This window comes from Oerskovia sp. PE-21s, assembly GCF_056158145.1.
In genome coordinates, this window is the sequence record NZ_JBUXJM010000002.1 from 394,892 (window position 1) to 450,847 (window position 55,956).

A 55,956-nucleotide genomic window follows, 5' to 3' on the forward strand; every position below is an offset into this window, starting at 1 on the left:
CCAGTACGACCCGCAAGGCATGATGGGAGGACGACCCCCACACGAAGGAGAACCATGCCTCTGCCCCTCCAGCCCACCCTGGACTTCGTCGCCGGGCTGCCCAAGGCCGAGCTCCACCTGCACCTCGAGGGCACCCTCGAGCCGGACCTCAAGCTCCGCCTCGCCGAGCGCAACGGCATCGACATCGGCCAAACCACGGTCGAGGAGGTGCAGGCGACGTACAAGTTCACCGACCTCACCAGCTTCCTCGCGGTCTACTACCCGGCCATGGACGTGCTGCAGACCGAGGACGACTTCTTCGAGCTCGCCCACGCGTACCTCCTGCGCGCGGCCGCCAACGGCGTCAAGCACGCCGAGATGTTCTTCGACCCCCAGGCGCACACCGCGCGCGGCGTCCCGTTCGAGGCCGTCGTCAAGGGTTACCACCGGGCCGCGGCCGCCGCGGCCGACTTCGGCGTCGACGCCGACCTCATCCTGTGCTTCCTGCGCGACCTCTCGGCCGAGAGCGCCGCCGAGACGCTCGAGGCCTCGGTGCCGTTCAAGGACCTGATCCTGGGCGTGGGTCTCGACTCCGACGAGCGCGGCAACCCGCCCGAGAAGTTCACCGCGGTCTTCGCCCGGGCCCGCGAGCTCGGCTACCGCCTGACGATGCACTGCGACATCGACCAGGTCGGCAGCATCGACAACATCCGCACCGTGCTGGAGACCATCGAGGTCGACCGCATCGACCACGGCACCAACATCGTCGAGGACCCCGCCCTGGTGGCCGAGGTCAAGGCCCGCGGCATCGGCCTGACGAGCTGCCCCGTGTCGAACAGCTTCGTGACCGACGACATGAAGGCCGTCGAGGTCGCCCAGCTGCTGCGCGACGGCGTCAAGATCACCATCAACTCCGACGACCCGGCCTACTTCGGCGGCTACGTGGCCGACAACTACGCGGCCGTCGCGGCCAAGGCCGGCCTCACGTCCGAGGAGGTCGTGACGCTCGCGAAGAACTCGTTCGAGGCCTCGTGGATCGACGCGGAGGCTCGCGCGGCGTACCTCGACGAGATCGACCGCTACGTCGAGCACTACGAGCCCGCCCAGGCGTAGCCGACGACATGTGCCCGACGGCGGCGCGCCTCGCGCGGGAGGCGCGCCTGCGCCGTCGGGCATGTCAGGCCTGCCGGGCATGTCCGGCAGCGCGACCGCCGTGCGACCCGCCCAGGGTGACCACGTTCCCGCTGGTCAGCGACCGCTCGTGGCGGGCGGCGTCGTCGGGCACGCGCTCGTGGGTGAATAATCTCCTGATGCCCTGCGTTGGGGAACGGGGGAGTGCGGCACCGCGAGCGGCGCCGCACGACGGCACGGGCGCGCAGCCCGCGCCGGACGCACGACCATCCGGACGATCCTCGAGAGAGCTAGGCGACCACGACCACATGAACGATCTGCTCTACGTCAACGGCGGCACTCCGCTCAACGGGACCATCACCGTGCGGGGGGCGAAGAACTTCGTCTCCAAGGCGATGGTGGCCTCCCTGCTCGGCGAGGGGCCGAGCGTGCTGCGCAACGTGCCGCAGATCCGCGACGTCGGCGTCGTGACGGGACTGCTCGAGCTGCACGGCGTCAAGGTCGTCGCGGACGAGGCCGGGGGCGTCCTGCACCTCGACCCGACCGACGTCGAGTCGGCGCACGTCGCGGACATCGACGCGCACGCCGGGTCGAGCCGCATCCCGATCCTCTTCTGCGGCCCGCTCCTGCACCGCCTGGGCGAGGCGTTCATCCCGGACCTCGGGGGCTGCCGCATCGGCGACCGCCCCATCAACTACCACCTGGACATCCTGCGCCAGTTCGGCGCCGTGGTGGACAAGCGTGAGCAGGGCATCCACATCCGCGCCCCGCGCCGCCTCCAGGGCACCAAGATCTCCCTGCCCTACCCGAGCGTGGGCGCGACCGAGCAGCTCCTGCTCACGGCCGTGCGCGCCGAGGGCATCACCGAGCTGTCGGGCGCCGCGATCGAGCCCGAGATCATGGACCTCATCGCCGTCCTGCAGAAGATGGGCGCGATCATCTCGGTCGACACCGACCGCGTGATCCGCATCGAGGGCGTCGACAAGCTCATGGGCTACCAGCACACCGCCCTGGGCGACCGCATCGAGGCGGCGTCCTGGGGGTCCGCGGCCCTCGCGACCGGTGGCGACATCACCGTCAAGGGCGCGACGCAGCCCGAGATGATGACCTTCCTCAACACGTTCCGGAAGGTCGGCGGCGAGTTCGAGGTCCAGGAGGACGGCATCCGGTTCTACCACCCGGGCGGCGACCTCAACGCGATCGTGCTCGAGACCGCGGTGCACCCGGGGTTCATGACGGACTGGCAGCAGCCCCTCGTCGTCGCGCTCACGCAGGCCAAGGGCCTGTCGATCGTCCACGAGACGGTCTACGAGAACAGGTTCGGCTTCACCGACGCGCTGCGCGGCATGGGCGCGACCATCCAGGTCTACAAGGAGTGCCTGGGCGGCCTGCCGTGCCGGTTCGGGCAGCGCAACTTCCACCACTCGGCCGTCATCTCCGGCCCGACGCCGCTGTCCGCGGCCGACATCGAGGTCCCGGACCTGCGCGGCGGGTTCAGCCACCTCATCGCAGCCCTCGCTGCCAAGGGCACCTCGACCGTGCGCGGGATCGGCCTGATCGACCGTGGCTACGAGTACTTCCAGGCCAAGCTCGAGGCGCTGGGCGCGGACGTCAGCCGGGGCTGACCCGGCTGCTCCACCGGCTCACGGGGCTGATCGGAGGCTCCCGGCACCGACTGGGCGCGGCGCGTGCGACGGCACGCACCGCGCCCGTCGTCGTCCTCACAGGCTTCCCACATGCTCACGTCACCTTCCGTGCAGGTCCGTGGACCACAGTGGGGGCACGGGCGAACGGCTCGCCCGGACTGGAGGAGCGACATGTCGAGCGAGCGGCCGTCCGAGACGTCCCCCGAGAACTCTCCTGCGTCGGACGACGACGCGCTGCACCGGCCGCGCCCAGAGCCGCGCGCCCCTCGGCGGCGGGCCCTGACGTGGGGAGCGGGAGCCCTCACCTTCAGCGTCCTGACCCTGGGCGGGTTCGCACTGAGCGCGCCGTCGGGGACGGGCGGGAGCGGCCCCTCGACGGACTCCGGACCGGGAGCGACCGGAGCAGCGGCCACGGTCGTCGGCGACAGCGGTGAGGTCACCGTCGCGGAGGGCATGACAAACGTCATCGAGCAACGCTGACGAACCCGACGGAACGGGTGACGGGGCGCACTGCCCGACCCCTCCCGCCGGCACCAGGCTGGAGGCATGGACAACGACACCTTCGGCAGCGGCCCGGGCCGCCCGCTCTCCCCGGACGACCTCGTCATCGACGTGCACGGCCTGCGCCGCCGGTACGCCAGCGGCTCGCGCGGCGCGCAGGGCTTCGAAGCGGTCGCAGGAGTCGACCTCCAGGTCCGGCGCGGCGAGCTCTTCGCGCTGCTCGGGACGAACGGTGCCGGCAAGACCTCGTTCCTCGAGGTCGTCGAGGGGCTCACGCGCCCCACGGGCGGCACGGTCCGGGTCTTCGGCAAGGACCCCTACCGCCAGCGCGCCCAGGTCCGACCCCGCATCGGGATCATGCTGCAGGAGGCGGGCTTCCCGTCCGACCTGACGGCGATCGAGACCGCGCGCATGTGGGCCGGGACTCTCACGGCACCGCGCCCCGTCGAGGAGGCCCTCGACCTGGTCGCGCTGCGCGGCCGCGCCGACGTCACCGTGAGCTCGCTCTCGGGCGGTGAGCGACGTCGTCTGGACCTCGCCCTGGCGCTGCTCGGGCGCCCCGAGGTCCTGTTCCTCGACGAGCCCACCACGGGGCTGGACCCCGAGAGCCGCCGCTCGGCCTGGGACCTCGTGCGCGGGCTGCTCGACGACGGCACGACCGTCGTCCTCACGACCCACTACCTCGAGGAGGCCGAGCGCCTCGCGGACCGCCTCGCGATCATGCACGGCGGCCGGATCGTGCAGGAGGGCACGGTCGCGGACATCGTCGAGGCCGAGCCCTCGTTCGTCCACCTCGACGAGGAGAGCGTGCGCCCCCACCTGACGGACCTGCCGCTGCTGCCCGGGGAGACGCTCACGCGCATCGAGGGCGGCACCGTGGCGATCGCGACGCGCGACCTCCAGCGCACGCTCGCCGTGCTGCTCGCGTGGGCGACCGACCGCGACGTGACCTTCGGCCGTATCGAGGCGCGCCCCGCGTCCCTCGAGCAGGCCTTCCTCGCCATCGCGGACGGGCCCGGCAGCGCCCGGACCGGGTCCACGTCCACCACCGACCTGACGGAGCGTGCCGCATGACCACCCTCGCCCCCACCTCGACCCGCGCCCCGGGTGCCCCGTCGACGCCGCGAGCCGCGAGCGGCCTCGCCGGCTCGCTGCGCCGCATCTCCGCGCTCGTCCGCGCCGAGACCACCCTCCTCCTGCGCAACCGCACGGCCCTGTTCAACGGGGTGCTGCTCGCCCCCGCCATGGTGGCCTTCCTGCACTTCTCGGGCGCGTTCGAGGTCTTCGTGGGCGACGACGCGGGAGCCTCGATCATCGGCGCGTTCGCGCTCACGAGCCTCGTCTGCTTCGCCCTCATGTTCGTCGTCTACTACAACCTGGCCAGCGCCTACGTGGCCCGGCGCGAGGAGCTCGTGCTCAAGCGGCTGCGGACGGGGCAGTGCTCCGACGCGGAGATCCTGGCAGGAGCCGCGACGCCCGCGGTCGTGACCATGCTGGGACAGCTCGTCCTGGGTGGGGTCGCGATCGCGCTCTGGATCGGGCTCGACGCCCCGGCGAACGTCCTGCTGCTGCTCGTCGCGGTCCTCGGGGGGACGTTCGTCTTCGCGGCGCTCGCGGCCGCGAGCACCGCGTTCACTCGCACGCTCGAGTCCGCGCAGCTCTCGACGCTGCCGGTCATGGCGCTCGCGCTGCTCCTGTCCGGGACGACCCTCCCGCTCACGATGCTCCCCGAGCGCGTCCAGACCCTCGCCGAGCTCACACCCCTGCACCCGGTCGCCGAGCTCCTGACGATCGGCCTCACGGGTCTCGGGCCCGACGGCGTCGCGGTGGGCTTCGGGGAGACGTTCTCCCTGGCGGCGGAGCCCCTCGCGGTCCTGGCCGCCTGGTGCGTGCTCGGCGCGTGGCTCGCGACCCGGTACATGCGGTGGGAGCCGCGCCGTTGACCTGTGCCCCCGTGGCGGTCGCGCCCGGCCTGCACGTGCCGGCCCAGCCGCATGACAGGCTGGTGCCCGTGAGCCGCAACCCCCTCGTCGGCGCGTGGTCGCGCCGCTCCAACCCCGAACGGTTCGACACCTACACGCGCTGGTCGCTGTACGTCGTCGCGACGTTCGAGCTCTTCGTGGTGCTCTGGGTCGTCGGCGAGGTACCCACGGGGCACCCGGCCCTGCTCGCCCCCCTGATCGGGCTGTGCCTCGCGCACACCGCGTCGTGCGTCGTCGTGATCCGGTACGGGGTCACCCGGTTCCTCGGCGGCCCGCCGCCTCCCCGGTGGGCCCTGGGCGCCATGTGGGGGCTCGCGCTCGCGACCTGCGTGGTCGGCCTCGCGGCGTACCCGACGGGTGAGGGGTCCATGTTCCAGGGCAACACCCCGGTCCTGGTCGTGACCGCGGCGACCGCGTTCTCGGTCGCGGCCTGCGCGCCGCTCCTGACCTTCCGGTGGTTGGCGCTCGGGGCCGTCGGCGTCGCGGCGGTCTCGGGGCTCGTCTCGTGGGCCGTCGCCCCGGTCCGCGACGAGACGGCGGCGGGCATCGCGGTAGGCCAGGGCATCGGCGTCGTCCTCATGTGCGTCGGCATCTTCGCGTCCTACCGGGTGTCGGTGTGGATGCTCGGGATCGTGTGGGAGCAGGAGCGCAACCGGGTCCTGCACGCCCGCCTCGCCGTCGCCGAGGAGCGGCTGCGCTTCTCGCGCGACCTGCACGACGTGTTCGGACGCACGCTCTCGGTCGTGGCCGTCAAGAGCGAGCTGGCCGCCGAGCTCGCGACGCGCGGGCGCCCGGGAGCCGCCGAGCAGATGCTCGAGGTGCGCCAGATCGCGCAGGACTCGCTGCGCGAGGTGCGGGCCGTGGTCGCCGGGTACCGGGCCACGGACCTGCCGGCCGAGCTCAGCGGGGCCCGCTCGGTCCTGCGGTCGGCCGACATCGAGACCACGATCGAGTCGTGCGGCGACGAGAAGGATGCCGGGCTGCCCCTGGGCACGCAGGAGGCGCTCGCCTGGGTCGTGCGCGAGGCCGTGACCAACGTGGTCCGGCACTCGGACGCCACCCGGTGCGAGATCACGCTGCGCGTCGACCGGGGCGAGGCGGTGCTGACCGTGACCAACGACGGCGTCCCCGACCTCGACCGCACCACGACCAGCCCGGGGAGCCCCAGCGGGTCCGGGCTCATCGGCCTGGGCGAGCGGCTCGCCGAGGCGGGCGGGCGCCTCGAGACCCATCTCGTCCCACCCGTCTTCCGCCTCACGGCCAGCGTCCCGCTCCCCGGCCCGGGCATGGGTAGCCTCGTCCCGCGCCTGCCGCGCGGCCCCCGGGGCCGTGGCTCAGGCGCGCCCAGCCCCGCCGAGGAAGGCACCACCCCGTGATCCGCATCCTGCTCGCCGACGACGAGAACCTCATCCGTGACGCGCTCGCGACCCTGCTCTCGCTCGAGGACGACCTCGAGGTCGTCGTCCAGGCCGCGTCGGGGCCGGAGGCGCTCGCGGCCGCGCGCAAGCACTCCCCGGACGTCGCGGTGCTCGACCTCCAGATGCCCGGGCTCGACGGGATCGAGGTCGCCCAGGCCCTGGCCACCGAGGTGCCCGGGTGCGGGGTCGTCATGGTCACGAGCCACGGCCGACCGGGGTACCTCAAGCGCGCGCTCGAGGCCGGCGTGCGCGCCTTCCTGCCCAAGACCGTCTCCTCCCGCGTCCTCGCGGACGTCGTGCGCCAGGTCCAGGCCGGCGGGCGCTACGTCGACCCCGAGCTCGCGGCCGAGGCCATCGCGGCCGGCTCGAGCCCGCTGACGCCTCGCGAGGCCGACGTCCTGGAGCTCGCGGCCGGGGGAGCGCCCGTCGAGGAGATCGCGACCCGCGCGTCGCTCGCCCCGGGCACGGTCCGCAACTACCTCTCCTCGGCCGCCGCGAAGCTCGGGGCGACCAACCGGCACGAGGCCGTGCACCTGGCGCGGCGGCACGGCTGGATCTGAGCCGTCGTGGCCGCGGCGTCGGGCCCGCGCACCCAGGGCGCGCGGCGCCGTCGGGCCCGACGACGGCACGCGGCCCGGTAGGCTCGGTGACCGTGCCGAAAGCTCATCCTGACAGCCGCGCGTACCGCCTCGTCGCGCTCGTCGTGCGACCCATCATGTTCACCATCACCCGCCGTGACTGGCAGGGCGAGGAGAACATCCCCGCCACGGGCGGGTTCATCGCTGCGGGCAACCACATGTCGAACATCGACCCGCTGACGTTCGCCCACTTCCTGTACGACAACGGGCGGGCTCCCAAGATCCTCGCCAAGGCGTCGCTGTGGAAGGTTCCGTTCTTCGGCGGCCTCCTGAACCGCACAGGCATGATCCCCGTCCAGCGCAACACCGCGGGGGCAGCGTCCTCGGTGAGCGCGGCCGTCGACCAGCTCACGCTCGGCGAGTGCGTCGCGGTCTTCCCCGAGGGCACGCTGACGCGTGACCCGGACCTGTGGCCCATGGTCGGCAAGACCGGTGCCGCGCGCCTCGCGCTCGCGAGCCGCATGCCCGTGGTGCCCATCGCACAATGGGGCATGCAGGACATCCTGCCGCGCTACAGCAAACGGTTCCGGCCGTTCCCGCCCAAGAAGGTCGCCGTCCACGCCGGGCCGCCCGTCGACCTCTCGGACCTCTACGAGCGTCCGATCGACACCGTGACCCTGCGCGAGGCCACCGACCGCATCATGGACGCCATCACGGGGCTCCTCGAGGACATCCGCGGGGAGAAGGCCCCCGCCGAGCGCTTCGACGTCCGCAAGAACCCCGGCTCGGAGGAGCGCAAGTGAGCGACCAGCAGATCATCGCGACCGTCCTGGGCTCGGGGGCGTGGGGCACGACGTTCGCCGCGGTCCTGGCCGACGCCGGGTGCGAGGTCCGCCTGTGGGGCCGCAACCCCGAGGTCGCGGCCGACATCAACGCGACCCGTCGCAACTCCGCGTACCTGCCCGACATCGACCTGCCCGCAGGGCTCACGGCCACGACCGACGCGGCCGAGGCGCTGGCAGGGGCCCAACTCGTCGTGGTCGCGATCCCGTCGCAGAGCGCCCGCGCGACGCTCGCGCCGTTGCGTGAGCACCTCGCCGAGGGGGTCGTGGCGGTCTCGCTCATGAAGGGCGTCGAGCTCAGCACCGACCGCCGCATGAGCGAGGTCGTGGCCGAGGTGTGGGACCTGCCGCTCGACCGGGTCGCGGTCGTGTCCGGGCCCAACCTCGCACGCGAGATCGCCGAGCACCAACCGACCGCGACCGTGGTCTCCGCGACCGACCCGGAGACGGCCCGCTTCGTCGCGGCGGCCTGCTCGTCGTCCTACTTCCGGCCGTACACCAACTCGGACGTCGTGGGCGTCGAGCTGTGCGGCGCGGTGAAGAACGTCATCGCGCTCGCCGTGGGCATCGCCCAGGGCCGCGGGTTCGGGTTCAACACGACCGCGACGGTCATCACTCGCGGCCTCGTCGAGATCACGCGCCTCGGGCTCGCGCTCGGAGCCGACGCCGAGACGTTCTCGGGTCTCGCGGGCATGGGGGACCTGGTCGCGACCTGCACGTCCCCTCTGTCCCGCAACCACACGCTCGGCAAGCACATCGGTCGTGGCATGAGCCTCGACGAGGCCGTCGCGGCCACGGGCGGCACGGCGGAGGGGGTCAAGTCCTGCCGGTCGGTCCTCGAGCTCGCGCAGAAGGTGGGCGTCGACATGCCCATCACGGCCGGCGTCGTCGCCGTCCTGCACCAGGGCATGCCGGTCGACGACATGGCCCGCGGGCTGCTCTCACGGCCCCAGAAGTCCGAGGGCGTGACGTCGGGGCGCTGAGGCGACCGCTCCGCTCCGCCGGCTCTGCGCACCCAGGGGCGCCGAGCCGGCAGCCGTCACACGTCGTCGTTGCGCACCTCGACCACGACCCGCGTCGGGTCGGTCAGGGCGTAGACCCGGAACGGGCTGACCTCGTCCGTGCCGATGAATGCCTGCGTGTTCCCCTCGAAGACCCCGCGGAGCACGACATCCTCGACCTCGTCGGCCTCCGCGACCCGCAGCGGGTTGGGGCCCGCGTACTCGCTGACCCCCGTGTCCATGGGGTAGCCCGAGCCGGAGATCATGACCTGGAGGGTGCCGTCGCCGTCGACGGCGATCACGTCCCCCTTCCCGTCCTCGATCGCCTCCGGGACGTACTCGACGCGCCAGCCGGGCGTGCCCGTGCCACCGAGCTCGAAGACCACGCGGTCGAACCCGTCGTGGCGACCGACGCGCACGTCGGTGACCGTCAGCGCCGCACCGGCCGACGGCTCCGACGTGTCCGGGTCCGTGTTCGCGGGGAAGGGCGGGGCCGTGGTCGAACCGTCGTCGTCGGTGGACCCGGACGGGGCGTCCGTGGCGCCCGCCGAGCTCGACGGTTCGGGCGACGTGGACGGGGAGGGAGCGGGGGACACGGTGGAGGGGGACCCGCTGGTCGTCCCGTCGTCACCGTCGTCGCCTGCGCAGGCCGTGAGTGCGAGAAGTGCGGCCACGACTGCGGCGGAGAACGCTACGTGTCGGTGTCGTCGGGTCGTGGCGTACATCGGATACCTCCTGGAGCGACGTCCCCGAGAGCCTCTCCCGGGTGACCTTTGAGCCTAGGCGTGCCAAGACACGGATGCATGGAGGCAGGGTTTCGATCCGGGGGCGAGTTCGTCACGCCGCGCGACCGACGCGCCGTGGCCCGCTCCCTCGCAGGTGGGATGACAGCGTCTCCCGCCCGCCCTACCGTGGTCCCATGTCGTGGTTGAGCGGTGTCGGCGGGACCCTGTTCCTCATCGTCCTGATCGTGGTCGTCGCCGTGGTCGCGATCGAGCGCATGGTGAGCGGGCGCTCCAGGGACCGGCAGCTCGGGGACGGGCGAGGGTCGGGCGAGAGCGCCGGGGTCGGCGCGTTCGGTGAGCTCGTCGACGTCTTCCAGCCGAGCCGGGTCCACCTGACCGAGGAGAAGGAGCGTCAGCGGCTCGACATCGCGCAGGCGCCGTCCACCGCGCCGCCGATCGACGTGGACCTCGAGTCGGGGGTCGTCGTCTTCAGCGCGGACGTGTACGAGCCGCGGCCCGCCGAGCCGCAGGTCGTCGAGGGGACGGCCGCCGCGCGCTAGCCGCGGACCGCCGCGCGCAGGGCCTGGTCGAGGTCCGCCCACAGGTCCTCGACGTCCTCGATGCCGACGCTCAGGCGCAGCAGGTCCTCGGGGACCGTGTGGGACTCGGTCGCGAATCGCCTCCGGCGCTCGAGGCTCGACTCGACCCCGCCCAGGCTCGTCGCCGGGACCCAGAGCTCGACGGCCTCGACGAGCGCGTCGGCGGCCTCGCGACCGCCTCGGGGGCGCAGCCCGAGGATCGACCCGAAGCCGTTCATGGTGCGGGCCGCACGCTCGTGGCCAGGGTCGGTCAGCAGGCTCGGGTGGCGGACCTCCTCGACGAGCGGGTGCTCGGCCAGGCGCCGGGCGATCTCGGCGGCGTTGGCCTGGGAGCGCTCGACGCGCAGCGCGAGCGTGCGCAGCCCGCGCAGCGCGAGCCACACCTCCCACGGCCCGGCGATCGCGCCGTGCAGGGTCCGGTAGGCACGGGCCTTCGTGGCCAGGTCCGGGTCGTTCGTGACGACGGCCCCGAGCACGACGTCGGAGTGGCCCGCGAGGTACTTGGTCACCGAGTGCACGACGACGTCCGCACCCAGGGTGAGCGGCTGCTGCCCGAGCGGGGTCGCGAAGGTGTTGTCGACCGCGGTGAGCACGCCCTGCTCGCGTGCCGCGGCCAGGAGCACAGGCAGGTCCGCGACCTCGAGCATGGGGTTGGTCGGGGACTCGAGCAGGAGCAGGTCCGCCCCGCCGATCGCGGCGAGCACCTGGTCGGTGTCGGCGACGTCGACCCGGACGACCTCGACCCCGTGCCGGGCCGCGAGGTCGTCGGCGAACCCCAGCGTGACCTGGTAGGCGTGCCGGGGCAGGACGACCTTGCCGCCCGCCGGGACGAACGAGAAGACCGCCGCGACGGCCGCCATGCCGCTGCTGAACACGATGCCCGGCTCCGAGGCCCCCTCGAGGGTGGCCAGGGCCTCCTCGAACGGGTGCCACGTCTCGGTGTCCATGCGCGTGTAGAGCAGCTCGCCGGGTTGCTGCACCCCGCGTGACACGTACGTCGAGGACAGGACCACGGGCGGGTTGACCGGCCCGCCCTGCTCGCGCGGCGGGCGTCCCGCAGCGACCACGATCGTGGCGGGGGACAGCGGGGCGCGGTGGACGGTGGGCTCGGTCGTCATGGGGGTGAGATTACGCCTGGCGGTCGGGTGGGTGCCGCGGGCAACCGCCAGGTGGGAGAGAGAGTCGCCTCAGTCCTCGAGCGGCCCCAGCATCGCGCTCGCGAACGTCGAGTGCGCGGACTCGTCGTCGGACGGGTGGAAGATGCCCGCGAGAACGTCGCGGTAGAGCCTCCCGAGCTCGGAGGACGCGAAGTAGGACGACCCGCCGGACACCCGGATCGCCTGGTCGACGACGACGCGCGCGGTCTCGGTGGCGCGCACCTTGAGGCCCGCGACCGCGGTGAACCAGCCCGCGCCACGGTCCACGAGGGCGTCGATCTCTCCTGCGAGCTGGTCGATCTGCGGGTAGATCCCGTCCATCGCGATGCCCGCGTCGGCGACCCGCCAGCGGATGTCGGGGTCCTGCGACAGCGGCCTGCCGCCGTTCTTCATCGAGGTACGTCGGTGGGCGTTCTCGACGGCGAGCTCGAGGGCGCGCCTGCCGATGCCCGTGTACACCGACGCGAGGAGGACCTCGAACGTCGTGAAGATCGCGAGCACGAGCGGGTCGGTCGAGGGTCCGGGGGCCAACCGCCGCACGACCCGGTCGGCCGGGGCGTGCGCGCCCACGAGCATGGTCGTGCGGCTCTGGCTCGCGCGCATGCCGACCGTGTCCCAGTCGTCGAGCACGTCGACGCCGCCGCCCTCGCGCGTCACGAACGCGTGCACGAGTCGCGGGTCGCCCTCCAGCGTGGGGCCGTCCTCGGGGGCCGTCTCGATCCCGAGCACGCCCAGCCGCGTCCACGCGGGGGACAGGGACGTGAAGATCTTCCGGCCGTGGAACGAGTAGCCGCCCTCGCCGTCGGGGCGGGCCTGCGTCCGGGACCCGAAGAGCACCAGGTCGTTGCCCGGCTCGGAGTAGCCGAACGCGAAGACCTCACCGCGCGCGGCCTCCTCCAGGACGAAGTCGAGCGAGTGGTCCCCGCGCTCGTACAGGTAGCGCGCGACGCCGGTCCACACGTGGTGCATGTTCACGGCGAGCGCGGTCGCCGGGGCCGCTCCCGCGAGGCGGATCTGCTCGTGCGCGACGTCGCGCAGGCCCAGGCCCGGGCCGCCCATCGCCGCGGGCACGAACGCCTTCAGGTAGCCGGCCGCGGTCAGCTCCTCGAAGTCCTCGGTGAAGAACGAGTTCTCCCGGTCGTAGGTCGCGGCGCGCGAGCGGATGCGGTCGAGCAGGTCGTCGGTCAGCAGCGGAGAGGTCATGCCCCCGTTCTACCACCGCCCGTCCACCTCCCGGGCGCCTCGTCTGCCCCCGTTCGTGTTCACGCTGTCGCACGCGGTTCCGGTAGGGTCGTCGGCGATGTCCAGCCAGCCAGAACCCAGTGCTCCCGCGCGCAAGACGCGCGTCCTCATCCTCTTCGGCGGACGCTCCGGCGAGCACGTGATCTCGTGCGCCACCGCGGGTGGCGTGATGCGCGCGATCGACCGCGAGCGCTACGAGGTCATCCCCGTCGGGATCACCAAGGCGGGGCAGTGGGTCCTCGCGGCCGACGAGCCCGAGCGCTGGGAGATCACGCCCGGCAACCTGCCGGAGGTCACGGCGACGGGCGGCGAGGTGCTGCTGCCGCTCGCGGTGGGGCAGCGTGCGCTGCGCGTCCTGGAGCCGGGCGAGTTCCCGCGCGAGCTGGGCGAGGTCGACGTCGTCTTCCCGCTGCTCCACGGTCCGTTCGGCGAGGACGGCACGCTCCAGGGCCTGCTCGAGCTCGCCGACGTGCCCTACGTGGGCGCGGGCGTGCTCGCGTCGGCCGTGGGCATGGACAAGCAGTTCATGAAGCTCGTCCTCGCGGGCCAGGGCCTGCCCATCGCGCCGTACACGGTCATCCGCCCGGGGGAGTGGGACCGCAACCCGGCCGCCTGGACCGAGACGGTCGCGGGCCTGGGCCTGCCCGTGTTCGTCAAGCCCGCCCGCGCCGGGTCAAGCCTCGGGATCACCAAGGTCGACGACCTCGCAGCCCTGCCCGCGGCGATCACCGAGGCGCGGCGCCACGACCCCAAGGTCCTGGTCGAGGCCGGCGTCGTGGGCCGCGAGATCGAGTGCGCGGTCCTCGGTGGGCGCGAGGGCGAGCGCCCGCGGGCGTCGCTGCCCGGCGAGATCGTCGTGACCGACGCGCACCACGACTTCTACGACTTCGAGGCCAAGTACCTCGACGAGGCGGGCGTCGAGCTGAGCTGCCCGGCCGACCTGCCGCCGCACCTCGTCGACGAGGTCCGCGACATCGCGGTCCGCACGTTCGAGGCCGTGGGCGCCGAGGGGCTCTCGCGCGTCGACGTGTTCGTGACGACCGACGGCCAGGTCATCGTCAACGAGATCAACACGATGCCGGGCTTCACGCCGTTCTCGATGTACCCGCGCATGTGGGAGAAGTCCGGCATCACGTACCCGGAGCTGATCGACGAGCTCATCCAGCTCGCGCTGCAGCGCCCGACCGGGCTGCGCTGAGCCGGGCCCGGGCCGGCGCCGCACCCAGCACGGCGCCAGCCCGGGCCGCGCGACTCACATGCAGTAGCGCGTCTGCTCGACCTTGGACACCGCGCGGTTGAGGTCGGACACGAAGGACGTGGACTGGGTCTGCTGCACCTTCGGCGGGATCTGGACCTCCACCGCGGGGTCGCGGCCGTAGGTCACGAACGTCCAGGTGTTCTTGCCGTCGTCGGTGACGATCCAGTCGACGCTGCCCGCGGTGCTCGGCACGCCCATGCATCCGACCGTGGTGGGCTCGGGCGGGGTCACGCCGCAGCGCAGCGTCACGGCCGCACCGGGTTCACCCCAGGCGGCGGTGGCCTGGCTGTCGGTCTTGATCTTGGGCAGGCCACCGAGCTCGTCGGGGACCGCGAGGACGACCTCGGCGCACTTCGGGTCCGCGGCGTCGTCCGCGACCGGGACACCGATGGTCGGTGCACAGGCACCGAGGCCCGCGGCGACGGCGACCAGCAGGATCCCGGTGAGCGTCCGGCGTCGGGCAGGGGTACGAGGGGCGTTCAGCACCCTCCAACGGTAGCCGCTCCGGCGGGTGCGCCGGTCCCGCGTAAGGTGGCGCCGTGACCGATCCGAACGAGAACCCGACCCTGGTGCGCGAGACCTCGGAGGAGGAGCTGCTCGCGGCGATCTTCCCGCTCCTGCCGACGGGCGAGGCGACCCTCGTGGGTCCGGGCGACGACTCGGCCGTCGTGAGCGCGCCCGACGGCCGCTTCGTCGTCTCGACGGACGTCCTGGTCGAGCGTCGCCACTTCCGCCCGGAGTGGTCCACGGGGTACGACGTCGGGTGGCGCGCCGCGATGCAGAACCTCGCCGACGTCGCGGCCATGGGTGCGCGACCCACGTCGCTCGTGGTCTCGCTCGTGATCCCGGGGCACCTGCCCGTCGAGTGGGTCACGGGCCTCGCGCGCGGCCTCGCCGCGGCGTGCGCACCGAGCGGTGCGGCCGTCGTCGGGGGAGACCTGTCGAGCGGCGACGACGTGGTCGTCGCGGTCACGGTCCACGGGGACCTGGGCGGGCGGGCGCCGGTCCTGCGCTCGGGCGCCCAGGTGTCCGACGTCGTCGCGCACGCCGGGCGGAGGGGGTGGTCCGCCGCGGGGCTCGCCCTGCTCGACCACGACCTGGGGGACGTGGACCGGGAGCTGGTCGACGCGTACCTGCGACCCGAGCCGCCGCTCGCCGCGGGGACCGCGGCAGCCGACGCCGGGGCGACCGCGATGCTGGACCTGTCCGACGGCCTGCTGCGGGACGCGGGACGCGTCGCGCGCGCGAGCGGAGTCGGGATCGACCTGGCCCTCGACGCGTTCGCGGCGGACCTCGCACGGCTCGCCCGGGCGGCGTCCGCCGTGAGCTCGGCCACGGGTCGCCGCCCGCCCGGGGAGTGGCCGTCCGCCGCGGCGGACGCGGGGTCGGGCGACCCGGCGGCGATGGCCCGCGACTGGGTCCTGACGGGCGGAGAGGACCACGGGCTGCTCGCGACCTTCCCTGCGGGGACGGTCCTCCCGGCGGCCTTCCGGGCGGTCGGGCACGTGGTGGCTGCGGGACGACCGGGGCCGGACGCGCGTCCGGCAGTCACGGTCGACGGGGCCGCGCCGCGGGGCGGCGTCGGGTGGGACCACTTCCGGGGCTGAGCCGCTGACCCGCTGGACGAGGGCGAGGGGGTCACCCCACGCGGGGTGACCCCCTCGACGGGAGCGCGGGTGCGGGCGGGTCGGCCGCGGTCAGGACCTGCGGCGGTACCGCACCTGGGTCAGGTCGCGACCACCGATGTCGTCGCGTCGCTCGACCCCGTCCGGGGCGAACCCGTGACGACGGTAGAAGTGCTGGGCGCGGTCGTTGTCCTTGAGCACCCACAGGGATACAGGGGTGCGCGGAGGGACCTTGCCGAGCATGGTCCGCATCAGGTCACGTGCCACGCCGCGGCCCCAGGCCTCGGGGTCGAGGTAGATGGCGTAGATCTCGAGGTCGCCGTCGTCGGCGTCCTCGTCGCGGGCCGGCCCGATGCTGGCGAATCCCAGGGCCCGCCCGTCGGCCTCGGCGAGCAGGATGTCGGCGCCCGAGCTCGTGAGGTTCGAGGTCCAGGCCGCCTCACGCTGGTCGTGGTCGAGAGAGGCCAGGTACTCGTCGGGGACGATCCCGGCGTAGGCCCCGCGCCAGGACGCGATGTGCACCTGGGCGATCGACGCCGCGTCCTGCGGTGTCGCCGTGCGGATCGTTACCTCGTTGAGTTCCGTCACCATGACCAAATCCTGCCACTTCCGTGGAGATCCGCCAACCCTCTTTGTCCGGATCTTCAGCAAATCTCCCCAAGGGGATGTGATGTCGGCTTCGCCGAGGGGTGACGCGGTCGTCGGCGTCGCCCCTCGCGGTCCGTCGTCCACCGATCCTCTCAGCCTTTGGCGGTTGCCGCCTGCGGGCCGTCGAGGGTGCCTGGGACCACGGCCCGTCGGACGTCGTCCGCGATCAGGTCGCCGTTGGTCGCCGCCGCGGCCTGGACCCCGGCCGCGGCTGCGGCGACGACCTGCGCCATGATGTTCGTGACGTTGCCGGCGACGCGGACCCCGGGCAGCGTGGTCGCTCCCATCGGGTCCGAGGGCACGTACGTCCCGACCACGGTGCCGTCGACGACCTGCTCCGCGGTCTCGATCCCCAGGGACTCCAGGACCGCGGACCGGGCCGTGAAGCGGGGTGCGACCACGAGCGCGGCGCACGGCACGACCTCGCCGGACACCAGTCGTACGCCGTGCAGCGCGTCGTCCTGGACGTCCAGGGCCTCGACCAGGGCGTCGACGACCCTGACGCCGCGGGCGTCGAGCGCGGCGCGGGTCGTCGCGTCGGGCGCGGGCGAACCGTGCAGGAAGAGCGTCACGTCGTCGGTCCACTGGCGCCACATCTGGGCCTGGTGGAGCGCCATCGGGCTCGTGGCGAGGATGCCCACGGCCTGGTCGCGCACCTCCCAGCCGTGGCAGTACGGGCAGTGCAGGACGTCCTTGCCCCAGCGCTCGGCGACCCCGGGCACCGCGGGCAGCTCGTCGACGAGGCCGGTCGTGACGAGCAGCTGACGGGCGCGCAGGTCCCGGCCGTCCTCGAGCCGGACCTCGAACCCGCCGTCCGGCAGCGGGGCCGCCGCCTCGACCGTGCCCTGCGTGATGCGACCGCCGTATGCCGTGACCTGCCCGCGTCCTGCGGCCAGGAGCGCGGCGGGGTTCTCGCCGTCGCGCGACAGGTAGCCGTGCATGTGCGCGGCCGGTGCGTTGCGGGGGCGGCCCGCGTCGACGACCAGGACGCTGCGCCGGGCGCGGGCGAGCGTCAGGGCTCCGCTGAGCCCGGCCGCGCCGCCCCCGACGACGATCACGTCGTAGACGCCGGGAGTGCTGTCGGTGTGCGGGATCTCACCCGTGGCGGGTGTCGTGCTCGTGCGGGTCATGGGGACCACCTCCTCGTCGAGCATCGATGCGCGGCGTCCCTGGTGGCAATTCCTGTTGCCGGAGTGGCAAACTCAGGGGCATGGACGCACCAGCGGACGCATCGGACGACCCCTTCGCCGCAGCCCTAGAAGCCGTCGGGCCGCGGCTGCGCGCGCTGCGCCAGCGGCGCCAGCTGACCCTCGTCGACCTCTCCGACCGCACGGGCATCTCCGTGAGCACCCTGTCCCGGCTGGAGTCCGGGGGGCGACGCCCCACGCTCGAGCTGTTGCTGCCCCTGGCCCGCGAGCACGAGGTCCCGCTCGACGAGCTCGTCGGCGCCCCGCCCACGGGGGACCCACGCATCCACGCGCGGCCCGTCAAGAGGGGCGACTCGACGATCCTGCCGCTGTCCCGTCGGCCGGGAGGGGTCCAGGCCTACAAGCAGGTCCTGCACGGACGGACCTCGGACGTGCTCCCGGAGACCAAGGTGCACGAGGGCTACGAGTGGCTGTACGTCCTGGGCGGGCGGCTGCGGCTCCTGCTCGGTGAGCACGACCTGGTGCTCGGCGAGGGCGAGGCCGCGGAGTTCGACACCCGCACCCCGCACGCGATCCTCAACGCCGACGAGCACCCGGTCGAGCTCCTCGTCCTGCACGGCCCCCAAGGGGAGAGGGCGCACTTCCGGGCTCGGCCCAAGCAGCGTCGCGCCGATTGATCCGCGAGTTCCTGGAAACGCGAAAGCCCGCCAGGACGAGTCCTGACGGGCTTTCGGCGAACGAGCGGGAAGGCTCAGACGTGACGGACGACCTTGCCGGCCTTCAGGCACGAGGTGCACACGTTGAGACGCTTCGGGGTACCCGAGACGATCGCACGGACGCGCTGGATGTTCGGGTTCCAGCGACGCTTCGTACGGATGTGCGAGTGCGAGATGCTGTGCCCGAAGCTCGGGCCCTTGCCGCAGACTTCGCAGTTGGCAGCCACGATTTCTCCTGATCGTCGTGCACGCCTCCGCGAAAGGACAGCGGCGACGTAGTGAATGGTCTGTGGGGTGAACGCTCCGAACCAGCGCGTGCCGGGGAACGTCCGTGGTCGCCCGGATCTGTCCGGGCAACCTCCATAGGGTAGCCGATAGCCACCCTCCACCCCAAACCGACCCCGAGAGCGTGCGTGGTGCAGCGCGCGGGGCGGACTACGGTGGTCCGGTAAGTATCGCAGGCTCTGCGGGGGTTCGGCACCCTCGCGTGCCCGACCCCCACGAAGGAGCCCCACGAGCGTGACGGACGGCACGGAGCACATCGAGCCCGCGGTGGTGCGGACGTGGGTGGCGGAGACGGTCCGGGCGCTGGGCGAGGCCCGGGCGCGCATCGACCGCGCGAACGTCTTCCCCGTCGCCGACGCGGACACGGGGACCAACCTCTTCCTGACCGTCACCGAGGGCGCACGGGCCGTGGGCGAGGTGCCCGACGGCGCGCCCGTCGACACCGTGCTGCTCGCCTTCGCGCGGGGCGCCCTGATCGGGGCCCGCGGCAACTCGGGCGTGATCCTCAGCGAGTACCTGCGCGGCTTCGCGGGCGCGACCACCGTGGCCGACGAGCCCGTGGGCGCCCTGCGGGTCGCGACCCGGCTCGAGGCCGCGGCCCGCTCGTCCTACGCGGCCGTCGCGGTCCCGGTCCCCGGGACGATCCTCACCGCGGCCGACGGGGCCGCCGTCGCGGCCCGTGCCGCGGCGGAGGCCGGGGCAGACCTGAGCGGCGTCGTGCGCGCGGCGCGCGCGGGAGCGCACGAGGCCATGCTGCGCAGCCCCCGAGAGCTCGACGTCCTGTCCCGCGCGGGCGTGCTCGACGCCGGGGCCTTCGGGCTCGTGCTCGTGCTCGACGCGCTGTGCCACGCGCTGGGAGCCGTCGACGACGGCCCCGGTCTCGGGCTCGGCACGAGGGGCGCGCTGTCGGTGGCCGACGGCACGATGGCCCGCATGACGAGTGGGACGACCGGCGTCGACGACGTGACCGACGTCACGTCGGTGCCCGCACCCGGCCCGGCCCTCGTGGGCAGGACGACCGCGCAGGCGAGCGGCATCGTCGTGCCCGTCGCGGGCGCAGCGCCCGGCGAGCACGCGCCCGTCGGGATCGACGGTGAGTTCGAGGTCATGCTCGTGGTCGACGGCACCGACGGCACCGACGGCACCGACGCTCCGGCCCCCGCGACGCCGCCGCTCGCCGACGCGCTACGGGCGGCTCTCGCGCAGGTCGGCGACTCGGTCGTGGTCGTGGGGGAGGGCGTCTGGCAGGCGCACGTGCACACCGACGACCCCGCGCGGGCCGTCCATGCCGCCCGGGCCGCGGCCGGCGGTGCCCGGGGAGCCCGGCTGCGCCAGGTGTGCGTGCGTCACCTCGCGACGCAGGTCGCAGCGCGGGGCAGCGTGCACGGGCACGCGCTCCCGACATCGGGCGAGGTGCCCGAGCACGGCGTCGTCGCGATCACGTCGGCCCCCGGCCTCGTGCCGGACCTGGCCCGCAGCGGTGCCGTCGTCCTCCTCGCGACCGACCACGCGCCGACCCCGGGCGAGGTGCTCCGCGTGGCCGTGGACACCGGTGCGCGCACCGTCGCGGTCCTGCCCGGGAGCGCGGGCGCGGCCGACGCCGCGCGCGAGGCCGAGGGGCTCGTCGGCCAGGGAGCCGGCGACCTGCGCGGCATCGAGGTGCTCGACGCCCCCACCGACCTGCACGTCGTGGCCGCGCTCGCGGCGGCGACCCTGGGCTCCGCCGCCGCCGACGCCGTCGCCCTCATGAAGGCGACCCTCGAGGAGGTCCGCGCGGTCCAGGTGCCCGCGGACGGGACGCTCGTGCGACCCGCGCTCGAAGGCCTCCTCCGCACCGACGACGAGGTGCTGACCGTCCTGCCGGGACGCTGGGTCGACCCGGTCGTGGTCGACGTCGTCGCGGGCATCGCCCGTCAGTGCGTCCCGGGCATCGAGGTCGTCGTCCTCGACTCCGGACGCGACCACGCCGACCTGGAGCTGGGAGCAGAATGAGCAGCGACCCTCGTGCCGCCGCCCCGGGGGCGGACGCAGACCACCTGACGGGCACGCGACGCCTCGCGGGCGACCTGGTGACCGGGCCGGTCGACCGATTCGCCGAACCCCTGACCAAGGTCCTCGGCCCACGCTCGGCGGGCGCCCTCGCCAAGCTGGGCCTCGAGACCACGGGCGACCTGCTCGGGCACTACCCGCGCCGGTACGGCGACCCGGGCAAGCTCACCGACCTCGGCGGCCTGGTGCTGGGCGAGCACGTCACGATCATGGCTCGGGTCGTCCAGGCGACCGTGCGGGCCATGCGTTCTCGCGGCGGAGCCATGCTCCAGGCCGAGGTCACCGACGGCGTCCACCGCCTGTCGCTGACGTTCTTCGCCAAGGGCACGGGCGCACTGCGGACGCACGAGAGCCGTCTCCAGCCCGGCCGCACGGGCCTGTTCACGGGAGTCGTGAGCGCCTACCGGGGGGCCCGCCAGCTCACGCACCCGGACTACCTCGTCATCGGGGTCGACGCCGACGACGAGGAGTCGGCCCTCATCGAGGCGCGCCGCCCCATCCCGCTCTACCCGGCGAGCGCCTCGATCCCGAGCTGGCGCATCCAGAAGGCCGTCCGTCAGGTCCTCGACCCGCTGACCGAGGACGAGGTGCCGGACCCGCTGCCGCCCGCCGTCCGTGAGGCCCGCGGGTTCGGGTCGCGGCACGCGGCGCTCAAGGACGTCCACGAGCCGTTCGACACGCGCCAGTGGCAGCACGGCCGCGACCGGCTGCGCTACGAGGAGGCGTTCGTCCTCCAGGCGGCGCTCGCCCAGCGACGCGCGCGGGCCGAGGCCGAGGAGGCGACGGCCCGGTCGCTGCGCGCACCGGGCGAGCCCAGCGCGCTCGCGGACTTCGACGCGTCCCTGCCGTTCACGCTCACGGCCGGCCAGCGCGAGATCGGCGAGGAGATCTCCGGCGAGCTCGCGCGCTCGCGGCCCATGCAGCGCCTGCTCCAGGGCGAGGTGGGCTCGGGCAAGACGGTCGTCGCGCTGCGCGCGATGCTCCAGGTGGTCGACGCCGGAGGCCAGGCCGCGCTCCTGGCGCCCACCGAGGTGCTCGCCTCGCAGCACGCCCGCACCCTGCGGACCCTGCTGGGGCCGCTCGCGGAGGAGGGCATGCTGGGAGGGGCGGACCACGGCACGCGCGTCGCGCTCCTCACGGGGTCCATGGGCGCCGCGGCCAAGAAGGGCGCGCTGCTCGACGCGGCGAGCGGCCGGGCGGGGATCGTCGTCGGGACCCACGCGCTGCTGAGCGAGAACGTGCAGTTCGCGGACCTCGGCCTCGTCGTGGTCGACGAGCAGCACCGGTTCGGCGTCGAGCAGCGCGACGCGCTGCGCGCCAAGGCCCGCACGAGCCCGCACCTGCTCGTCATGACCGCGACGCCCATCCCGCGCACGGTCGCGATGACCGTGTTCGGCGACCTCGAGACGTCCTCGCTCACCGAGATCCCGGCCGGACGCGCGGGCATCACGACGCACGTCGTCCCCGCGGACAACGAGGCCTGGATGAACCGCACGTGGCAGCGCGTGCGCGAGGAGGTCGACGCGGGCCACCGCGCCTACGTGGTGTGCGCACGGATCCACCCCGACGAACCTGCGGCCGACCCGGGTGCTGACGACGGAGCGCGCGCCACCGCGAAGAAGAAGACCCGGACCGACGACTTCGACGAGGTGCCCGACTTCCTCGACCTCGACGAGAGCGCCACCGGCTCCGACCGCCCACCGCTGCGCGCGGTGCTCGAGGTCGCCGAGGAGCTCGCGAGCGTACCCGCGCTGCGTGGGCTCGCCGTCGGGGTCCTGCACGGGCAGATGGCGCCCGCGGACAAGGAGAAGGTCATGGCCGACTTCGCGTCGGGGGCGGTCCAGGTACTCGTCTCCACGACAGTCGTCGAGGTCGGCGTGGACGTCCCCGAGGCCACCGTCATGGTCGTGTTCGACGCCGACCGCTTCGGCCTCTCGCAGCTCCACCAGCTCCGTGGCCGCGTGGGCCGAGGGGCGGCGCCGGGGCTGTGCCTGCTGGTCTCGACCGTCGAGCCCGGCACCCCCGCGGCCGTCCGCGTCGAGACCATGGCCGAGACGACCGACGGCTTCCGCCTCGCGACCGTGGACCTCGAGCTGCGCAGCGAGGGCGACGTGCTGGGCGCGGCCCAGTCCGGCAGGGCGAGCTCGCTGCGGCTGCTGCGCGTCGTCAAGGACGTCGCGGTGATCGAGCAGGCACGCGCCGACGCGGCCGAGGTGATCGCGGCCGACCCAGACCTGGCGGGGCACCCCGAGCTGCGCGCCGCGATCGCGAGCCAGCTCGACCCCGAGCGCGAGGAGTTCCTGGAACGGGCGTGACGCTCCTGCCCGCCGAGGGGGACGCGCTGGGGTGCCGAGGGTGACCGTGCCGCCCGTCTAGGCTGTCCGCATGACGAGGATCGTGGCCGGGACGGTCGGTGGACGCAGCCTGCAGGTGCCCCCCAAGGGGACGCGGCCCACGAGCGACCGGGTACGTGAGGCGATCTTCTCGCGGCTCGAGCACTACGGGGTCCTCGACGGTGCCTACGTCCTGGACCTGTACGCGGGGTCCGGTGCCCTGGGCCTCGAGGCCGCCTCGCGGGGCGCGCAGCGGGTCGTGCTCGTGGACGCGGCGCGCGTCGCGGCCGAGGTCTGCCGGGCCAACGTGAAGACCCTCGCCCTGACGAACGTGCAGGTCGTCCAGGACAAGGCCGAGAAGTTCGTCCAGGCGCCCCCGTCGACCACGTGGGACGTCGTCTTCATCGACCCGCCCTACGACGTGTCGGAGGCCGTCGTCGCAGAGCTCCTGCGCCAGCTCGCGCAGACCTCGGCGCTCGTCGACGACGCGGTCGTCGTGGTCGAGCGCTCGACGCGCAGCCCCGAACCGACCTGGCCGGCCGGGTGGGAGCTGCTCGCCCGCAAGGACTACGGCGAGACCGCGGTGTACTACGCGGGCCCTGCGACGGCCGAGGAGCCTCAGGAGCCGCAGGCAGACGCCTCCTGAGGTCCGCGCGAGACGGGTGACGGGGACTGGTCAGACCACCGGCGCCCGCAGCGACGACCTGTCGAGCAGGCCCACGGGCACCCGGTCCAGCTCGTCCGCGCCGAGCAGCGCGACCCGGTCGCCCGACACCGCGTCGAGCAGCGCACGCGTGGGGGCGTCGTCGGCCAGGGACCCCTCGCTGGCCTCGAAGTACTCCCGCAGGAACGTGCGCAGCGGCGCGGCGGGGACGCTCGTCGCCCCCGGGTCCTCGGTCGCGAGCGTCATGAGCAGCAGCGCCGGGACGCGCTCGGCCCCCGGTTCGTTGCCCGGCTGGAAGTACGGCACCGCGAGCACGCGCCCCCCGTGGCGGGCGTAGAACCGCAGCCGCGCCTCGGGGTCGCCGTGCGCCTCGCTCGCGGCATGGAACCGCGGGTGCTCGACCTCGCCGAGCACCATGACCGGGCGCAGGTCCTTCAGCCACGCGGAGACCGCGGCCCCGAGCAGCGCGGCACCGATGCCACCTCCGCGGCGCCCCGGGGCGATCGCCAGGTACTGCACCAGCAGGACACGCGCCTCGGCCGACCAGGACCCGACGACGCCCGCCACCACGCGACCGGTCGGCCCCGCGCCCGCCGCGCCTGCCGCGCCCGCCGCGCCCGCCGCGCCTGCCGCGCCCGGCTCGGCCGGGGGAGCGGCGCCGTCGGGCACCTCGACGACGCCCAACGACTCCAGGTGCCCCGCCGCGTGGTCCGCGAGGAACGAGTCGAGCGAGACGAGCTCGGCGGGCGGGAAGGACGGGAGCAGGACGTCCCGGTAGAGCTGCGTGAGCTGCTCGACGGAACGCAGGGGGACGACGACGGGGCCGGACTCGGGAGGCATGGCCCCATCCTGCCGCGCCCGCGGCTTCCGCGCAGGACGGTCGTGCGGCCCCCGCCGCCCTGACCTGCCCGGATTCTCGGCAGGCGTGTACTACCGTGGCGAGGTGACCATCGCCGTCTGCCCGGGGTCCTTCGACCCCCTCACCCTCGGCCACCTCGACATCGTCCGCCGAGCGCGGTCGCTGTTCGACGAGGTGGTCCTGGGGGTCGCCCGCAACTCCTCCAAGTCCGCGCTGCTGAGCGCCGAGCAACGCGTCGAGATCGCCCGTGCGGCCCTCGACGCCACGCCAGGCCTCGAGGACGTCCGGGTCGAGATCGTGCCGGGGCTGCTCATGGACTTCTGCCGCGAGGTCGGGGCCGCCGCGGTCGTCAAGGGCCTGCGCGGCGGCGCGGACTTCGACGCCGAGCTGCCCATGGCCCTCATGAACCGCCACCTCGAGGGCGTCGAGACGGTGTTCGTCCCGGGCGACCCCGCCCTCGCCCACGTCGCGTCCTCGCTCGTCAAGGACGTGGCCCGCTTCGGCGGCCCCATCGACGACCTGGTCCCGGCCGGGGTCGGTGACGTCGTCCGCCAAGCGATCGCGGAACGGGCGGGCGCGGCGCTGGCCCCGGCGACGCAGGCGACCCCCACCACGGAAGGAACAGGCCGATGAACGACCACCCGCTCGGGCAGACCGAGGACGAGGCGCAGACCGAGGCCGGTCTCCACGTGATCCTCGACGACCTGGCGCTCCTCGTCGAGAACGCCCGGGCGATGCCCATGTCGTCCTCCGTCCTCGTGCACAAGGCCGACGCCCTGGCTCTCGTCGACGAGATGCGCCAGGCGCTGCCCGAGCAGCTCGCGCACGCGGACGAGGTCCTGGCCGAGGCCAACGCCGTCCTGGAGGACGCGAACCGGCAGGCCGAGGACATCCTCAACACGGCACGCGCCCGCGCGATCGAGCTGGTCCAGAAGGAGCAGGTCGCGGTCCAGGCCGAGTCCCGCGCCCGGGCGATCGTCGAGGAGGCCGAGCGGACCGCCGCGGAGCTGCGCGTCGACGCCGACGACTACTGCGACCGCCGCCTGGCGGAGTTCGAGGTGGACCTCGGCAAGGTCATGGCGCAGGTGCACGCGGGGCGCGCCAAGCTGGCGCAGCGCATCGGCGAGTACCAGGAGTCGGCCGAGCAGGCCTGACGCGGGCCGGACGCGGCGGGGCGCGGCCCGGCGCAGGCCCGTTCGTCCGACTTGCCCGCCGGCCGCACGGCGGGCAGTTCGCGAGGTTCGACGGCAGTTCGGGGATGCCGTAAGATAGTCCGTTGGTCCTGCCTGTCATCGGCTGGGACCGAGGACGTTCGTCCATCCCGTGGGCTCCCCCGAGTTCTCGCGGGGCGGACGTGCGTGCTGTGACTTTGAACACCGGTGGCCCGCTCGGGTCGCCGAAACCCTGTGGAGGAACCCATCACTCTCGACTCGCGCTCGCCTCTTGTGCTCGACACGTACGAGCTCGGTCGGCGTCCCGGATCGATGCGTGAGGTGACTCGCTCGGTCAAGGCCCCGGCCGACCTCGGTACCGTCGTGATCGGCATCCCTGAAGGCACCGACCTCGAGCTGGACGTCCGGCTCGAATCGGTGATGGACGGTGTGCTGGTGACGGGGACTGCTCAGGCCCAGGCGGTCGGGGAGTGCGTGCGGTGCCTGGAACCGGTGACGGCTGACGTCGTCGCGGACATCCAGGAGCTGTTCGTGTATCCCGAGCGTGCGAAGGCCGCGGCAGAGTCCGGTGACGACGAGGACGAGGTGTACGAGCTCGAGGGCGACCTGATCGATCTCGAGCCCGCGCTTCGGGATTCCGTCGTCACTGCACTACCATTCAGACCGTTGTGTCAGCCCGATTGCCAGGGCCTGTGCTCCGAGTGCGGAGCACGTCTGGCGGAGGATCCTGATCACTCGCACGACATTGTCGATCCCCGGTGGTCGGCACTACAGAGCATGCTCGAGGATCCGAGCGTGTCCGACGAGACGAAAGAGAGCTAGCCGTGGCTGTTCCGAAGCGCAAGATGTCGCGCAGCAACACCCGTGCGCGTCGTTCGCAGTGGAAGACCACCGCCGCGAACCTCACGACCTGCCCGCAGTGCAAGGGCGACAAGCTGTCGCACGCTGCGTGCCCGACCTGCGGCACCTACAAGAGCCGTCAGTACGTCGAGGCGCTGCGCACCGAGCACGCAGGCTGAATAGCGTGACGCCGGACGCCCCCGCGGCCGCCGGTCTTCTCGAGAGGCTCGGGATCCACCTGGATCCCGAGCTTCTCGTGCTTGCACTGACGCACCGTTCCTTCGCCCACGAGCACGGCGGGATCCCGACCAACGAGCGCCTCGAGTTCCTCGGCGACGCGGTCCTGGGCCTGGTCGTGACCGAGGCGCTGTACCGCCGCCACCCGGATCTCCCCGAGGGCGAGCTCGCCAAGATGCGCGCCGCCACGGTCTCGCAGAAGTCCCTCGCCGCGATCGCGCGCACCCTGGGGCTCGGCGGGTACATCCTGCTCGGCAAGGGTGAGGTGCGGACCCGCGGGAACGACAAGGACTCGATCCTGTCGGACACCGTCGAGGCCCTCATCGGTGCGACCTACCTCAGCCACGGCCTCGAGGTCGCGCGCGACCTGGTGCACCGTCTCGTGGACCCGACTCTCGCGGTCGCCGCTGACCTTGGTGCCGGCCTCGACTGGAAGACCTCGCTCCAGGAGGCGGCCGCCGCGCGGAACCTCGGCGCCCCCGCGTACGCGAGCCAGGGCGACGGGCCGGACCATGCCCGCACCTTCACGTCCGAGGTGTCGCTCGACGGCGTCGTCTACGGGACCGGCAACGGTTCTGCCAAGAAGTACGCCGAGCAGGACGCCGCCGAGATGGCCTACCGGGCGATCGTCGAGCTGCCGCTCCCCACGACGGACGCGCCTGCAGGCTCCGCGCCCGGCCCGGCCGAGCCGGTCGACGGGGCGCACGGGACCCTTGCCTGAGCTCCCCGAGGTCGAGACCGTCCGCGACGGCCTCGCCCGTCACGTCACGGGCAGGGTCGTCACCGGCGTCGAGGTCCTGCGCGACTACTCGGTCCGCCGCCACGAGGGCGGCCCCGAGAGCTTCCGCGGCCAGCTCGTGGGCCAGCACGTGGGCGCCGCGGTCCGCCGGGGCAAGTACCTGTGGCTCCTCCTCTCGCAGGCGCCAGCCGATGCGACGGGTCGCAGCCCCCTGCCCGACGGCGCAGCGCCCACGGGCGCGCACGTCACCGCGCTCATGGCGCACCTGGGCATGAGCGGCCAGCTCCTGGTCCGCTCGGGCACGGCCGCGGTCGACAAGGTGCCGCACCTGCGTGTCCGGCTCGAGCTGTCCGCGCTCCCCGGTGAGCCCGGGACGCCGCGGACCCTCGACTTCGTGGACCAGCGCACGTTCGGACACCTGTCCGTGACGGACCTCGCGCCGACCCCCGACGGCGGCCCTGGTGGCTGGGGCTCGGCTCTCGCGGAGATCCCCGAGCCCGCCGCCCACATCGCGCGCGACCTGCTGGACCCCGCCCTGCGGCGCGACGACCTCGTGAAGGCGATCCGCCGTCGTCGGACCGGTATCAAGCGGGCCCTGCTCGACCAGCGCCTCGTGTCCGGCGTGGGCAACATCTACGCCGACGAGGCGCTGTGGCGCGCCGGCCTCCACTACGCGCGCCCCACCGACACCCTGCGCCTGGCCGAGGCGCACCGCGTGCTCGACGCCGCCGAGGAGGTCATGCGAGAAGCCCTCGCCCAGGGCGGGACCAGCTTCGACGAGCTCTACGTCAACGTCAACGGCCAGTCCGGGTACTTCTCGCGCTCGCTCGCGGTGTACGGCCGCGAGGGCGAGGCGTGCACGCGCTGCGGGGCGCTCGTGCGGCGCGACGAGTTCATGAACCGGTCGTCGTACACGTGCCCCGTCTGCCAGAAGGTGCCGCGGAACGCACGCTGGTAGACCGTCAGCGCGGGACCACGTTGCGCAGCGGGCGACCCGCCCGCAGGTTCTCCAGGTTCTCCCGGACCAGGGCCGACGCGCCCTGGGGTCGCCCACCTGCGACGTGCGGCGTGATGATCGTGCGCGGGGCGTCCCACAGAGGGGAGTCGGACGCGAGAGGCTCGGTCTCCGTCACGTCGAGGGCCGCGCCGCCCAGCCGCCCGTCGCGCAGCGCGTCGACCAGGGCGCCCTCGTCGACCGTGGCACCCCGGCCCACGTTGACGAACCACGCATGGTCCGGGAGCTGGTCGATGCGCGCGGCGTCGAACACGTGGCGGGTGGCCGGCACGGCAGGCAGCAGCGACACCAGGACGTCGGTCGTCGCGAGGACCCGCGGCAGGTCCTCGTCCGTCACGACGGGGAAGCCGAACCGCTCTCCGGTCGTGCTCGCGACCCCGATGACGTGCGCCCCCAGCGCCTCGTAGAGGGGCGCGAGGGCGGACGCGATCGACCCGAACCCCCAGATCGTGACGCGCGCGCCGTGCAGCGTGAAGCGCCTGCTCGTCGCCGGGTCGGCCTGCTCGTCGACCATCGCGGAGTCCCAGCGGTGCTCGCGCTGGGCGGCCCCCAGGCGGTCGAGGCGCCGGACCGCGGCGAGCGTGAGCGCGAGGGCGTGCTCGGCCACAGGACCGTCGTGCAGCGAGCGACCGTTGGTCACGACGACCTCGGGCGCGAAGCCCGCCGCGAGGATCGCGTCGGGTCCGGCAGCGAGCGTCTGGACCCAGCGGAGCCCGGGGAGGCGCGCTGCGGCGTCGGCGAGGTTCTCGGGAGAGTTGGTCCACGCGACGAGGACCTCCGCGTCGCGGTGCTCGGCGGGCAGGGGAGCGGCGGGGTCGTACTCGACGATCTCGTCCGCGGACCCTGAGCCGTCCTGGTCGGCCGGGGTCCCGTCCCCCGGGGTGAGGTCGAGGGCGATCGTGTCGGGGACGAGGATCTTCACACGGGGCTCCTGGGCGAGGCGGTGGTGCGGCGGGAAGCCGTCGAGGGGACGGGCAGCGCCGTCGGTCCCGGGCCCCCGGTGCAGCGGACACACCGACGCTACCAGCGCCGAGACACCGTCCGGCGCGCCCGGACGCCCACCGCTCGGGGCCGTTCTCGTTCCGGGAGCGCAAACCTGTCGCTGACGATATGTTCGCAACGTCTGGCACGTCCCAGCGGTTCACAGCGACCCGCCCGTCCAGGGGGTCTCGGCGGCACGGAGGAATGATGGCCTCATCCACAGCGGAGTCGGGCAGCTCGGACGCATCCGTGACCACAGGAGCACGAGGGGCACCGCCGACCCGCGAGGAGATGCGCGCGGCGATCACCGCCAGGACGCCCAAGAACTACATCACCTGGCTCATGCTCGCGTTCATGATCACGTCGTCGGTCGCGAGCCTGCGTGCCGCGCCGACCATGGCCGTGTACGGGCTCGCGGCGGTGTTCCTGTACGTGGTGCCCGCGATCGTCTTCCTGCTGCCGACGTCGCTCGTGTCGGCGGAGCTGGCGTCCGGGTGGTCGGGAGGCGTGTACCGCTGGGTCGCGGACGGCATCTCGAAGCCCGCGGGGTTCCTGGCGATCTGGTGCCAGTTCGCGATGACGATCTTCTACTACCCGAGCCTTCTCGGGTACGTGGCGAGCACGTTCGCGTACGTCATCAACCCCTCCCTGGCGAGCAACGGCCTGTACGTCGCGATCGTCATCGTGGTGCTCTTCTGGACCGGGGTGTGGGTGTCGTCGCAGGGCACCAAGACCGTCGCGGGCCTGTCGAGCTTCGGGCTCATCATCGGGACGCTGGTGCCCGGTGCGCTGCTCGTGGTCCTGGGGCTCGTGTTCCTCGGACAGGGCAACACCTCGGCGGCCCCCATGGACGCGTCCCACCTGCTGCCCCAGTGGACCGGGATCGCATCGCTCGTGCTCGTGGTCAACAACTTCCTGTCCTACGCGGGCATGGAGATGAACGCGGTGCACGTCACGAGCCTGCGCAAGCCCGCCAAGGAGTTCCCGCGCTCGATGTTCCTCGCGATCGGCCTGGTCCTGCTGATCTTCATCCTCCCGGCGCTCGCGATCAGCTGGGTCATCCCGGCCGACCAGCTCAGCCTCACGGCCGGCGTCATGCAGGCCTTCGACGCGTTCTTCGCCAACTTCGGCGTGAGCTGGCTGACGCCGATCCTGGGCCTCATGCTCATCGCGGCGTCGCTCGGCGGCATGCTCACCTGGCTCGCCGGCCCCTCGAAGGGCCTGCTGACGGTCGCCCGCGAGGAGGGGTACCTGCCACCGTTCCTGCAGAAGCTCAACAAGCACGGGGTCCAGCAGAACATCCTGGTCTCGCAGGGCCTGGTGACCACGGTGATCGCGCTGCTCTACGCGTTCATCCCCGACGTCTCGAGCTCGTACTGGATCCTGTCGGTCATCACGACGCAGGTGTACCTGATCATGTACCTGCTGCTCTTCGTCGCGGCGGTCCGGCTGCGACGGAACAAGCCCGACCACTCCCGCGGGTATCGCGCACCCGCGCTCACGCTGCTGTGCACGGTCGGCTTCCTGGCGTCCGTCGCCGCGATGATCATCGGCTTCGTGCCGCCCGCGCAGTTCTCGAGCGGGAGCGGCGGGGTGTACCTGCTGATCGTCGGTGGCGGGCTGGGCGTCGTCGGGATCCTGGTGCCCGCGCTCTTCTACTTCCTGCGCAAGCCGGGATGGAAGAACCCGGACAACGTCGGAGGGCCGGAGGAACCGCTCGTCGACGCCCCGGCCGACGGACCGAAGGAGGCGTGACATGACCGCGACGTCCACCACCGAGGGCCCTGACGGCCTGCCGCAGCACGAGGACGAGCCGGGCGACTCCCGGCGTTGGATCCTCTACACGGCCGCGGCGCTGCTCGCGGTCGCCGTCGGAGTGCTCATGGCCGTGCTCTACCACAACTACCACGCCGCTCAGGACCGTGAGCTGGCCGAGCAGCGGGCCGCCGAGCTCCACGCCGAGTTCGAGGCGATCGGCATCACGGCCTTCGACGAGGACCAGATCGTCGCCGTCCTCGGCGCCGACGGTGGCGGGTTCTGCACCGACCCGGCCGCCCTGGTGAAGGCGACGGCCAACCTCGGGTCCACGAACGGGGCCACGGGGCCGGGCAGCAGGCCCTCGCTCGTCGACGAGCGACGACTCGCCGGGGACCGCCTCGTGATCGAGGTGTACTGCCCCGAGCAGCTCGACGACTTCGACGCCTACGTCGACTCCCTCAACCTCGACGAGAACACGACCACCCAGGAGGACTCGTGAGCAGCACACCGGTAGACCTCACCCCCGTCCGGGAGCAGGTGGCGTCGCTGCTGCCGCGGGCGCTCGACGACCTGCGGACGCTCGTCGCGATCCCGTCGGTCGCCGACGAGCGGCTGTTCCCGAAAGAGAACTGCGAGCGGGCGGCCCACTGGGTCGCGGACGCGTTCCGGGCCGAGGGGATCGACGACGCCCGCCTGGTCGAGACCCCCGACGGGTCGCACGTGGTCCTGGGCTACCGCCCCGGCCCACCCGGAGCCCCTACGGTGCTCCTCTACTCGCACTACGACGTGCAGCCGCCGCTCGACGACGCGGCGTGGCGCACGCCCCCGTTCGAGCTGACCGAGCGGGACGGGCGCCTCTACGGGCGGGGTTCCGCGGACTGCAAGGGCAACATCGTCACGCACCTCACGGCACTGCGGGCCCTGCGCGCGCTCGGCGGTGACGACTACCCGGTCGGGATCCGCATCGTCATCGAGGGCTCCGAGGAGCAGGGCACCGCGGGGCTCGACCAGTACGTCGAGGCCCACCCGGGCGAGCTCTCCGCCGACGCGATCCTCATCGCGGACACGGGCAACGCCACCCTGGGCCTGCCGACCCTCACCGTGTCGCTGCGCGGCGCGGCCAACGTGGTCGTGACGGTCGAGGCGCTCGAGGGCGAGATCCACTCGGGCATGTTCGGGGGAGCGGCCCCCGATGCGCTCGCGGCCCTCGTCCACCTCCTGTCCTCGTTGCGCGACGACCAGGGCAACACCACGATCGACGGCGTCCCGCCCGAGATCGCCGACGCGACCTGGCCCGGCGTCGACTACGACCCCGACCAGTTCCGCAGCGACGCCGGCATGCTCGACGGCACGCGTCTCCTCGGGTCGGGGCGCGTCTGCGACCAGCTCTGGGCGCGTCCGGCGGTGACGATCCTGGGCATCGACGCGCCGGACGTCGTCGGCTCGGCCGCCGCGATCCAACCGCGCGCGGCCGCCCGTCTCAACCTGCGCATCCCGCCCGGCGCGGACGCGCGCGACCTCCAGGACAAGCTCGTGGCCCACCTGGAGAACCACGTACCCTGGGGGGTCAGGGTCACGACGGTGCGCGACGCCGTCGGGCAGCCGTTCCAGGCGCGCACCGACGGCGCGGTCTTCGACACGCTCTCGCGGGCCCTCGCGGACGCGTTCGGCAAGGAGACCGTGACCGCCGGCCAGGGCGGGTCGATCCCGCTGTGCAACGTGCTCGCGTCCGGGTACCCCGACGCGCAGATCGTGCTGCTGGGCGTCGAGGAGCCCGCGTGCCTGATCCACGCGCCCAACGAGTCGGTCGCGCCCAGCGAGATCGAGCAGCTCGCGGTGGGAGAGGCGCTCTTCCTGTCACGGCTGGGGGCGTCCCGGGCCTGAGGCGGGCCCCGCGCGCCCGTGTCGGCGAGGCCCCGTAGGGTCGTCCCGACGGGCGGAGCAGCCCGCGGAGACGGAGAAGACGACATGGGGACGTGGGGCTCAGGTCCGTTCGAGAACGACGGCGCAGGCGACCTGCTCGCGGCGCTGCGTGCGGGCGACTTCCGGATCGAGGACTTCAGCGGGTACCTCGACGAGGACTACCTCGAGGTCGACGACGCACAGGCCGCGATCGCGATCGCGGAGGTGCTCGCCGTGGCCCGCGGTCTGCGGCCCGCGGACGACCACCTCGAGGGGGTCGACGCCGTCGCGTTCGCCGCGTCGTTGACCGCCCCGCAGCGCGCCTGGGTCCTCACGACGCTCGAACGAGCGGTCGAGGGGAGCGACACCTCGGAGCTCCACGAGCTGTGGGCCGAGAACGGTCCCGAGGACCTCGCGGAGTGGCGGGACCCGGTCGTGAGCCGGTGGGAGAGCCTGCGGACGCCGGGCTGAGCCGGGTCCGTTCGTGAGCCCGGAGTCCGCGCCGGTCGGTCAGACGCCCGCTGCCTCCTGCGCGAGCGCCCAGCGGTAGCCCGCGTCGTGGGCGACGAGCTCGGCGTGGGTACCGCGGGCCAGCACGGTCGCCGGTGTGTCGGTCGACGCGTCGTCCGGCCGTCCCAGGAGCAGCACCTCGTCGACCGCGGCGAGCGCCGACAGGCGGTGCGTCGCGACCACGATCCCGCGTCCGCCCTGGCGGCTGGTCTCCACGAGGTGGGTCAGCAGCTCGTCGGCGGTGGCCGGGTCGAGGTGCTCGGCGGGCTCGTCGACGAGCAGCAGGGGAGCGGGGGCGAGCAGGGCGCGCGCGACGAGCAGCCGACGACGCTCCCCGCCGGAGATCGTGGTCGCGTCGGGGCCCAGGGTCGTCTCGACCCCGTCGGGCAGCCCGGACAGCCACTCGCCGAGCCCGACCTCGACCAGGGCAACCGACGCCTCGTCCGGGGTCACGTCGCCCCGGGCGACGCGCAGGTTCTCGAGCACCGTGGTGTCGAAGACGTGCCCGTCCTCGGCGACGAAGACGACCTGGTGCGCGACGTCGTCGGGCGGGAAGGTCGCGATCGGTGCGTCGTCGAGGGACACGCGCCCCGCGACCTGCGGGATGAGCCCGGCGGCCGTCATGAGCAGCGTCGTCTTGCCGACGCCCGAGGGGCCCACGACCGCGACCGAGCGCCCGGGCCGAACCGCCAGGTCCACCCCGGTGACGGCAGCGCGACCGTTCCAGCCGCACGTCGCACCGGTCACGACGACCGCCGGACCGTCGGGGTCGGCGCGGGAAACGGTCTGGCGGGGTGCGGGCGGCTCGTCCGTGGCGGTGTCGTCGGCGGCGTCGAGCAGCTCCATGATGCGGCGGGCGGCCTGGCGCGAGCGGTGCATCTGCACGGCAGCACCGGGCAGCACGCCCGCGGCCTCGAACACCGCGAGCGGCGTGAGCACGACGACGGCGAGCTCGACCGGGGTCAGCGTCCCCGCGGCGACGGCGGGGATCCCGAGCAGCAGCGCGGCGAGCACGGCGAGACCGATCGCGGCGTTGTTGACGGCCGCGGCCGTGCCCGACGTCCTGGCTCCCGAGTCGGTGACCGCCGCGAGCTCGCGGTCGGTGCGACGCAGCGCGTCCATCCGCTGGGCGAGGCGGCCCGAGACGGCCAGGGGTCCCGCGCCCTCGAGCGTCTCGAGCACGGTCGAGGTCATCTCGGCGCGGGCGGCGGCGCCGCGTTCCTCGGTGCGCCGGGCGGCGCGTGCCGAGAGCCACGGCCCCAGGACGCCCGCGAGCACCAGGCACGCGAGCAGGGCGAGGCCGGCCGAGGGCAGGAAGGCGCCGACGAGGATCACCGAGCCTGCGGACACCACGAGCGCGACCCCCGCGGGGATCACGGCCTTGACGACGACGTCACCCACGGAGTCGACGTCGGCACCCACGCGCGCGAGCAGGTCGCCGCGTCGGACGCCGGCCACCGCCGCTGTACGTCCGGAGGCTAGCGAGGTGTACACGTTGGCGCGGAGCGAGGCCATGCCACGCAGCGCGACGTCGTGCGAGGCCAGGCGTTCGAGGTAGCGGAACACCCCGCGCGAGATGCCGAACGCGCGCACCGCGACGGTCGCCACGGACAGCTGCAGCACGGGCGGCATCTGCGAGGCGCGCGCGATGAGCCACGCCGCGACGGCCGCGAGGCCGACCGAGCTCGCCAGGGCCAGCGATCCCAGGCCGATCGCCTTCGCGGCCCGGCCCCAGCTCACGTCGAGCAGCCGGACCGCGCGCCAGAGCGGGTCGGTGCCGATCGGGGCCGCCGCGCCGCGGCGCGGATCCTCGTGGGTGGGGGAGGAGGGGCCGGCGGACTGGTCGAGGTCGCTCATGCGACGGCTCCTGACGAGGAGGCGGAGGGCGTGGGCGCGACGGGGTCGCCGCTGGGTGCCCCGCCCGGGACGGAGGGCGGGAGCGCCGCCGAGGACACCGTCACGACCTGGTCGGCGAGCTCGACCAGGCTCGTGCGGTGCGCGACCACGACGACCGTGCGCCCCTGGTCGCGCCACGTGCGGACGGCGTCGAGCACGGCCTGCTCGCCGCGCGCGTCGAGGTGGGCCGTGGGCTCGTCGAGCACCACGAGGGGGACGCGGTCCGGGTCGCCGAGCAGCGCGGCCGTGAGGGCCACGCGCTGGCGCTGGCCCACGCTGAGACCCACGCCGCCCTGCCCGATCGGCGTCTGCCAGCCGTCGGGCAGGACGTCGAGGACGGCGTCGAGCCCGGACAGCCTCGCGGCGTCCGTGAGGTCGGCGTCGGGGACCTCGCGGCCGTCGAGCACGACCTCGCGCACGGTCCCCGGGGCGAGCGTGGGGCGCTGCGGCACCCAGGCGACCTGCGGCCACCAGGTGGTCGGGTCGACGTCCGCGAGGTCGACGGGCTCGCCGTCCCGCGGGGTCACCAGGACGCGACCGGCGTCGGGGGCCAGGAGGCCCAGGAGCACCAGGGCCGTGGTGGTCTTGCCGGACCCGCTGGGACCGGTCAGGGCGACCACGGTGCCCGACGGCGTCGCGCGGGGCCCGGAGGCGTCGTGGGCGCGGGCCGGCTCGGGACGGGCGCCGAACGTCGCCGTGAGTGCGGCGGGGGCCAGCACGTCGCGGTCTCCCGCACGCACGCTCACCCCGTCGAACGTGAGGCGTGCACCGGCGAGCGCCGGGGCGGGGGCGGTCCCGACGGGCGGCAGCGGCTCGTCGAGCACCTCGAACGCCTGGTTGGCCGCCGCGATGCCGTCGGTCGAGGCGTGGAAGTGCATGCCGACCTGGCGCAGCGGCAGGTAGACCTCGGGGGCGAGGACCAGGACGGCGATCGCGGGCTCGAGCCCGACCTCGCCGTACACGAGCCGCAGCCCGATGCCGACCGCGACGAGCGCGACCGACAGCGTCGTGAGCAGCTCGAGGACCATGCCGGACAGGAACGCGACGCGCAGCGTCCCCATGGTGGCGCGGCGGTTGGCGTCGCCGAGCGCCCGGACGCGCTTCTCGGGCCCGTGCTCGCGGCCGAACGCGCGCAGGGTCGGGAGCCCGGCCAGCAGGTCGAGGACCTGCGACCCGAGCCGCTGCATGACCTTGAGGCGACGCTCGGACGTCCCGGCCGTGAGCTGACCGACGAGGATCATGAAGAGCGGGACGAGGGGGATCGTGACCGCGATGATGATCGCGGAGATCCAGTCGAGACCCAGCACCACGGCGAGCGTCGCGGGCGTGACGGTCGCCGCGAGCAGGAGCTGGGGGAGATAGCGGACCATGTAGGGCTCGAGGTCGTCGAGCCCGCGCGTCGCGAGCGTCGCGACGGCGGGCCCGCGGCCGGTCGCCAGCCAGCGGGGCCCGAGGGCCACCGCATGGCTGACGACCTGCTCGCGGAGCTCCGCGACGGTCTTGATCGCGGCCTTGAGCGCGAACCGTTCCTGCGCCCACGCGACCCCGGCGCGCACCACGACGACCGCGGCGAGCCACGTGAGGGGGGTGGCGACGTCGGGCAGCGTGAGGTTGCCGTGGATCGCGGGGGCGAGGACGCTCGCGATGAGCAGCGCCTGTGCCACGACGAGCCCGGCCGTGACGAGGCCGAGCACCGCCGTGAGCACGACGTACCCGCGGGCCGCCCGCGCCTGGCGCAGGAGCCGTGGATCGAGGGGCTTCACGCGGAGGTGCTGCCGGTGCCGTCGTTCGTCCGGCCCGACGACGCCGCGTCCGTCCCCGAGGCCTTGTCCCCCGTGGCGGGGGTCAGGTCCAGGTTCTTGGCGCCGCCCGAGGACGGCCCGCCGAACGCGGAGTCCTTGAGCTTCTTGAGCGAGAGGCCGATGGGCGGCGGGATGTCCTTGGTCGACAGGCGACGGCGGAACACCCAGTACGTCCACGACTGGTAGACCAGCACGAGCGGGACCAGGAACACGGCGACCCAGGTCATGACGGTCAGGGTGTACTGCGTCGAGGACGCGTTCTCGATGGTCAGCGAGTTCGCGGGGTCGAGCGCCGGCATCACGTCGGGGTACATCGACCCGAAGATCAGCACGGTCGCGGAGAGGATCGCGAGCGCGGAGAACAGGAACGCCCAGCCCTCGCGGGCCTTGGCGTTGGCGAGCACGACCCCCACCAGGGAGAGGGCCGCGACCACGACCACGGCCCACGTCCACGGCACCGAGTAGGCGACCTGGGCCCACACGGCCCAGCCGCCGGCCACGACCACCGAGGCGACCGAGAACCAGCCGGCCAGGCGGCGGGCCTTGACCCGGACCTCGCCGTCCGTCTTGAGGGCGATGAACACGGCGCCGTGCATGAGGAAGAGGAGCACGGTCGTGAGGCCGCCGAGGAGGGCGAACGGGCTGAGCAGGGCCCAGAAGCCGCCGACGTACTGGTGCGCCGCGTCGAGCTCGACGCCGCGCACGAGGTTGGCGAACGCGACTCCCCACAGGATCGCGGGGACCCACGAGCCGAAGACGATCGCCTGGTCGCAGCGTGCACGCCACCGGTCGTCGTTGATCTTGCCGCGGTACTCGAACGCGACGCCGCGCACGATGAGCGCGAGCAGGATCAGGAAGAGCGGGACGTAGAACCCGGAGAAGAGCGTGGCGTACCACTCGGGGAAGGCTGCGAACGTCGCACCACCGGCGGTGATGAGCCAGACCTCGTTGCCGTCCCAGACCGGGCCGATCGTGTTGATGATGAGCCGACGCTCGGTGTCCTTCTTCGCCTTGTCCTTGTTGCGGGACAGGATCGGCAGGAGCATGCCCACGCCGAAGTCGAAGCCTTCGAGGACCAGGTAGCCGATCCACAGGATCGCGATGAGCACGAACCAGAGAATGGTGAGTTCCATGAGTACTGGGTCTCCTTGAGCCGTCAGAGCGCGTCAGTACGCGAAGGACAGGGGGCGGTCGGACTCGTCGGCCGAGTCCGGGTCGTCGGGGTCGCCCTTGGCGCGTGCCTCGGGGGAGTCGTCGTGCACGATCTCGGGGACGCCCTCGACCGAGTAGCGGTGGATGAGCTTGAACCAGACGACCGCGAGGGCTCCGTAGACGAGCGTGAAGACGATCATCGAGGTCAGGACGACGCCGGGGCTCACGACGGTCGACACGCCGCGCTCGGTGAGCAGGCGGATCGAGTCGATCCCGGACGGGTTCGGGGCGACCACCCAGGGCTGGCGTCCGGTCTCGGTGAAGATCCAGCCGAACGAGGACGCGATGAACGGCATGGGGATCGCCCAGATGCCGACGCGGGCGAACCACTTGTTGTCCGTGACCCGGCCCTTGCGGGTCAGCCACAGCGCCATGACGGACAGGGCGATCGACCCGACCGCGAAGCCGATCATGAGGCGGAAGCTCCAGTAGGTCAGCGCCAGGTTGGGGGAGTAGTTGACGGGCTCGCCGTCCGCGGTGACGTCGCCGTAGCGCTCGGTCATGTTCTGCTGGACCTCGTCGACGCCGGGCAGGGGGGCGCTGAAGCTGCCCTCGGCCAGGTAGGAGGTCAGGCCCGGGATCTCGAGGATGTGGTTGACGCCCTCGCACGAGTCGGACAGGTCGCCGATCGCGAGGATCGAGAACGGGGCGCCGTCGGGGGAGCTCTCGCACAGGGCCTCGGCCGCGGCCATCTTCATGGGCTGCTGCTGGAACATGAGCTTGGCCTGGAAGTCACCGCTCACCGCGACACCGAGCCCGCCGACGATCATCGCGATGACGCCCAGCGTGATGGCCGGGCGGTAGACGTTGCGGGCGAGCTCGACGTTCTCGGCCTTCTTGGTGCGCACGAGGCGCACCATCCACCAGGCCGCGATGCCGGCGACGAAGGTGCCCGCGGTGAGGAAGGCGGCGGTGATGGTGTGCGGGAACGCGGCCCACAGCGTGTTGTTGGTGAGCACGGCGCCGATGTCGTTCATCTCGGCGCGGCCCGTCTCGGGGTTGTAGATGGTCCCGACGGGGTGCTGCATCCACGAGTTGGCCGCGAGGATGAAGAACGCGGAGAGGTTCACGGCGATCGCGACGGCCCAGATGCACGCGAGGTGCACCTTCTTGGACAGGCGGTCCCAGCCGAAGATCCACAGACCCAGGAACGTCGACTCGATGAAGAACGCGGCGAGCGCCTCCATGGCGAGCGGGGCACCGAAGACGTCTCCGACGAAGCGCGAGTACTCGCTCCAGTTCATCCCGAACTGGAACTCCTGCACGATCCCGGTCACCACGCCGATCGCGAAGTTGATCAGGAGGAGCTTGCCGAAGAACTTGGTGAGCTTGAGCCACCGCTCGTTCCCCGTGCGCACCCATGCGGTCTGCATGATGGCGACGAGAGGAGCGAGCCCGATCGTCAACGGCACGAAGATGAAGTGGTAGACGGTCGTGATGGCGAACTGCCACCTCGCGAGATCGAGGACGTCCACAAACGCTCCTGGGGGGTTCCTGGGGGCTACCGGGGGATCCTGAGGGGTGTCTCAGGGCAGGGTCAGCGTTCCTACTGCCGACGCTATGACCAATCTGCACCATCGGCGAGGGGAGGAAGCGCCAAAACTCTCGGGAAACGACAGTTTGTGAGAACCTTCACAAGGTCCGAGTCGGGACCTTGGTCCTCTGGACGACACGGGCGACGGACCTGTAGATGCCCATCCGATCGACGTCGGCTGTGCGATACTTGACCCAGCACGGGGGACCACATCTCCCCTGCGCCCAGTACGTGCTCGACGCAACCGCAGTCCGCGGCTCGCGGAGCGCCGCCGAACGGGATGAATGGCCCGGACGGCGAAGCGCCCCCCGCCGCCCGCCCTTGCCCGAGCCGCCACCGCCGACTTCCGTCGCGGGGACGACAGCGCTGCGATGCGCACGTCCCGAGCGACGACAACCGCCCGAACGGGCCGCACGATGTGGGACGGACCTTCGGGGTACCAGGAGCGCATCGCGTGACCCTCGACAACACCCCTGACTCGACGAGCTCGACGGCCGGCCAGGACGCAGCACCCGCCAAGAAGCCGGCCCGACGACGGGTCACCAGGACCGCGGCAGCGCCCGGTTCCGCCGAGGCCGCCGCCCAGGCGGCCGCGGTCCAGATCTCCCTCCCCGCCGTGAAGGCTCCCACCCAGCCCGCAGCCGTCAACCCTGAGGCGCCCACGGGCTCGCTCGGGATCGAGCTCCCGACCGCCGAGGCCGCCCCGCGCCGCTCGCGCCGCGTCGTGCGCCCGACGACGACTCCCGCCTCGGCGCCGACGGCTGCCGACGCCGCGCCCGTCACGAGCACCTCGACGAGCCAGCCCGACACCTCCTCCGCGAACGCCACCGCCGCGCGCAAGGCATCCACCGGTGCTGTCGCCCAGGCGCCCGCCCAGGACGCCCCGGCCGAGGCACCCCGACGCGGCGGGAAGCGCGGCGCAGCAGCACGTGCCGCCGCCGACGCCCCCGTCCTCGACGTGCTCTCCGAGCTCGGGCTCATGCCCGCCGCCGAGCAGGACGCCCCGGTCGAGAAGCCCGTCCGGGCCCGTCGTTCCCGCAAGGCAGCGACGGAGACCACCGAGCCCGCCGCAGCAGCGGACGCCGCCGCACCGGTCGTCGAGGCGACCACGGCAGCCCCTGTCGCCGAGGCGACCCCCACCGCAGGAGAGCCGGTCGCCCCGGCGACGACGCGCCGTCGGGCCACGCGGTCCGCCGCCGCGCAGACCGCCGCGCCCACGGTCGAGACCACCGAGGCGCCTGCCGAGGCTCCCGTCGAGAAGGCCCCCGCCGCCAAGCGCCGTCGCGCGACCTCGAAGGCACCGGTCGAGGAGACCGCTCCCGTCGTCGAGGCGCCCGCTGAGCCCGTCGCGCCCGCCGCGCCCAAGGTCCGCTCGCGTCGCGTGAACAAGGTCAGCAAGGACGCAGCCGCTGCGGTGGAGCCCCAGGCCCCCGCCGCCGAGCAGACGCCGAGCGCATCGCCCGCATCGACCGGTGGCGGTTCCGCGACCCCGCGACTGGCGACGACCGCGCTCCTGTTCCAGGCGCCGGACCCTGCTGCCGCACCGCGCCGCTCGCGGCGCGTCGTGCGCCCCACCACGTCGCCCACCGACGCCATGCCGAGCTTCGCCACGCCCGGGACGCGCCCCGTCGAGGAGACGCCCGCGCGCGTCGAGTCCTCCGCTCCCCAGACGCCCGCCACGCAGGCGCAGCGGGCACCGGAGACATCCGCCGCGCAGGCACCTGCCGAGCAGACCCAGACCGAGCAGACCGAGCAGCGTGAGGCCCCCGCCCGCACGCGCGGCGGTCGTGGCCGGTCGGCCCGCCGCGGTGCGGGCGCGCCGTCGACGTCTGTGACGACCGCTGCCCAGGTCCCCGCAGCCCCCGCAGCCCCCGCGGCAGGGCCGGCCCCGCAGCAGGCGGTCGAGGTCGACGTCGTGCTCGCGGGTGCGGACCTCGCCGCGGTCGAGGAGATCGAGCTGATCGAGGCCGAGCTCGTCGCCGAGGGTGTCGAGATCCCCGCCGACGCGTTCGAGCTCGACGACCTCGAGTTCGTCACCGAGACCGACGACGAGCCGGCCTCCGCCGAGGACGACGACCAGGGCGCGCCGCGCCGTCGTCGTCGCCGTGGGGGGCGTGGCCGCCGCTCGCGCGGAGACTCGCGCTCCGACGGCGACGAGTACGGAGACGACGAGTCGGACGACCGGTCGGAGCAGTCCTCGGCCGTCTCGTCCGAGGGCGAGCCGGGCGAGGCAGGCGCCCACGTCGAGGACACCGTCGCCGACCAGCAGGACGACCACACGGACGAGCACGACGGCGAGGAGGGCTCGGGATCGAGCCGTCGCCGCCGCCGTCGCCGCCGTGGCGGACGGGCCGAGGGCGGCGAGAGCGCCGGGGTCTCGACCTCCACGTCGTCCACCCGCACCCGTACGCGCGAGCGCAGCGGCAGCACGTCCTCGGACGAGGTGACCGCGCTCAAGGGCTCGACGCGCCTCGAGGCCAAGCGTCAGCGCCGCCGTGAGGGCCGTGACGCCGGTCGCCGCCGCCAGATCATCACCGAGGCCGAGTTCCTCGCACGCCGCGAGTCCGTCGAGCGCTCCATGATCGTGCGCGAGAAGAACGGCCGCACGCAGATCGCGGTGCTCGAGGACGGCGTGCTCGTCGAGCACTACGTCTCGCAGCAGTCGCAGGTCTCGATGGCCGGGAACGTCTACCTGGGCCGCGTCCAGAACGTCCTGCCGTCCATGGAGGCCGCGTTCATCGACGTCGGCAAGGGTCGCAACGCCGTCTTGTACGCCGGCGAGGTCAACTGGGACGCCGTGGGCCTCGACGGGCAGCCGCGTCGCATCGAGCAGGCGCTCAAGTCGGGCGACTCCGTGCTGGTCCAGGTCACCAAGGACCCGATCGGCCACAAGGGTGCGCGCCTGACGTCGCAGATCACGCTCGCGGGCCGCTACCTCGTGTTCGTCCCCGGCGGCGGCATGACCGGCATCTCGCGCAAGCTCCCGGACACCGAGCGTGCCCGGCTCAAGAAGATCCTGCGCGAGGTCGTCCCCGAGGGCTCGGGCGTGATCGTGCGCACGGCCGCCGAGGGCGCGAGCGAGGACGAGCTGCGCGCCGACGTCGAGCGTCTGCAGAGCCAGTGGGAGGCGATCGAGAAGAAGGCGAAGTCGGTCTCCGCCCCGGCGCTGCTCCAGGGCGAGCCGGACCTCGCGATCCGCGTCGTCCGCGACATCTTCAACGACGACTTCAGCTCGCTCGTCGTCTCGGGCGACAACGCCTGGAACGAGATCTCGAGCTACGTCGCCGAGCTCGCGCCCGACCTCAAGGAGCGCGTCTCGCGCTGGACGTCGGAGAAGGACGCCTTCTCGGCGCACCGCGTCGACGAGCAGCTCGCCAAGGGCATGGACCGCAAGGTCTGGCTGCCCTCGGGTGGTTCGCTCGTGATCGACCGCACCGAGGCCATGACGGTCGTCGACGTCAACACGGGCAAGTTCACCGGTTCCGGTGGCACGCTCGAGGAGACCGTGACGCGCAACAACCTCGAGGCCGCCGAGGAGATCGTCCGCCAGCTGCGCCTGCGCGACATCGGCGGCATCATCGTCATCGACTTCATCGACATGGTGCTCGAGTCCAACCGTGACCTGGTGCTGCGTCGCCTGGTCGAGTGCCTGGGCCGTGACCGCACCAAGCACCAGGTCGCCGAGGTCACCTCGCTCGGCCTGGTCCAGATGACCCGCAAGCGTGTGGGCCAGGGCCTGGTCGAGGCGTTCAGCGAGACGTGCGACCACTGCAACGGTCGTGGCTTCATCGTGCACACCGACCCGATCGAGAAGTCGGGCGGCTCGAACAACGGCGGTGGTCACCAGCACGCCCCGGCTCCTGCCGCAGCGCCGGAGGAGCCCGCCGAGTCGGAGGGCTCGCGCTCCCGGTCGCGCCGCAAGCGCGCGACCAAGGAGACGGCTCCGGCTGCGGCTCCCGCGGTCCCGGTGCTGCCCGAGGTCACGTCGGAGGCGCGTGAGGCCGTCAAGGCCACGCTCGCCACGATCGCGGCCGCGGCGGCCCACGCCCACGACCACGAGCACGACGGCGTCGTGCCGGTCGAGGAGTCCGTCGTCGCCGAGGCGTCGGTCACCGAGACCACCGGGACTGCGACCACCGCGGACGCGACCGCCGAGGCGGCCGACACCGAGGCCGTCGGCATCGAGACCACGCTGACGGACGTCGAGTCCACGGAGGGCGCCCCGGAGGTCGCCGACGACCAGGACTCGTTTCCGGTCGAGCAGGCCGCCGCTCACGAGGCGGCTGCTGGGGAGGCTGCGCCGTCGGCTGACGTGACCGACGAGGCGGCCCCCGAGGGCTCCGAGCAGGACGTCGACTGACGCCCCTGGACCACCGATGACGGCGAGGGATCCGCAGGTGCCGGTCTACGGCGTCGGGCATGCTGCCCGGCTCCGGGGCTGGCGTCCCGCGGACCTCGCCGTCTTCCGTGAGTGGCTGCGCCCCCACCACGAGTGGCACGAGTGGGACGGGCCGTACTATCCCGTACCCGACGACGCGCAGGCCGACGCGCGCGTCGCCGCCCTCGCACGGACGCCGCCCGGCGTCGTGGACGGCCTGCCACCCCGCTCGGCCGTGATCGCGGACGTCGACGACCAGCTCGTCGGGACCGTCTCCTGGTACTGGGAGTCGCAGGAGACCGCGTGGGCCCGCATGGGCATCGGCGTCTACGACCCGGCCGTGCGCGGACGGGGGATCGGTCGCGAAGCGCTCGCGCTGTGGACCACGTACCTGTTCTCGGTCACCGACTGGGCGCGGCTGGACTTCGCGACCTGGTCCGGCAACGCACCGATGCTGGGCGTCGGCCGACGCCTCGGCTTCGTCGAGGAGGGCCGCTTCCGCGACGCGCGCGTCGTGCGTGGGCTGCGGTACGACGCGGTCGTCATGGGCGTGCTGCGCGCCGAGTGGGACGCGCGCGACTGAGCCCGGGACGCTCCGTGCGGACCCGCCGCGGTCCTCGGCGCATGGTCTACTGGCTGCGTGGACGACGTGAGGCGGGGCCGGGTCGAGGTCATCAGCGGGCCGATGTTCGCAGGCAAGACCGAGGAGCTGCTGCGGCGCGTGCGCCGGGCGCAGATCGCGGGACGCCGTGTCGAGGTCGTGCACCATGCGCTCGACGACCGGCGCGGCGAGGGTGTCGTCAGCTCGCACTCGGGCCTCGACCTCCCCTCGCTCGCCGCGACGTCCGCCGCGGAGATCCTCGACCTGATCGACCCCGCCGTGGAGCTCGTCGCGGTCGACGAGGCGCAGTTCTTCGGCCCCGACCTGCTCGACGTCGTGCAGCACGCGGCCGACGCGGGTCTCGTGATGATCGTCGCGGGGCTCGACGTGACGTTCGACGGGCGGCCCTTCGACCCGATCCCGGCGCTCGGTGCGCTGGCCGAGCGTGCCGACCGGCTCACAGCCGTCTGCACGGTCTGCGGCGAGGACGCCCCCTTCCACGAGCGCGTCGTCGTCGGACGTGGCGACGACGGACGTGGCGACGCCCTCACGGCGGGGGCCGAGCACGTCGGCGGCGTCGAGTCCTACCAGGCGCGGTGCCGGGTCCACTTCTCGGCGGCGCGCTGGCGGGCGGGCCCCGAGGTCACGACCCGATGAGGGGCACGAAGCTGTAGGTCCCGTGCCTGCTCGTCACGGTGCCCGTCAGGTGCTGCTCCACGAGGACCAGGACGTGCTGCACCGGGATCACCAGCCGCCCGCCGATCGAGAGCTGGTCGACGAGCTCCTGGGGCAGGACCTGGGCCGCCGCGGAGACCAGGATGCGGTCGTAGCCGCCCATGGTCGGACGGCCGAGCACGCCCCGCTCGGCGACCTCGATCCGGGCCCACGACATGGGGTAGGTCGCGAGGTTCGCCGCCCCCCACTCCGCGAGGTCCGGGTCGATCTCGACCCCCACGACGCTCCCGCTCGACCCGACCAGGTGGGCGAGCAGCGCCGTCGTCCACCCCGAGCCGGACCCAACGTCCAGGACGCGCGCGCCCCGCGGCACCTGGAGGAGGCGCAGCGTGTCGGCGACCGTGCGGGGCTGCGAGTTCGTCTGGCCGTGACCGATCGGCAGCGGCCGGTCGTCACGGGCGTACGGGCGCTGGTTGCGCGGCAGGAAGCGCCGCCGATCGATCGCCGACATCGCCGCCGAGACCTCGTGCGCGTAGATGGCCTGGGTTCTCCGACCGTTCGGCACTGGGGATCGCCTCCTCGGGACCTTCTCCCAGAGTAGGACGGGCGCGTGCGGGCCGCCGCGTGATCGGGGACCTGCGCGAGGCACCCGCGTGGCGTAGGGTCCGGCGCATGACGAGACGGACGGAGCGGTCCACGGCGACCGCGGACGGCGTGCGGACCCTCGCGCGTGCGGTCGCGGTGGGGGCGGCGGTGGCCGTCCTCGCGGGCTGCGGGCTGGGGGAACCGCAGCGGGTGCGGGTCGAGTGGGTGCTCCTCGCGCAGGACGGGACCGACCTGGAGGTCGCGGTCTTCGCCGGGGGCAGCACGTGCATCGACGTCGACGAGGTCGAGGTGGACGAGAGCGCGGAGACCGTCGAGGTGCGGGCCTTCGTCCAGCGGACCAGGGGAGCGTGCAGCGAGGACTTCGGGGTCCGGCCCACGACGGTCGCGCTCGAGGAGCCGCTCGGGGACCGGGAGCTCGTCGGGTGCGCCGGGGACGCGGTCCAGGTCAAGGGGTGGAGCCTGGCGGCCGACGCCGACTGCACCGAGACGAAGCCGGGACTGGTGCCCGGGACGATCGAGGTTCCGGTCGGCTGACCGGGACGAGAGGGGTGCGCGAGGCGGGACTCGAACCCGCACGTCCGAAGACACCAGGACCTAAACCTGGCGCGGCTGCCAATTACGCCACTCGCGCGCCCGCACAGTCTACGGGCGCGCGAGGGGTGCACCGGTCGGCGGCTCGCAGGCCGGGCGACCTACTTCTTGGGGTCGATCCCCAGGTCGCGGCGCAGCTTGGCCACGTGGCCCGTCGCCTTGACGTTGTACTGCGCGAGCGCGACCTTGCCGTCGGGGTCGACGACGACGGTCGAGCGGATCACGCCCGTCACGGTCTTGCCGTAGAGCTTCTTCTCGCCCCACGCCCCGTAGTCCTCGAGCGTCTGCCTGGACTCGTCGGACGCGAGCGGGAACGTCAGCGACTCCTCCTCGGCGAACTTCACGAGCTTGGGCAGCGCGTCGGGCGAGATGCCGACGACCTTGTATCCCGCGCCCTGGAGCGACGCGAGCGAGTCGCGGAAGTCGCACGCCTCCTTGGTGCAGCCGGGCGTCGAGGCTGCGGGGTAGAAGTAGACGATGACCGAGCTGCCGCGCAGGTCGGACAGCGTCACCGAGCCGCCGTCGGCGGTCGGGAGGGTGAAGTCGGGGGCGTCGTCGCCGACGGCAAGTCGCGTGCTCATGGAACTCCTCGTGGTGCGTTCGCGGTTCACACCGAGCCTAGAGGACACCGGTAGCGTGGGGACCGTGAGCACGACACCCCCCACCCCGCACGACGCCCCCGAGCCGGCCGCACGGCCCGAGCCGGCCGCAGGCCCGGCCACCGCCTCCCGGAAGAAGTCCTCCGCGACGCGCGCGACGCCGTCGGGCAGCGAGCCCGAGCGCCTGCCGCTGCGCATGCTGCACGACCGCCTCCTGGTCCTGCCCGAGGTCGACTCGTCCGAGCGGCAGTCGTCGGCAGGGCTCGTGATCCCCGCGACGGCCGTCGGGCCCAAGCGGCTCGCGTGGGCCCAGGTCGTCGCGACGGGCGAGAACGTGCGGCACGTGAGCCGGGGCGACCGCGTGCTGTTCGACCCCGAGGAGCGCGCAGAGGTCGAGCTGAACGGCAAGAGCTTCGTGCTGCTGCGCGAGAAGGACGTCAGCGCCGTCTCGCAGCCCGAGGAGACGAGCGGCAAGACCGGGCTGTACCTGTAGCCCCGACCTCAGGCAGCTTGTCGTGCAGGTCACAGCCTCGTCCGGCCCCCTGATTTGTCTCCGGGGGGCCGGTTCAGTAGTGTTTCTTCTCGCGCGCCATTAGCTCAATTGGCAGAGCAGCTGACTCTTAATCAGCGGGTTCATGGTTCGAGTCCATGATGGCGCACCACGATCACGGCCCCGGAGACGGGGCCGTCGTGACGTCCGCACCGGCGGGCGGGCGGTACCGCACGACCAGCTCCACCACGCGCCATTAGCTCAATTGGCAGAGCAGCTGACTCTTAATCAGCGGGTTCATGGTTCGAGTCCATGATGGCGCACCACCACGAAGGCCCCTCACCTGCGCAGACGCGGGGGAGGGGCCTTCGCCGTCCCCGGCGCACGACCCGCGAGACGCGCTTCACAACCCACCGCCCCAGGGGCTATGGTCGCCCGTGTGAACCTGCTCACCGCACACACCTGGTGGCCCGACCGCTGACGGTCGGACGCTGTGGCGTGCTGACCGAGCCCGACGACGGGCGGTCCAGCAGGTCTCCCGGAGTGGATCGCCCGGAACGTGCCCCCTGCACGTGCCCATCCACGAAGGAGAGAGTTCCTTGTCGACGTCCCCCCTCCCCGCCTCGGCGCCCCCGGCACCCGCCGCCCCGACCGCTCGCTCGCTCGAGCCGCTCGGCGTCGAGGTCCCCTCCACCGTCCCGACGCACTGGTACAACCTGAACGCAGACCTGCCGGAGCCTGTCCCGCCGCACCTGCACCCAGGAACGCTCGAGCCGCTCGTGCCCGCCGACCTGGCGCCGCTGTTCCCCCTGGCGCTGATCGAGCAGGAGGTGAGCACCGAGCGCTACATCGAGATCCCGCAGACGATCCGTGAGATCTACGCGATGTGGAGGCCGGCGCCGCTCGTCCGCGCGCACCGCCTCGAGCGCGCTCTCGGCACGCCCGCCCGCATCTACTACAAGTACGAGGGCGTGAGCCCTGTCGGGTCGCACAAGCCCAACACGGCGATCGCGCAGGCGTACTACAACGCGATGGAGGGCACGACGCGGCTCACGACCGAGACGGGCGCCGGGCAGTGGGGGGCGTCGCTCTCGATGGCGGCGGCGCTGCTCGGGCTCACGTGCGAGGTGTGGCAGGTGCGTGCGTCGTACGAGTCCAAGCCGTACCGGCGCTTCCAGATGGAGGCCTACGGGGGCGTGTGCCACTCGTCGCCCTCGGAGCTGACGGCGTCGGGGCGCGCGATCCTCGCGAGCGACCCGGACACCACGGGCTCGCTCGGCATGGCGATCAGCGAGGCCGTCGAGGTCGCGGCGCAGGACCCGCAGGCGCACTACTCGCTGGGCAGCGTGCTCAACCACGTGATGCTGCACCAGACGGTCATCGGTCAGGAGGCCCTGGTCCAGCTCGAGGAGGCGGGGGAGACGAGCGCGGACGTCGTGTTCGGCTGTGCGGGCGGCGGGTCGAACCTCGCGGGGCTCACGTTCCCGTTCCTGGGGCGCAACCTGCGCGAGGGAACGTCGACCCGGCTCGTCGCGTGCGAGCCCGCGGCGTGCCCGTCGCTCACGCAGGGCGAGTACCGCTACGACCACGGTGACGTCGCGGGGCTCACGCCGCTGCTCAAGATGCACACGTTGGGCAAGGACTTCGTCCCGCCGGCGATCCACGCGGGTGGCCTGCGCTACCACGGCATGTCGCCCATGGTGTCGCACGCCGTGAACCTGGGCCTCATGGACGCGGTCGCGATCGACCAGGACGAGGCGTTCCGGGCGGGGCTCGAGTTCGCCCGGTCGGAGGGCATCCTCCCGGCGCCCGAGTCGACGCACGCGGTCGCGGCGGCCATCGCGTACGCGCGCACGGTCACGGAACCCGAGGTCGTGGTCATCGGTCTGTCCGGCAACGGGCAGCTCGACCTGCCGGCGTACGCGCAGTACGTCTGACGCTCCGTGGGAGAGGGTCTCGGGTGCCCGCCTAGACTGGGCGGGTGCCCGAGACCCTCTCCGAGGCCCGCGAGCAGGGCTTCCGTACCGACATCGTGTCCTTCGTCCGCCGCAGCGGCCGCCTCAACACCCGCCAGCAGCGCGCCTGGGACGACCACGCCGAGCAGTTCGTCCTGGACGTGCCTCGGGCCGTGGCCCGCACCTCGGTCGACCCGGCGTACGTGCTCGACGTCGCAGCGACGTTCGGGCGCTCGGCTCCCCTCGTGGTGGAGGTCGGGTCGGGGCTGGGGGAGGCCGTGGTCGCCGCCGCCGGTGCCACGCCCGAGCGTGACTTCCTGGCCGTCGAGGTCTACACGCCGGGACTCGCGCAGACGGTGCTCCGTGCGACGCAGCGCGGGCTGACGAACCTGCGCCTGGTGCAGGCCAACGCGGCCGAGGTGCTCACGACGGCCCTGCCCGAGGGGTCGGTCGACGAGCTCTGGGTCTTCTTCCCCGACCCGTGGCACAAGGCCCGCCACCACAAGCGCCGTCTCGTGACGCCCGAGCTCGCGGAGCTCGCCGCACGCGTGATCCGTCCCGGGGGGACGTGGCGGCTCGCGACGGACTGGGCCGAGTACGCGGACCAGATGCTCGAGGTCGTCGGGGCGAACCCGTCGTTCGTGAACGTCCACGGGGTCGGTGCGGTCGCGCCGCGCTTCGAGGGGCGTGTGCTCACGAGCTTCGAGAACAAGGGCCGTGCGGCGGGCCGGGTCATCACGGACCTGGAGCTCCGCCGGGTCTGAGCGAGGTCGCGCGGAGCCTCCGCCGCCGACACGCCCGGATCGGGTGTTTGGCGACAAGAGTGATGTACGGCACATTGGCGGAGCGGGTGAAAAACGTCGCCCGGGTCACGCGACGCCGCGTGCCACACGCATGAGCCAACGGAGGCATCATGACCGACATCTCGACGGACGATCCCGTCGCGGAGACCGACTACCAGCGGGTCCAACGTTCCCCCGAGTTCCAGGACCTGCGCCGCAGGTTCCGTCTGTTCGTCTTCCCCGTCACGGCACTGTTCCTGGTCTGGTACCTGGTGTACGTCCTGCTCGCGGACTACGCGCACGACTTCATGAGCATCCGGGTGTCGGGCAACATCACGGTCGGTCTGCTGTTCGGGCTGGGCCAGTTCGTCTCGACGTTCGCGATCACCATGATCTACGCGCGCTGGGCGAACAAGCGGTTCGACCCGGTCGCCGACGACATGCGTCGCCAGATCGAGGGGGAGGACCGGTGAGGGCGGCGCTGGGGGCGGAGCCGCCCGTCGTGACCCTGGCCGCGGAGGCCTCCGACGTCGGCAACCCGTGGATCAACATCGGGATCTTCGCGGCCTTCGTCGCGGTGACCATGGTGATCGTGCTGCGCGCCTCGAAGCAGAACCGGTCCGCCGCGGACTTCTACGCGGGCGGGCGCAACTTCACGGGCCCGCAGAACGGTACGGCGATCGCGGGCGACTACCTGTCGGCCGCGAGCTTCCTGGGTATCTGCGGAGCCATCGCGATCAACGGCTACGACGGGTTCCTCTACTCGATCGGCTTCCTCGTGGCGTGGCTCGTGGCGCTTCTGCTCGTGGCCGAGCTGCTGCGCAACACGGGCAAGTTCACGATGGCCGACGTCCTGAGCTTCCGCCTGCGTCAGCGCCCGGTGCGCATGGCGGCGGCGCTCGCGACGCTCATGGTCGTGTTCTTCTACCTGCTGGCCCAGATGGCGGGGGCGGGCGGTCTGGTCGCCCTGCTGCTCGGCATCTCGTCGACCGCTGGGCAGTCCGTCGTCATCGCGATCGTCGGCGTCCTGATGATCGCGTACGTGATGATCGGCGGCATGAAGGGCACCACGTGGGTGCAGATCATCAAGGCGGTCCTGCTCATCGCGGGCGCCGGGATCATGACGTTCTGGGTGCTCGCGAAGTTCGGCTTCAACCTGTCGGACCTGTTCCAGGGCGCGATCGACAAGGCGGGGCCGGGCGGTGAGGCGCTCATCGAGCCGGGCAAGCAGTACGGGGCGACCCCCATGTCGCAGCTCAACTTCCTGTCGCTCGCACTGGCCCTGGTGCTCGGCACCGCGGGCCTGCCGCACGTCCTGACCCGTTTCTACACGGTGCCGACGGGCAAGGAGGCGCGCCGCAGCGTGGTCTGGGCCATCTGGCTCATCGGCATCTTCTACCTGTTCACGCTCGTGCTGGGCTACGGGGCGGGCGCGCTCGTGGGCCCCGAGGCGATCTCGTCGGCTCCTGGCGGCGTGAACTCCGCGGCGCTCCTGCTCGCGTACGAGCTGGGCGGCGAGATCCTGCTGGGCATCATCTCGGCGGTCGCGTTCGCGACGATCCTCGCGGTGGTCGCGGGGCTGACGATCACGGCCGCGACGAGCTTCGCGCACGACATCTACGCGAACGTCATCAAGAAGGGCGAGGTCAAGCCCGACGGCGAGGTCAAGGTCGCGCGCCTCACGGTGCTCGTGATCGGCGTGCTCGCGATCGTGGGCGGCATCTTCGCGCAGGGCCAGAACATCGCGTTCCTCGTGGCGCTGGCCTTCGCGGTCGCGGCGAGCGCGAACCTGCCGACCATCATCTACTCGCTGTTCTGGAAGCGGTTCAACACGTCGGGCGCGCTGTGGAGCATGTACGGGGGACTGGTCTCGTGCCTGGTGCTCATCGCGTTCTCGCCCGTCGTCTCGGGCAAGGTGGACCCGGTCACGGGCGCGAGCCTGTCGATGATCAAGGACACGAGCATCGACTTCGCGATCATCCCGCTGGAGAACCCGGGCCTGATCTCGATCCCGCTCGCGTTCCTCCTGGGAGTCCTGGGGACTTTCCTGAGCAAGGAGACGTCGCACCCGGAGAAGTTCGCCGAGATGGAGGTCCGTTCGCTCACGGGCGCGGGCTCGGAGAAGGCGGTCGTGCACTAGGGGCGTGCGCGCCGGGTGTGCAGCTCGGGTCGTCGCGGACTCCCGCGGACAGCCCGAGCTGCACGCTCGGCGAGGCCCGGTAATGCGCTCGCGTCCGGCCTGCCGCACGTCCTAGGGTCCGTGGCATGCACCCTGAGACGTCCCTGCCCGACGGCGCCGCTCGCCTCGGCGCGTCCGCTCCCGTCCTCGTCGTCACCGGCGCCATGGCCTCTGGGAAGTCGACGGTCGCGCAGGCTCTGGCCGGCTCCTTCCCCCTCGCTGCGCACGTGCGTGGTGACATGTTCCGCCGCTTCGTCGTGAGCGGGCAGGCGTCGATGGACCCGCCGCTCTCCGCCCGCGCCCGCGCCCAGCTCGAGCTGCGGCACGAGCTCGCGGCCCGCGCCGCCGACACCTACGCTGCGGCGGGGATCACGGCCGTGGTCCAGGACATCCTGCTGGGGCCCGACCTGGCCCGCTTCACGGCGAGCCTGCGCACCCGGCCGCGCTACGCCGTCGTGCTGGCGCCCAGCGCCGCGGCCCTCGCCGCCCGGGACGCCGCCCGGCACAAGCAGGCGTACGGCGCGTGGACGCCCGACGAGTTCGCCGCGTACGCGCGCGAGACCCCGGGCGGCCTGCACCTCGACACGACCGGGTGGACCGTCGCGGAGACGGTCGCGCAGATCCTCGACCGCCTCGACGAGGCCCGCGTCGACGACGCGGCCTGAGGCGAGCGCCACGCCGCCCGGCAGGCGACCGCGCGAGGTGCCGCTAGGCCGGTCCGGCGCGCGTGACGGGTGTGGTCGACGTCCAGATCGGCTCCGTCGTGATGTGCGTCAGTCGCCAGCCGGCGTCGGTCCTGCGCGCCCTGAGCCGGTAGACCGCTCCGAGGGTGACGGGTCTGTCCGCCTGCGGCTCGCGTCGGGCGAACGTGGCGACCACGTTCGCCCGGACCTCTGCGTGGTCGGGTGCGAGATCGACCAGGACGTTGCCGACGAGGTGCTGGACTCCGTCCTCCGGCCGGTGGTTGCGCGCGGCCTGGGCGACGACTGCGTCGATCCCCTGCGCGGTTCCACCGGGGGTGCTGGCGTGCGCGTCCGGGACGAGCAGGTCTCGGAGCCGGTCGGTGTCGCCGTCGTCGAGCGCGGCCGTGAGCCGGGAGACGAGGCGTGCGACGTCCTCGCGGTCGAGCAGCCCGCGCAGGGCGTCGTGGTGCGTGGCGGGAAGGTGGGCGTCGTCGTGCACGGGCATGAGAGCCTCCGGGGGGTGGATACCACGGCGAATCGTTGGAGCCCCCAACGTTAACCATTGTTGGTGGTGCCCACAATAGGTTGAGCCAACAAAGCGTAGGATCGGGGGATGGAGACCGAGACCGCCCCTGAACGCCTCCGGGAGCTTCCCAGCTGGCTGCTCTCCCAGGCAGCGCTGGAAGCGTCCCGGACCGTCTCGGAGCACCTGTCCGCCGTGGGGGCGCACCGCTCCCACTACGCCGTGCTCGCCGCCCTGGAGGAGTTCGGACCGGCGAGCCAGGCCGCGCTCGGGCGCCGGTGCGGGATCGACCGGAGCGACATGGTCGCGCTGCTCGACAGACTGGCGGCCGACGGTGACGTCGAGCGCCGACCCGACCCGTCCGACCGGCGCCGCAACGTCGTCACGCTGACCCCCACGGGGGTGCGACGGCTCGACGAGCTCGGCGCAGCGCTCGGCGACGCGCAGGACGCCCTCCTCTCGTCGCTGCCGGGCAAGGACCGCGACGTGCTGGTCGCCCTGCTGCGCGAGCTGGTCACCGGGCACGCCGCGCGCCGCTAGGGTCCCGGGCTCTGTGCCCTGGGCGCCCGCCCCCGCGCCCCGGCAGGCAACCGCGCGAGGTCCGGGTCACGATGGGAGGCATGAGCACCGACCCACGCACCCAGGCCACCCCGGACGAGACCTACGACGTGATCGTGATCGGTGGTGGGCCCGTCGGCGAGAACGCCGCCGACCGTGCGAGCCGCACCGGGCTGAGCGTCGCCGTGGTCGAGGCCGAGCTCGTCGGAGGGGAGTGCTCCTACTGGGCGTGCATGCCGTCCAAGGCGCTGCTGCGCCCCGGCGCAGCCCTCGCGGCCGCCCGCGCGGTCCCGGGAGTCGCGGCCGACCCGGTGCTCGACCCGGCACCGATCCTCGCGCGCCGCGACGAGATGGTCTCGCACTGGGACGACTCGGGGCAGGTCCAGTGGCTCGACGGCGCCGGGATCTCGCTCGTGCGCGGCCTGGGTCGGCTCGTCGGGTCGAAGCTCGTCGAGGTCAGCCCCGAGGACCCCGACGCCGACGTCGACGACCTCCCCGAGACCCGCCTGCTCGCCGCCCGGCATGCCGTGATCGTCGCGACGGGCAGCGTGCCCGTCCTGCCCGACACCCCGGGCCTGGCCGAGACCGACCCGTGGAGCAGCCGCGAGGCCACGAGCGTCCAGGACGTCCCGACCTCGATCGTGATCCTGGGCGGGGGAGTCGTGGGCGTCGAGATGGCGACGGCGTTCCGCGACCTGGGTTCGGAGGTCACGCTGCTCTCGCGCGGACGCCTGCTCGGACGCTCGGAGCCCTTCGCGAGCGAGGCCGTCGCGGCGGGCCTGAAGAAGATCGGCGTGGACGTGCGCCTGGGCGTGAGCGTCACGGGAGCGACGTCCCTGCCCGACGGCGGCGCGCGCCTCGCGTACGACGGTCCGCAGGGCAAGGGGTCGGTCGCGGCGGCGCAGGTGCTCGTCGCGACGGGCCGCGTGCCGCGCACCGCGGACCTCGGGGTCGACGTCGTCGGGCTCGAACCGGGGAAGGCGCTCGAGGTGGACGACCAGCTCGAGGTCCAGGGCGTCGACGGCGGCTGGCTGTTCGCGTGCGGCGACGTGACGGGTCGTGTGGCGACCACGCACCAGGGCAAGTACCAGGGACGTGTCGTGGGCGACGTGGTCGCGGCGCGGTTCGGGAAGGTCGAGCCTGCGGAGGCCGCGGCGGCCGGGGCGGCCGGTGAGGCCCCCGAGCCGTGGAGCCGCTACGCCGCGACCGCCGACCACGGTGCGAAGACGCAGGTCGTGTTCTCCCGCCCTGAGGTCGCGTCGGTGGGGCTGACCGAGGCCGAGGCCAGGAAGGCAGGGCTCACGGTCAAGGCGGTGTCGTACAAGCTCGGGTCGGTGTCCGGGGCCGTGCTC

Annotated in this window: 54 protein-coding genes and 3 tRNA genes (1 of these 57 running past the window's edge); 40 read left to right on the top strand and 17 right to left on the bottom strand. The window is 73.0% G+C overall.

Going from position 1 to position 55,956, the window contains the following annotated elements; genetic code table 11:
• Window positions 1-54: 54 nt before the first annotated feature.
• From ACZDYF_RS04780 to ACZDYF_RS04820, 9 genes are all read left to right on the top strand, one after another.
• Window positions 55-1,092, top strand: coding sequence for an adenosine deaminase (locus ACZDYF_RS04780; protein WP_475054100.1), 1,038 nt, complete (start codon window positions 55-57; stop codon window positions 1,090-1,092).
• A gap of 326 nt (window positions 1,093-1,418) precedes the next feature.
• On the top strand, window positions 1,419-2,735 hold the full coding sequence (murA, locus tag ACZDYF_RS04785; RefSeq protein WP_191789275.1) for a UDP-N-acetylglucosamine 1-carboxyvinyltransferase: 1,317 nt from the start codon (window positions 1,419-1,421) through the stop codon (window positions 2,733-2,735).
• Window positions 2,736-2,927: 192 nt separating this feature from the next.
• Window positions 2,928-3,236, top strand: a complete 309-nt coding sequence (locus tag ACZDYF_RS04790; protein WP_475054104.1) for a hypothetical protein — start codon at window positions 2,928-2,930, stop codon at window positions 3,234-3,236.
• Between the two features lie 66 nt (window positions 3,237-3,302).
• The gene (locus ACZDYF_RS04795) at window positions 3,303-4,331 is read left to right on the top strand and encodes an ABC transporter ATP-binding protein (protein WP_475054106.1); all 1,029 of its coding nucleotides are present in this window, start codon (window positions 3,303-3,305) and stop codon (window positions 4,329-4,331) included.
• Window positions 4,328-5,200, top strand: a complete 873-nt coding sequence (locus ACZDYF_RS04800) for an ABC transporter permease (RefSeq protein ID WP_475054109.1) — start codon at window positions 4,328-4,330, stop codon at window positions 5,198-5,200. Before ACZDYF_RS04795 ends, ACZDYF_RS04800 begins: the two co-directional genes overlap by 4 nt.
• 68 nt (window positions 5,201-5,268) lie before the next feature.
• Window positions 5,269-6,615 carry a sensor histidine kinase gene (locus tag ACZDYF_RS04805; RefSeq protein WP_191789271.1) on the top strand — a complete coding sequence of 449 codons (1,347 nt, stop codon included), beginning with the start codon at window positions 5,269-5,271 and terminating at the stop codon, window positions 6,613-6,615.
• The gene (locus tag ACZDYF_RS04810; protein ID WP_191789270.1) at window positions 6,612-7,217 is read left to right on the top strand and encodes a response regulator transcription factor; all 606 of its coding nucleotides are present in this window, start codon (window positions 6,612-6,614) and stop codon (window positions 7,215-7,217) included. Before ACZDYF_RS04805 ends, ACZDYF_RS04810 begins: the two co-directional genes overlap by 4 nt.
• A 92-nt stretch (window positions 7,218-7,309) precedes the next feature.
• Window positions 7,310-8,038, top strand: a complete 729-nt coding sequence (locus ACZDYF_RS04815) for a lysophospholipid acyltransferase family protein (RefSeq protein ID WP_318243615.1) — start codon at window positions 7,310-7,312, stop codon at window positions 8,036-8,038.
• A complete protein-coding gene (locus tag ACZDYF_RS04820; protein WP_475054114.1) occupies window positions 8,035-9,060 on the top strand; it encodes an NAD(P)H-dependent glycerol-3-phosphate dehydrogenase in 1,026 nt (341 codons plus the stop codon). Before ACZDYF_RS04815 ends, ACZDYF_RS04820 begins: the two co-directional genes overlap by 4 nt.
• A gap of 56 nt (window positions 9,061-9,116) precedes the next feature.
• On the opposite strand, the gene ACZDYF_RS04825 is transcribed toward ACZDYF_RS04820, so the two are convergent.
• Complete coding sequence (locus ACZDYF_RS04825) at window positions 9,117-9,752, bottom strand: AMIN-like domain-containing (lipo)protein (RefSeq protein ID WP_475054117.1); 636 nt, start codon at window positions 9,750-9,752, stop codon at window positions 9,117-9,119.
• Between the two features lie 245 nt (window positions 9,753-9,997).
• Here ACZDYF_RS04825 and ACZDYF_RS04830 point away from each other — a divergent pair, with 245 nt between their 5' ends.
• On the top strand, window positions 9,998-10,363 hold the full coding sequence (locus ACZDYF_RS04830) for a DUF6191 domain-containing protein (RefSeq protein WP_475054120.1): 366 nt from the start codon (window positions 9,998-10,000) through the stop codon (window positions 10,361-10,363).
• On the opposite strand, the gene ACZDYF_RS04835 is transcribed toward ACZDYF_RS04830, so the two are convergent.
• Window positions 10,360-11,520 (bottom strand): trans-sulfuration enzyme family protein, encoded by a 1,161-nt coding sequence (locus ACZDYF_RS04835; protein WP_475054124.1) that lies wholly within the window; start codon window positions 11,518-11,520, stop codon window positions 10,360-10,362. The genes ACZDYF_RS04830 and ACZDYF_RS04835 overlap by 4 nt on opposite strands.
• A 69-nt stretch (window positions 11,521-11,589) precedes the next feature.
• On the bottom strand, window positions 11,590-12,762 hold the full coding sequence (locus tag ACZDYF_RS04840; RefSeq protein ID WP_475054127.1) for an acyl-CoA dehydrogenase family protein: 1,173 nt from the start codon (window positions 12,760-12,762) through the stop codon (window positions 11,590-11,592).
• A 97-nt stretch (window positions 12,763-12,859) separates the two neighbouring features.
• On the opposite strand from ACZDYF_RS04840, the gene ACZDYF_RS04845 reads away from it, so the two are divergent.
• The gene (locus ACZDYF_RS04845; protein ID WP_475054130.1) at window positions 12,860-13,999 is read left to right on the top strand and encodes a D-alanine--D-alanine ligase family protein; all 1,140 of its coding nucleotides are present in this window, start codon (window positions 12,860-12,862) and stop codon (window positions 13,997-13,999) included.
• Window positions 14,000-14,053: 54 nt separating this feature from the next.
• On the opposite strand, the gene ACZDYF_RS04850 is transcribed toward ACZDYF_RS04845, so the two are convergent.
• Window positions 14,054-14,545, bottom strand: coding sequence for a DUF3515 domain-containing protein (locus ACZDYF_RS04850; protein WP_307824027.1), 492 nt, complete (start codon window positions 14,543-14,545; stop codon window positions 14,054-14,056).
• Between the two features lie 53 nt (window positions 14,546-14,598).
• On the opposite strand from ACZDYF_RS04850, the gene ACZDYF_RS04855 reads away from it, so the two are divergent.
• A complete protein-coding gene (locus ACZDYF_RS04855; protein ID WP_204808307.1) occupies window positions 14,599-15,666 on the top strand; it encodes a thiamine-phosphate kinase in 1,068 nt (355 codons plus the stop codon).
• 90 nt (window positions 15,667-15,756) lie between these two features.
• Here ACZDYF_RS04855 and ACZDYF_RS04860 read toward each other — a convergent pair whose 3' ends face one another.
• Complete coding sequence (locus ACZDYF_RS04860; RefSeq protein ID WP_191789263.1) at window positions 15,757-16,275, bottom strand: GNAT family N-acetyltransferase; 519 nt, start codon at window positions 16,273-16,275, stop codon at window positions 15,757-15,759.
• Window positions 16,276-16,424: 149 nt separating this feature from the next.
• A complete protein-coding gene (locus ACZDYF_RS04865; RefSeq protein WP_475054135.1) occupies window positions 16,425-17,462 on the bottom strand; it encodes an NAD(P)/FAD-dependent oxidoreductase in 1,038 nt (345 codons plus the stop codon).
• Between the two features lie 80 nt (window positions 17,463-17,542).
• Here ACZDYF_RS04865 and ACZDYF_RS04870 point away from each other — a divergent pair, with 80 nt between their 5' ends.
• On the top strand, window positions 17,543-18,157 hold the full coding sequence (locus ACZDYF_RS04870) for a helix-turn-helix domain-containing protein (protein WP_191789261.1): 615 nt from the start codon (window positions 17,543-17,545) through the stop codon (window positions 18,155-18,157).
• Between the two features lie 74 nt (window positions 18,158-18,231).
• Here ACZDYF_RS04870 and rpmB read toward each other — a convergent pair whose 3' ends face one another.
• The gene (gene rpmB, locus ACZDYF_RS04875) at window positions 18,232-18,423 is read right to left on the bottom strand and encodes a 50S ribosomal protein L28 (protein ID WP_030150850.1); all 192 of its coding nucleotides are present in this window, start codon (window positions 18,421-18,423) and stop codon (window positions 18,232-18,234) included.
• A gap of 292 nt (window positions 18,424-18,715) precedes the next feature.
• Between rpmB and ACZDYF_RS04880 the strand changes: the two genes are divergently transcribed.
• The 3 genes from ACZDYF_RS04880 (at window position 18,716) to rsmD (ending at window position 23,509) form a co-directional block, all read left to right on the top strand.
• On the top strand, window positions 18,716-20,473 hold the full coding sequence (locus ACZDYF_RS04880; protein WP_475054140.1) for a DAK2 domain-containing protein: 1,758 nt from the start codon (window positions 18,716-18,718) through the stop codon (window positions 20,471-20,473).
• Entirely contained in the window at window positions 20,470-22,845 is a 2,376-nt protein-coding gene (locus ACZDYF_RS04885; protein WP_475054143.1) for an ATP-dependent DNA helicase RecG, read from the top strand. Before ACZDYF_RS04880 ends, ACZDYF_RS04885 begins: the two co-directional genes overlap by 4 nt.
• A gap of 70 nt (window positions 22,846-22,915) precedes the next feature.
• Window positions 22,916-23,509 carry a 16S rRNA (guanine(966)-N(2))-methyltransferase RsmD gene (gene rsmD / locus ACZDYF_RS04890; RefSeq protein WP_475054148.1) on the top strand — a complete coding sequence of 198 codons (594 nt, stop codon included), beginning with the start codon at window positions 22,916-22,918 and terminating at the stop codon, window positions 23,507-23,509.
• Window positions 23,510-23,539: 30 nt separating this feature from the next.
• On the opposite strand, the gene ACZDYF_RS04895 is transcribed toward rsmD, so the two are convergent.
• Window positions 23,540-24,367 (bottom strand): hypothetical protein, encoded by an 828-nt coding sequence (locus ACZDYF_RS04895; RefSeq protein ID WP_475054150.1) that lies wholly within the window; start codon window positions 24,365-24,367, stop codon window positions 23,540-23,542.
• 103 nt (window positions 24,368-24,470) lie between these two features.
• Between ACZDYF_RS04895 and coaD the strand changes: the two genes are divergently transcribed.
• From coaD to mutM, 6 genes are all read left to right on the top strand, one after another.
• Window positions 24,471-25,019 carry a pantetheine-phosphate adenylyltransferase gene (gene coaD, locus ACZDYF_RS04900; protein WP_475054152.1) on the top strand — a complete coding sequence of 183 codons (549 nt, stop codon included), beginning with the start codon at window positions 24,471-24,473 and terminating at the stop codon, window positions 25,017-25,019.
• Window positions 25,016-25,540, top strand: coding sequence for a hypothetical protein (locus ACZDYF_RS04905; RefSeq protein ID WP_191789255.1), 525 nt, complete (start codon window positions 25,016-25,018; stop codon window positions 25,538-25,540). Before coaD ends, ACZDYF_RS04905 begins: the two co-directional genes overlap by 4 nt.
• A 252-nt stretch (window positions 25,541-25,792) precedes the next feature.
• On the top strand, window positions 25,793-26,380 hold the full coding sequence (locus ACZDYF_RS04910) for a YceD family protein (RefSeq protein ID WP_056648462.1): 588 nt from the start codon (window positions 25,793-25,795) through the stop codon (window positions 26,378-26,380).
• Between the two features lie 2 nt (window positions 26,381-26,382).
• Window positions 26,383-26,577, top strand: a complete 195-nt coding sequence (rpmF, locus tag ACZDYF_RS04915; RefSeq protein WP_030150858.1) for a 50S ribosomal protein L32 — start codon at window positions 26,383-26,385, stop codon at window positions 26,575-26,577.
• A gap of 5 nt (window positions 26,578-26,582) precedes the next feature.
• Window positions 26,583-27,356: a ribonuclease III gene (rnc, locus tag ACZDYF_RS04920; RefSeq protein ID WP_307824028.1), complete on the top strand. Its 774-nt coding sequence runs from the start codon at window positions 26,583-26,585 to the stop codon at window positions 27,354-27,356.
• A complete protein-coding gene (gene mutM / locus ACZDYF_RS04925; RefSeq protein ID WP_204808321.1) occupies window positions 27,349-28,332 on the top strand; it encodes a bifunctional DNA-formamidopyrimidine glycosylase/DNA-(apurinic or apyrimidinic site) lyase in 984 nt (327 codons plus the stop codon). The genes rnc and mutM overlap by 8 nt, the downstream gene beginning before the upstream one ends.
• Before the next feature lie 4 nt (window positions 28,333-28,336).
• Here mutM and ACZDYF_RS04930 read toward each other — a convergent pair whose 3' ends face one another.
• Window positions 28,337-29,311 (bottom strand): phosphoglycerate dehydrogenase, encoded by a 975-nt coding sequence (locus tag ACZDYF_RS04930; protein WP_475054171.1) that lies wholly within the window; start codon window positions 29,309-29,311, stop codon window positions 28,337-28,339.
• Window positions 29,312-29,619: 308 nt separating this feature from the next.
• On the opposite strand from ACZDYF_RS04930, the gene gadC reads away from it, so the two are divergent.
• The 4 genes from gadC (at window position 29,620) to ACZDYF_RS04950 (ending at window position 33,501) form a co-directional block, all read left to right on the top strand.
• On the top strand, window positions 29,620-31,125 hold the full coding sequence (gadC, locus tag ACZDYF_RS04935; RefSeq protein WP_475054177.1) for a glutamate/gamma-aminobutyrate antiporter GadC: 1,506 nt from the start codon (window positions 29,620-29,622) through the stop codon (window positions 31,123-31,125).
• Between the two features lies 1 nt (window position 31,126).
• Window positions 31,127-31,627 (top strand): hypothetical protein, encoded by a 501-nt coding sequence (locus tag ACZDYF_RS04940; protein ID WP_191789252.1) that lies wholly within the window; start codon window positions 31,127-31,129, stop codon window positions 31,625-31,627.
• On the top strand, window positions 31,624-33,012 hold the full coding sequence (locus ACZDYF_RS04945) for a M20/M25/M40 family metallo-hydrolase (RefSeq protein WP_475054179.1): 1,389 nt from the start codon (window positions 31,624-31,626) through the stop codon (window positions 33,010-33,012). The genes ACZDYF_RS04940 and ACZDYF_RS04945 overlap by 4 nt, the downstream gene beginning before the upstream one ends.
• An 84-nt stretch (window positions 33,013-33,096) precedes the next feature.
• A complete protein-coding gene (locus tag ACZDYF_RS04950) occupies window positions 33,097-33,501 on the top strand; it encodes a DUF4259 domain-containing protein (protein WP_475054182.1) in 405 nt (134 codons plus the stop codon).
• A 39-nt stretch (window positions 33,502-33,540) separates the two neighbouring features.
• On the opposite strand, the gene cydC is transcribed toward ACZDYF_RS04950, so the two are convergent.
• The 4 genes from cydC to ACZDYF_RS04970 are packed head-to-tail and all read right to left on the bottom strand — an operon-like array spanning window position 33,541 to window position 39,925.
• Window positions 33,541-35,397 (bottom strand): thiol reductant ABC exporter subunit CydC, encoded by a 1,857-nt coding sequence (cydC, locus tag ACZDYF_RS04955; protein WP_475054185.1) that lies wholly within the window; start codon window positions 35,395-35,397, stop codon window positions 33,541-33,543.
• On the bottom strand, window positions 35,394-37,199 hold the full coding sequence (gene cydD, locus ACZDYF_RS04960) for a thiol reductant ABC exporter subunit CydD (RefSeq protein ID WP_475054187.1): 1,806 nt from the start codon (window positions 37,197-37,199) through the stop codon (window positions 35,394-35,396). Before cydD ends, cydC begins: the two co-directional genes overlap by 4 nt.
• On the bottom strand, window positions 37,196-38,371 hold the full coding sequence (gene cydB, locus ACZDYF_RS04965) for a cytochrome d ubiquinol oxidase subunit II (RefSeq protein ID WP_475054188.1): 1,176 nt from the start codon (window positions 38,369-38,371) through the stop codon (window positions 37,196-37,198). The genes cydD and cydB overlap by 4 nt, the downstream gene beginning before the upstream one ends.
• A gap of 33 nt (window positions 38,372-38,404) precedes the next feature.
• Window positions 38,405-39,925, bottom strand: a complete 1,521-nt coding sequence (locus ACZDYF_RS04970; RefSeq protein WP_191789246.1) for a cytochrome ubiquinol oxidase subunit I — start codon at window positions 39,923-39,925, stop codon at window positions 38,405-38,407.
• A 513-nt stretch (window positions 39,926-40,438) separates the two neighbouring features.
• Here ACZDYF_RS04970 and ACZDYF_RS04975 point away from each other — a divergent pair.
• Genes ACZDYF_RS04975 through ACZDYF_RS04985 form a run of 3 tightly spaced genes read left to right on the top strand, consistent with a single transcriptional unit; the run spans window position 40,439 to window position 45,620 of the window.
• Window positions 40,439-44,344, top strand: a complete 3,906-nt coding sequence (locus tag ACZDYF_RS04975; RefSeq protein ID WP_475054191.1) for an Rne/Rng family ribonuclease — start codon at window positions 40,439-40,441, stop codon at window positions 44,342-44,344.
• 37 nt (window positions 44,345-44,381) lie between these two features.
• On the top strand, window positions 44,382-44,945 hold the full coding sequence (locus tag ACZDYF_RS04980; protein WP_307824030.1) for a GNAT family N-acetyltransferase: 564 nt from the start codon (window positions 44,382-44,384) through the stop codon (window positions 44,943-44,945).
• 57 nt (window positions 44,946-45,002) lie between these two features.
• Window positions 45,003-45,620, top strand: a complete 618-nt coding sequence (locus ACZDYF_RS04985) for a thymidine kinase (RefSeq protein ID WP_475054194.1) — start codon at window positions 45,003-45,005, stop codon at window positions 45,618-45,620.
• Here ACZDYF_RS04985 and ACZDYF_RS04990 read toward each other — a convergent pair.
• On the bottom strand, window positions 45,607-46,203 hold the full coding sequence (locus ACZDYF_RS04990) for a protein-L-isoaspartate O-methyltransferase family protein (RefSeq protein ID WP_307824032.1): 597 nt from the start codon (window positions 46,201-46,203) through the stop codon (window positions 45,607-45,609). The genes ACZDYF_RS04985 and ACZDYF_RS04990 overlap by 14 nt on opposite strands.
• A 107-nt stretch (window positions 46,204-46,310) precedes the next feature.
• Here ACZDYF_RS04990 and ACZDYF_RS04995 point away from each other — a divergent pair, with 107 nt between their 5' ends.
• Window positions 46,311-46,778 carry a hypothetical protein gene (locus ACZDYF_RS04995; RefSeq protein ID WP_475054198.1) on the top strand — a complete coding sequence of 156 codons (468 nt, stop codon included), beginning with the start codon at window positions 46,311-46,313 and terminating at the stop codon, window positions 46,776-46,778.
• A gap of 15 nt (window positions 46,779-46,793) precedes the next feature.
• On the opposite strand, the gene ACZDYF_RS05000 is transcribed toward ACZDYF_RS04995, so the two are convergent.
• Together ACZDYF_RS05000 and bcp are read right to left on the bottom strand one after the other, a co-directional pair.
• A tRNA-Leu gene (locus tag ACZDYF_RS05000) sits at window positions 46,794-46,875 on the bottom strand.
• Window positions 46,876-46,936: 61 nt separating this feature from the next.
• Entirely contained in the window at window positions 46,937-47,416 is a 480-nt protein-coding gene (bcp, locus tag ACZDYF_RS05005) for a thioredoxin-dependent thiol peroxidase (RefSeq protein WP_475054203.1), read from the bottom strand.
• Between the two features lie 202 nt (window positions 47,417-47,618).
• Here bcp and ACZDYF_RS05010 point away from each other — a divergent pair, with 202 nt between their 5' ends.
• The 8 genes from ACZDYF_RS05010 to ACZDYF_RS05045 all read left to right on the top strand — a co-directional run bounded on the left by ACZDYF_RS05010 (window position 47,619) and on the right by ACZDYF_RS05045 (window position 53,505).
• Window positions 47,619-47,927 carry a GroES family chaperonin gene (locus tag ACZDYF_RS05010; protein WP_338068425.1) on the top strand — a complete coding sequence of 103 codons (309 nt, stop codon included), beginning with the start codon at window positions 47,619-47,621 and terminating at the stop codon, window positions 47,925-47,927.
• A gap of 93 nt (window positions 47,928-48,020) precedes the next feature.
• Window positions 48,021-48,096 (top strand) — tRNA-Lys (locus ACZDYF_RS05015).
• 78 nt (window positions 48,097-48,174) lie between these two features.
• Window positions 48,175-48,250: transfer RNA gene (locus ACZDYF_RS05020), tRNA-Lys, on the top strand.
• Window positions 48,251-48,523: 273 nt separating this feature from the next.
• The gene (locus tag ACZDYF_RS05025) at window positions 48,524-49,861 is read left to right on the top strand and encodes a TrpB-like pyridoxal phosphate-dependent enzyme (protein WP_475054206.1); all 1,338 of its coding nucleotides are present in this window, start codon (window positions 48,524-48,526) and stop codon (window positions 49,859-49,861) included.
• A gap of 44 nt (window positions 49,862-49,905) precedes the next feature.
• Window positions 49,906-50,643, top strand: coding sequence for a tRNA (guanosine(46)-N7)-methyltransferase TrmB (trmB, locus tag ACZDYF_RS05030; RefSeq protein ID WP_475054207.1), 738 nt, complete (start codon window positions 49,906-49,908; stop codon window positions 50,641-50,643).
• Window positions 50,644-50,792: 149 nt separating this feature from the next.
• Window positions 50,793-51,134 (top strand): DUF485 domain-containing protein, encoded by a 342-nt coding sequence (locus ACZDYF_RS05035; RefSeq protein WP_191796188.1) that lies wholly within the window; start codon window positions 50,793-50,795, stop codon window positions 51,132-51,134.
• Window positions 51,135-51,244: 110 nt separating this feature from the next.
• Window positions 51,245-52,801, top strand: a complete 1,557-nt coding sequence (locus ACZDYF_RS05040) for a solute symporter family protein (protein WP_372440794.1) — start codon at window positions 51,245-51,247, stop codon at window positions 52,799-52,801.
• Window positions 52,802-52,926: 125 nt separating this feature from the next.
• Window positions 52,927-53,505: an AAA family ATPase gene (locus tag ACZDYF_RS05045; RefSeq protein WP_475054210.1), complete on the top strand. Its 579-nt coding sequence runs from the start codon at window positions 52,927-52,929 to the stop codon at window positions 53,503-53,505.
• A 43-nt stretch (window positions 53,506-53,548) separates the two neighbouring features.
• Here the strand turns inward: ACZDYF_RS05045 and ACZDYF_RS05050 are convergent, their stop codons facing one another.
• Window positions 53,549-54,028 (bottom strand): nuclear transport factor 2 family protein, encoded by a 480-nt coding sequence (locus tag ACZDYF_RS05050; RefSeq protein ID WP_400274768.1) that lies wholly within the window; start codon window positions 54,026-54,028, stop codon window positions 53,549-53,551.
• Window positions 54,029-54,136: 108 nt separating this feature from the next.
• On the opposite strand from ACZDYF_RS05050, the gene ACZDYF_RS05055 reads away from it, so the two are divergent.
• Both ACZDYF_RS05055 and ACZDYF_RS05060 read left to right on the top strand, forming a co-directional pair.
• Window positions 54,137-54,586, top strand: a complete 450-nt coding sequence (locus tag ACZDYF_RS05055) for a MarR family winged helix-turn-helix transcriptional regulator (RefSeq protein WP_475054213.1) — start codon at window positions 54,137-54,139, stop codon at window positions 54,584-54,586.
• Window positions 54,587-54,666: 80 nt separating this feature from the next.
• Window positions 54,667-55,956 carry the 5' portion of a dihydrolipoyl dehydrogenase family protein gene (locus ACZDYF_RS05060; protein ID WP_475054216.1) on the top strand. 222 nt of this gene lie beyond the right edge of the window, so 1,290 of the gene's 1,512 nt are visible here — the first part of the coding sequence; it begins with the start codon at window positions 54,667-54,669; the stop codon falls past the right edge of the window.

Bases quoted from the DNA above. Each gene is read 5' to 3' on its own strand.
- ACZDYF_RS05050 (WP_400274768.1), bottom strand. From the start codon at position 54,028: ATGCCCGTGCACGACGACGCCCACCTTCCCGCCACGCACCACGACGCC.
- ACZDYF_RS04870 (WP_191789261.1), top strand. From the start codon at position 17,543: ATGGACGCACCAGCGGACGCATCGGACGACCCCTTCGCCGCAGCCCTA.
- ACZDYF_RS05045 (WP_475054210.1), top strand. From the start codon at position 52,927: ATGCACCCTGAGACGTCCCTGCCCGACGGCGCCGCTCGCCTCGGCGCG.
- ACZDYF_RS05055 (WP_475054213.1), top strand. From the start codon at position 54,137: ATGGAGACCGAGACCGCCCCTGAACGCCTCCGGGAGCTTCCCAGCTGG.
- rsmD (WP_475054148.1), top strand. From the start codon at position 22,916: ATGACGAGGATCGTGGCCGGGACGGTCGGTGGACGCAGCCTGCAGGTG.
- ACZDYF_RS04950 (WP_475054182.1), top strand. From the start codon at position 33,097: ATGGGGACGTGGGGCTCAGGTCCGTTCGAGAACGACGGCGCAGGCGAC.
- bcp (WP_475054203.1), bottom strand. From the start codon at position 47,416: ATGAGCACGCGACTTGCCGTCGGCGACGACGCCCCCGACTTCACCCTC.
- ACZDYF_RS05040 (WP_372440794.1), top strand. From the start codon at position 51,245: ATGGTGATCGTGCTGCGCGCCTCGAAGCAGAACCGGTCCGCCGCGGAC.
- cydB (WP_475054188.1), bottom strand. From the start codon at position 38,371: ATGGAACTCACCATTCTCTGGTTCGTGCTCATCGCGATCCTGTGGATC.
- ACZDYF_RS04845 (WP_475054130.1), top strand. From the start codon at position 12,860: ATGTCCAGCCAGCCAGAACCCAGTGCTCCCGCGCGCAAGACGCGCGTC.
- ACZDYF_RS04840 (WP_475054127.1), bottom strand. From the start codon at position 12,762: ATGACCTCTCCGCTGCTGACCGACGACCTGCTCGACCGCATCCGCTCG.
- ACZDYF_RS04885 (WP_475054143.1), top strand. From the start codon at position 20,470: ATGAGCAGCGACCCTCGTGCCGCCGCCCCGGGGGCGGACGCAGACCAC.
- murA (WP_191789275.1), top strand. From the start codon at position 1,419: ATGAACGATCTGCTCTACGTCAACGGCGGCACTCCGCTCAACGGGACC.
- ACZDYF_RS04895 (WP_475054150.1), bottom strand. From the start codon at position 24,367: ATGCCTCCCGAGTCCGGCCCCGTCGTCGTCCCCCTGCGTTCCGTCGAG.
- ACZDYF_RS04790 (WP_475054104.1), top strand. From the start codon at position 2,928: ATGTCGAGCGAGCGGCCGTCCGAGACGTCCCCCGAGAACTCTCCTGCG.
- ACZDYF_RS04800 (WP_475054109.1), top strand. From the start codon at position 4,328: ATGACCACCCTCGCCCCCACCTCGACCCGCGCCCCGGGTGCCCCGTCG.
- ACZDYF_RS04830 (WP_475054120.1), top strand. From the start codon at position 9,998: ATGTCGTGGTTGAGCGGTGTCGGCGGGACCCTGTTCCTCATCGTCCTG.
- ACZDYF_RS04835 (WP_475054124.1), bottom strand. From the start codon at position 11,520: ATGACGACCGAGCCCACCGTCCACCGCGCCCCGCTGTCCCCCGCCACG.
- ACZDYF_RS04995 (WP_475054198.1), top strand. From the start codon at position 46,311: ATGACGAGACGGACGGAGCGGTCCACGGCGACCGCGGACGGCGTGCGG.
- ACZDYF_RS04860 (WP_191789263.1), bottom strand. From the start codon at position 16,275: ATGGTGACGGAACTCAACGAGGTAACGATCCGCACGGCGACACCGCAG.
- cydC (WP_475054185.1), bottom strand. From the start codon at position 35,397: ATGAGCGACCTCGACCAGTCCGCCGGCCCCTCCTCCCCCACCCACGAG.
- ACZDYF_RS04940 (WP_191789252.1), top strand. From the start codon at position 31,127: ATGACCGCGACGTCCACCACCGAGGGCCCTGACGGCCTGCCGCAGCAC.
- ACZDYF_RS04905 (WP_191789255.1), top strand. From the start codon at position 25,016: ATGAACGACCACCCGCTCGGGCAGACCGAGGACGAGGCGCAGACCGAG.
- ACZDYF_RS04780 (WP_475054100.1), top strand. From the start codon at position 55: ATGCCTCTGCCCCTCCAGCCCACCCTGGACTTCGTCGCCGGGCTGCCC.
- ACZDYF_RS04865 (WP_475054135.1), bottom strand. From the start codon at position 17,462: ATGACCCGCACGAGCACGACACCCGCCACGGGTGAGATCCCGCACACC.
- ACZDYF_RS05035 (WP_191796188.1), top strand. From the start codon at position 50,793: ATGACCGACATCTCGACGGACGATCCCGTCGCGGAGACCGACTACCAG.
- ACZDYF_RS04795 (WP_475054106.1), top strand. From the start codon at position 3,303: ATGGACAACGACACCTTCGGCAGCGGCCCGGGCCGCCCGCTCTCCCCG.